This is a genomic window from Pseudomonas sp. PAMC25584, from assembly GCF_058135675.1.
On record NZ_CM176870.1, the window covers coordinates 972527 to 1025809 of the forward strand.

Annotated in this window: 62 protein-coding genes and 1 riboswitch (2 of these 63 only partly in view); of the genes, 36 read left to right on the plus strand and 26 right to left on the minus strand. The window is 60.6% G+C overall.

Annotation, left to right across the window (positions count from 1 at the left end; all coding sequences use genetic code 11):
* Positions 1 to 137: the 3' end of an AEC family transporter gene (locus ACS5Q8_RS04375; RefSeq protein ID WP_247395481.1), read on the plus strand. The gene continues 805 nt to the left of window position 1, outside the view; 137 of the gene's 942 nt are visible here — the last part of the coding sequence; its start codon lies off the left edge, out of view; it ends in the stop codon at positions 135 to 137.
* 23 nt (positions 138 to 160) lie between these two features.
* Here the strand turns inward: ACS5Q8_RS04375 and ACS5Q8_RS04380 are convergent, their stop codons facing one another.
* From ACS5Q8_RS04380 to gatC, 6 genes are all read right to left on the minus strand, one after another.
* A complete protein-coding gene (locus ACS5Q8_RS04380; RefSeq protein ID WP_276196520.1) occupies positions 161 to 544 on the minus strand; it encodes a carboxymuconolactone decarboxylase family protein in 384 nt (127 codons plus the stop codon).
* Complete coding sequence (locus ACS5Q8_RS04385) at positions 541 to 1587, minus strand: calcium/sodium antiporter (RefSeq protein ID WP_247395479.1); 1047 nt, start codon at positions 1585 to 1587, stop codon at positions 541 to 543. The genes ACS5Q8_RS04380 and ACS5Q8_RS04385 overlap by 4 nt, the downstream gene beginning before the upstream one ends.
* Positions 1588 to 1645: 58 nt before the next feature.
* Positions 1646 to 2017 carry a septal ring lytic transglycosylase RlpA family protein gene (locus ACS5Q8_RS04390; protein ID WP_465159867.1) on the minus strand — a complete coding sequence of 124 codons (372 nt, stop codon included), beginning with the start codon at positions 2015 to 2017 and terminating at the stop codon, positions 1646 to 1648.
* Between the two features lie 159 nt (positions 2018 to 2176).
* Positions 2177 to 3622: an Asp-tRNA(Asn)/Glu-tRNA(Gln) amidotransferase subunit GatB gene (gene gatB / locus ACS5Q8_RS04395; protein WP_443700193.1), complete on the minus strand. Its 1446-nt coding sequence runs from the start codon at positions 3620 to 3622 to the stop codon at positions 2177 to 2179.
* A gap of 10 nt (positions 3623 to 3632) precedes the next feature.
* Complete coding sequence (gatA, locus tag ACS5Q8_RS04400; protein ID WP_465159868.1) at positions 3633 to 5084, minus strand: Asp-tRNA(Asn)/Glu-tRNA(Gln) amidotransferase subunit GatA; 1452 nt, start codon at positions 5082 to 5084, stop codon at positions 3633 to 3635.
* Positions 5085 to 5100: 16 nt separating this feature from the next.
* Complete coding sequence (gene gatC / locus ACS5Q8_RS04405; RefSeq protein WP_247408111.1) at positions 5101 to 5388, minus strand: Asp-tRNA(Asn)/Glu-tRNA(Gln) amidotransferase subunit GatC; 288 nt, start codon at positions 5386 to 5388, stop codon at positions 5101 to 5103.
* A gap of 210 nt (positions 5389 to 5598) precedes the next feature.
* Here gatC and mreB point away from each other — a divergent pair, with 210 nt between their 5' ends.
* The 8 genes from mreB (at position 5599) to tldD (ending at position 16803) form a co-directional block, all read left to right on the plus strand.
* Positions 5599 to 6636, plus strand: coding sequence for a rod shape-determining protein MreB (mreB, locus tag ACS5Q8_RS04410; RefSeq protein ID WP_002555108.1), 1038 nt, complete (start codon positions 5599 to 5601; stop codon positions 6634 to 6636).
* 140 nt (positions 6637 to 6776) lie between these two features.
* Complete coding sequence (gene mreC, locus ACS5Q8_RS04415; protein ID WP_276197898.1) at positions 6777 to 7892, plus strand: rod shape-determining protein MreC; 1116 nt, start codon at positions 6777 to 6779, stop codon at positions 7890 to 7892.
* Entirely contained in the window at positions 7892 to 8380 is a 489-nt protein-coding gene (mreD, locus tag ACS5Q8_RS04420) for a rod shape-determining protein MreD (protein WP_276196524.1), read from the plus strand. The genes mreC and mreD overlap by 1 nt, the downstream gene beginning before the upstream one ends.
* A gap of 51 nt (positions 8381 to 8431) precedes the next feature.
* Positions 8432 to 9028 carry a Maf family protein gene (locus ACS5Q8_RS04425; protein WP_276196525.1) on the plus strand — a complete coding sequence of 199 codons (597 nt, stop codon included), beginning with the start codon at positions 8432 to 8434 and terminating at the stop codon, positions 9026 to 9028.
* A 69-nt stretch (positions 9029 to 9097) separates the two neighbouring features.
* Positions 9098 to 10555, plus strand: a complete 1458-nt coding sequence (gene rng, locus ACS5Q8_RS04430) for a ribonuclease G (RefSeq protein WP_010567681.1) — start codon at positions 9098 to 9100, stop codon at positions 10553 to 10555.
* Between the two features lie 76 nt (positions 10556 to 10631).
* A complete protein-coding gene (locus tag ACS5Q8_RS04435; protein WP_276196526.1) occupies positions 10632 to 14447 on the plus strand; it encodes a YhdP family protein in 3816 nt (1271 codons plus the stop codon).
* A gap of 48 nt (positions 14448 to 14495) precedes the next feature.
* Positions 14496 to 15344 (plus strand): carbon-nitrogen hydrolase family protein, encoded by an 849-nt coding sequence (locus ACS5Q8_RS04440; protein ID WP_276196527.1) that lies wholly within the window; start codon positions 14496 to 14498, stop codon positions 15342 to 15344.
* A 16-nt stretch (positions 15345 to 15360) separates the two neighbouring features.
* Complete coding sequence (tldD, locus tag ACS5Q8_RS04445; RefSeq protein ID WP_443697540.1) at positions 15361 to 16803, plus strand: metalloprotease TldD; 1443 nt, start codon at positions 15361 to 15363, stop codon at positions 16801 to 16803.
* Between the two features lie 45 nt (positions 16804 to 16848).
* Here the strand turns inward: tldD and yjgA are convergent, their stop codons facing one another.
* Entirely contained in the window at positions 16849 to 17370 is a 522-nt protein-coding gene (gene yjgA, locus ACS5Q8_RS04450; RefSeq protein WP_247396003.1) for a ribosome biogenesis factor YjgA, read from the minus strand.
* Between the two features lie 108 nt (positions 17371 to 17478).
* On the opposite strand from yjgA, the gene pmbA reads away from it, so the two are divergent.
* The 6 genes from pmbA to ACS5Q8_RS04480 all read left to right on the plus strand — a co-directional run bounded on the left by pmbA (position 17479) and on the right by ACS5Q8_RS04480 (position 22733).
* Entirely contained in the window at positions 17479 to 18825 is a 1347-nt protein-coding gene (gene pmbA, locus ACS5Q8_RS04455) for a metalloprotease PmbA (RefSeq protein ID WP_247396002.1), read from the plus strand.
* A gap of 147 nt (positions 18826 to 18972) precedes the next feature.
* Positions 18973 to 19368: a FagA protein gene (locus tag ACS5Q8_RS04460; protein ID WP_253393416.1), complete on the plus strand. Its 396-nt coding sequence runs from the start codon at positions 18973 to 18975 to the stop codon at positions 19366 to 19368.
* Positions 19361 to 20737 carry a class II fumarate hydratase gene (locus tag ACS5Q8_RS04465; RefSeq protein WP_276196528.1) on the plus strand — a complete coding sequence of 459 codons (1377 nt, stop codon included), beginning with the start codon at positions 19361 to 19363 and terminating at the stop codon, positions 20735 to 20737. The genes ACS5Q8_RS04460 and ACS5Q8_RS04465 overlap by 8 nt, the downstream gene beginning before the upstream one ends.
* Positions 20738 to 20764: 27 nt before the next feature.
* Positions 20765 to 21193 (plus strand): DUF2753 family protein, encoded by a 429-nt coding sequence (locus ACS5Q8_RS04470; protein ID WP_247395999.1) that lies wholly within the window; start codon positions 20765 to 20767, stop codon positions 21191 to 21193.
* Position 21194: 1 nt separating this feature from the next.
* Positions 21195 to 21806: a superoxide dismutase gene (locus ACS5Q8_RS04475; protein ID WP_276196529.1), complete on the plus strand. Its 612-nt coding sequence runs from the start codon at positions 21195 to 21197 to the stop codon at positions 21804 to 21806.
* Positions 21807 to 21839: 33 nt separating this feature from the next.
* The gene (locus tag ACS5Q8_RS04480) at positions 21840 to 22733 is read left to right on the plus strand and encodes a ZIP family metal transporter (protein ID WP_443693318.1); all 894 of its coding nucleotides are present in this window, start codon (positions 21840 to 21842) and stop codon (positions 22731 to 22733) included.
* 38 nt (positions 22734 to 22771) lie between these two features.
* On the opposite strand, the gene ACS5Q8_RS04485 is transcribed toward ACS5Q8_RS04480, so the two are convergent.
* From ACS5Q8_RS04485 to ACS5Q8_RS04530, 10 genes are all read right to left on the minus strand, one after another.
* A complete protein-coding gene (locus ACS5Q8_RS04485; RefSeq protein WP_276196531.1) occupies positions 22772 to 23044 on the minus strand; it encodes an HPr family phosphocarrier protein in 273 nt (90 codons plus the stop codon).
* Between the two features lie 16 nt (positions 23045 to 23060).
* Complete coding sequence (rapZ, locus tag ACS5Q8_RS04490; protein ID WP_463856055.1) at positions 23061 to 23918, minus strand: RNase adapter RapZ; 858 nt, start codon at positions 23916 to 23918, stop codon at positions 23061 to 23063.
* Positions 23919 to 23920: 2 nt separating this feature from the next.
* Positions 23921 to 24385, minus strand: coding sequence for a PTS IIA-like nitrogen regulatory protein PtsN (gene ptsN, locus ACS5Q8_RS04495; protein ID WP_247395993.1), 465 nt, complete (start codon positions 24383 to 24385; stop codon positions 23921 to 23923).
* A gap of 12 nt (positions 24386 to 24397) precedes the next feature.
* Complete coding sequence (hpf, locus tag ACS5Q8_RS04500) at positions 24398 to 24703, minus strand: ribosome hibernation-promoting factor, HPF/YfiA family (protein ID WP_247395991.1); 306 nt, start codon at positions 24701 to 24703, stop codon at positions 24398 to 24400.
* Between the two features lie 75 nt (positions 24704 to 24778).
* Complete coding sequence (locus ACS5Q8_RS04505; RefSeq protein WP_247395989.1) at positions 24779 to 26272, minus strand: RNA polymerase factor sigma-54; 1494 nt, start codon at positions 26270 to 26272, stop codon at positions 24779 to 24781.
* Positions 26273 to 26469: 197 nt separating this feature from the next.
* Entirely contained in the window at positions 26470 to 27195 is a 726-nt protein-coding gene (gene lptB / locus ACS5Q8_RS04510; RefSeq protein WP_049709979.1) for an LPS export ABC transporter ATP-binding protein, read from the minus strand.
* Complete coding sequence (lptA, locus tag ACS5Q8_RS04515) at positions 27195 to 27728, minus strand: lipopolysaccharide transport periplasmic protein LptA (RefSeq protein WP_247395988.1); 534 nt, start codon at positions 27726 to 27728, stop codon at positions 27195 to 27197. The genes lptB and lptA overlap by 1 nt, the downstream gene beginning before the upstream one ends.
* On the minus strand, positions 27715 to 28287 hold the full coding sequence (gene lptC, locus ACS5Q8_RS04520) for an LPS export ABC transporter periplasmic protein LptC (RefSeq protein WP_276196533.1): 573 nt from the start codon (positions 28285 to 28287) through the stop codon (positions 27715 to 27717). Before lptC ends, lptA begins: the two co-directional genes overlap by 14 nt.
* A gap of 8 nt (positions 28288 to 28295) precedes the next feature.
* Positions 28296 to 28820, minus strand: a complete 525-nt coding sequence (locus ACS5Q8_RS04525) for a KdsC family phosphatase (protein WP_017738753.1) — start codon at positions 28818 to 28820, stop codon at positions 28296 to 28298.
* Positions 28821 to 29795 carry a KpsF/GutQ family sugar-phosphate isomerase gene (locus ACS5Q8_RS04530; protein ID WP_276196534.1) on the minus strand — a complete coding sequence of 325 codons (975 nt, stop codon included), beginning with the start codon at positions 29793 to 29795 and terminating at the stop codon, positions 28821 to 28823.
* Positions 29796 to 30110: 315 nt separating this feature from the next.
* On the opposite strand from ACS5Q8_RS04530, the gene ACS5Q8_RS04535 reads away from it, so the two are divergent.
* From ACS5Q8_RS04535 to hisC, 10 genes are all read left to right on the plus strand, one after another.
* On the plus strand, positions 30111 to 30920 hold the full coding sequence (locus ACS5Q8_RS04535; protein WP_276196535.1) for an ATP-binding cassette domain-containing protein: 810 nt from the start codon (positions 30111 to 30113) through the stop codon (positions 30918 to 30920).
* Positions 30920 to 31717 (plus strand): lipid asymmetry maintenance ABC transporter permease subunit MlaE, encoded by a 798-nt coding sequence (gene mlaE, locus ACS5Q8_RS04540; protein ID WP_247395983.1) that lies wholly within the window; start codon positions 30920 to 30922, stop codon positions 31715 to 31717. The genes ACS5Q8_RS04535 and mlaE overlap by 1 nt, the downstream gene beginning before the upstream one ends.
* Positions 31717 to 32184, plus strand: a complete 468-nt coding sequence (mlaD, locus tag ACS5Q8_RS04545) for an outer membrane lipid asymmetry maintenance protein MlaD (protein WP_247395982.1) — start codon at positions 31717 to 31719, stop codon at positions 32182 to 32184. The genes mlaE and mlaD overlap by 1 nt, the downstream gene beginning before the upstream one ends.
* A gap of 11 nt (positions 32185 to 32195) precedes the next feature.
* Positions 32196 to 32843, plus strand: a complete 648-nt coding sequence (locus tag ACS5Q8_RS04550; RefSeq protein ID WP_276196536.1) for an MlaC/ttg2D family ABC transporter substrate-binding protein — start codon at positions 32196 to 32198, stop codon at positions 32841 to 32843.
* Positions 32840 to 33145 (plus strand): STAS domain-containing protein, encoded by a 306-nt coding sequence (locus tag ACS5Q8_RS04555; RefSeq protein WP_276196537.1) that lies wholly within the window; start codon positions 32840 to 32842, stop codon positions 33143 to 33145. Before ACS5Q8_RS04550 ends, ACS5Q8_RS04555 begins: the two co-directional genes overlap by 4 nt.
* A gap of 114 nt (positions 33146 to 33259) precedes the next feature.
* Complete coding sequence (locus tag ACS5Q8_RS04560) at positions 33260 to 33499, plus strand: BolA family protein (protein ID WP_247395979.1); 240 nt, start codon at positions 33260 to 33262, stop codon at positions 33497 to 33499.
* A 23-nt stretch (positions 33500 to 33522) separates the two neighbouring features.
* Entirely contained in the window at positions 33523 to 34788 is a 1266-nt protein-coding gene (gene murA, locus ACS5Q8_RS04565; protein ID WP_247395978.1) for a UDP-N-acetylglucosamine 1-carboxyvinyltransferase, read from the plus strand.
* Positions 34789 to 35004: 216 nt separating this feature from the next.
* A complete protein-coding gene (gene hisG, locus ACS5Q8_RS04570; protein ID WP_017845970.1) occupies positions 35005 to 35640 on the plus strand; it encodes an ATP phosphoribosyltransferase in 636 nt (211 codons plus the stop codon).
* Between the two features lie 379 nt (positions 35641 to 36019).
* The gene (gene hisD / locus ACS5Q8_RS04575; RefSeq protein ID WP_465159869.1) at positions 36020 to 37345 is read left to right on the plus strand and encodes a histidinol dehydrogenase; all 1326 of its coding nucleotides are present in this window, start codon (positions 36020 to 36022) and stop codon (positions 37343 to 37345) included.
* 3 nt (positions 37346 to 37348) lie between these two features.
* A complete protein-coding gene (gene hisC / locus ACS5Q8_RS04580) occupies positions 37349 to 38401 on the plus strand; it encodes a histidinol-phosphate transaminase (protein WP_276196539.1) in 1053 nt (350 codons plus the stop codon).
* 129 nt (positions 38402 to 38530) lie between these two features.
* On the opposite strand, the gene ACS5Q8_RS04585 is transcribed toward hisC, so the two are convergent.
* Together ACS5Q8_RS04585 and upp are read right to left on the minus strand one after the other, a co-directional pair.
* Complete coding sequence (locus tag ACS5Q8_RS04585) at positions 38531 to 39805, minus strand: uracil-xanthine permease family protein (RefSeq protein WP_247395975.1); 1275 nt, start codon at positions 39803 to 39805, stop codon at positions 38531 to 38533.
* A gap of 2 nt (positions 39806 to 39807) precedes the next feature.
* Entirely contained in the window at positions 39808 to 40446 is a 639-nt protein-coding gene (gene upp / locus ACS5Q8_RS04590) for a uracil phosphoribosyltransferase (protein ID WP_247395974.1), read from the minus strand.
* Between the two features lie 163 nt (positions 40447 to 40609).
* Between upp and ACS5Q8_RS04595 the strand changes: the two genes are divergently transcribed.
* From ACS5Q8_RS04595 to ACS5Q8_RS04610, 4 genes are all read left to right on the plus strand, one after another.
* Positions 40610 to 41167, plus strand: a complete 558-nt coding sequence (locus ACS5Q8_RS04595; RefSeq protein ID WP_276196540.1) for a hypoxanthine-guanine phosphoribosyltransferase — start codon at positions 40610 to 40612, stop codon at positions 41165 to 41167.
* A gap of 3 nt (positions 41168 to 41170) precedes the next feature.
* Positions 41171 to 41638: a WbuC family cupin fold metalloprotein gene (locus ACS5Q8_RS04600; protein ID WP_276196541.1), complete on the plus strand. Its 468-nt coding sequence runs from the start codon at positions 41171 to 41173 to the stop codon at positions 41636 to 41638.
* 35 nt (positions 41639 to 41673) lie between these two features.
* Complete coding sequence (locus tag ACS5Q8_RS04605) at positions 41674 to 42159, plus strand: hypothetical protein (protein ID WP_247395972.1); 486 nt, start codon at positions 41674 to 41676, stop codon at positions 42157 to 42159.
* Positions 42160 to 42290: 131 nt separating this feature from the next.
* Positions 42291 to 42578 (plus strand): PA4642 family protein, encoded by a 288-nt coding sequence (locus ACS5Q8_RS04610; protein WP_276196542.1) that lies wholly within the window; start codon positions 42291 to 42293, stop codon positions 42576 to 42578.
* Positions 42579 to 42640: 62 nt separating this feature from the next.
* Here the strand turns inward: ACS5Q8_RS04610 and mqo are convergent, their stop codons facing one another.
* Positions 42641 to 44149, minus strand: coding sequence for a malate dehydrogenase (quinone) (gene mqo, locus ACS5Q8_RS04615; protein WP_426100699.1), 1509 nt, complete (start codon positions 44147 to 44149; stop codon positions 42641 to 42643).
* 728 nt (positions 44150 to 44877) lie between these two features.
* On the minus strand, positions 44878 to 45111 hold the full coding sequence (locus ACS5Q8_RS04620; RefSeq protein WP_276196544.1) for a hypothetical protein: 234 nt from the start codon (positions 45109 to 45111) through the stop codon (positions 44878 to 44880).
* Positions 45112 to 45304: 193 nt separating this feature from the next.
* On the opposite strand from ACS5Q8_RS04620, the gene ACS5Q8_RS04625 reads away from it, so the two are divergent.
* Positions 45305 to 45889: a YajG family lipoprotein gene (locus ACS5Q8_RS04625; RefSeq protein ID WP_276196545.1), complete on the plus strand. Its 585-nt coding sequence runs from the start codon at positions 45305 to 45307 to the stop codon at positions 45887 to 45889.
* A gap of 54 nt (positions 45890 to 45943) precedes the next feature.
* Here ACS5Q8_RS04625 and ACS5Q8_RS04630 read toward each other — a convergent pair whose 3' ends face one another.
* Entirely contained in the window at positions 45944 to 46153 is a 210-nt protein-coding gene (locus ACS5Q8_RS04630) for a hypothetical protein (protein WP_276196546.1), read from the minus strand.
* Positions 46154 to 46334: 181 nt separating this feature from the next.
* On the opposite strand from ACS5Q8_RS04630, the gene ACS5Q8_RS04635 reads away from it, so the two are divergent.
* The gene (locus ACS5Q8_RS04635; protein ID WP_276196547.1) at positions 46335 to 46592 is read left to right on the plus strand and encodes a GNAT family N-acetyltransferase; all 258 of its coding nucleotides are present in this window, start codon (positions 46335 to 46337) and stop codon (positions 46590 to 46592) included.
* Between the two features lie 121 nt (positions 46593 to 46713).
* Here the strand turns inward: ACS5Q8_RS04635 and ACS5Q8_RS04640 are convergent, their stop codons facing one another.
* Positions 46714 to 47877 (minus strand): 1-acyl-sn-glycerol-3-phosphate acyltransferase, encoded by a 1164-nt coding sequence (locus ACS5Q8_RS04640; protein WP_276196548.1) that lies wholly within the window; start codon positions 47875 to 47877, stop codon positions 46714 to 46716.
* Between the two features lie 133 nt (positions 47878 to 48010).
* Here ACS5Q8_RS04640 and ACS5Q8_RS04645 point away from each other — a divergent pair, with 133 nt between their 5' ends.
* The 4 genes from ACS5Q8_RS04645 to ACS5Q8_RS04660 all read left to right on the plus strand — a co-directional run bounded on the left by ACS5Q8_RS04645 (position 48011) and on the right by ACS5Q8_RS04660 (position 50096).
* Entirely contained in the window at positions 48011 to 48193 is a 183-nt protein-coding gene (locus tag ACS5Q8_RS04645) for a CPXCG motif-containing cysteine-rich protein (RefSeq protein WP_276196549.1), read from the plus strand.
* 11 nt (positions 48194 to 48204) lie between these two features.
* The gene (locus ACS5Q8_RS04650) at positions 48205 to 48465 is read left to right on the plus strand and encodes a putative signal transducing protein (protein ID WP_276196550.1); all 261 of its coding nucleotides are present in this window, start codon (positions 48205 to 48207) and stop codon (positions 48463 to 48465) included.
* Positions 48466 to 48501: 36 nt separating this feature from the next.
* Positions 48502 to 49122: an SOS response-associated peptidase gene (locus ACS5Q8_RS04655; RefSeq protein ID WP_247395962.1), complete on the plus strand. Its 621-nt coding sequence runs from the start codon at positions 48502 to 48504 to the stop codon at positions 49120 to 49122.
* Between the two features lie 155 nt (positions 49123 to 49277).
* Positions 49278 to 50096, plus strand: coding sequence for a M48 family metallopeptidase (locus ACS5Q8_RS04660; protein WP_276196551.1), 819 nt, complete (start codon positions 49278 to 49280; stop codon positions 50094 to 50096).
* Positions 50097 to 50239: 143 nt separating this feature from the next.
* Here ACS5Q8_RS04660 and ACS5Q8_RS04665 read toward each other — a convergent pair whose 3' ends face one another.
* The 3 genes from ACS5Q8_RS04665 to ACS5Q8_RS04675 form a co-directional block, all read right to left on the minus strand.
* Positions 50240 to 50824 (minus strand): TMEM165/GDT1 family protein, encoded by a 585-nt coding sequence (locus ACS5Q8_RS04665; RefSeq protein ID WP_276197899.1) that lies wholly within the window; start codon positions 50822 to 50824, stop codon positions 50240 to 50242.
* 88 nt (positions 50825 to 50912) lie between these two features.
* A riboswitch (yybP-ykoY riboswitch) is annotated at positions 50913 to 51034 on the minus strand.
* A gap of 50 nt (positions 51035 to 51084) precedes the next feature.
* Positions 51085 to 52083 (minus strand): methyltransferase, encoded by a 999-nt coding sequence (locus ACS5Q8_RS04670; protein ID WP_426100697.1) that lies wholly within the window; start codon positions 52081 to 52083, stop codon positions 51085 to 51087.
* Between the two features lie 30 nt (positions 52084 to 52113).
* Entirely contained in the window at positions 52114 to 53079 is a 966-nt protein-coding gene (locus ACS5Q8_RS04675; protein ID WP_465159870.1) for a 2-hydroxyacid dehydrogenase, read from the minus strand.
* Between the two features lie 84 nt (positions 53080 to 53163).
* On the opposite strand from ACS5Q8_RS04675, the gene ACS5Q8_RS04680 reads away from it, so the two are divergent.
* Positions 53164 to 53283, plus strand: partial view of a LysE family translocator gene (locus ACS5Q8_RS04680; protein WP_247404134.1) — the start only. The gene runs 513 nt beyond the window's last position; the window shows 120 of its 633 coding nt (coding positions 1-120); it begins with the start codon at positions 53164 to 53166; its stop codon lies off the right edge, out of view.

Consider the following 53283-nt stretch of genomic DNA (forward strand, 5'->3'; position numbering starts at 1 on the left):
CCGCGAGCTTTGTGATGGCCAGGGCGGCCGAGGGCAATCATGAGCTGGCGGCGGCGATTATCGTGATCACCACCTTGATGGCGGCGGTGACCACGAATATCGGGATCTTCGTGTTGCAGGCGGGTGGCTGGATCTGAATCTTGTGATCGCTATCTGAGCGTCACGGCTTGTCTGCCTGATACGCCTCAATCACTTCCTGCGCCGCCCGAAACGCTTCGATCGCCGCCGGCACACCGGCATACACCGCGCAATGCAGCAGCGCCTCGCGGATTTCCTCCACCGTGCAGCCGTTGTTCAGCGCGCCGCGCACATGGCCTTTGAGTTCCTGCGGGCACTTGAGCGCGGTGAGGGCGGCGAGGGTGATCAGGCTGCGTGTCTTCAGCGGCAAGCCGTCGCGGTTCCACACGCTGCCCCAGGCATGTTCGTTGACGAAGTCCTGCAGCGGCTGGGTGAATTCGGTCGCGTTGCCCAAGGCGCGGTCGACGAACGCATCGCCCATCACCTGACGACGCATTTCTACCCCTGGCTTTTTCGGATCGGTCATTGCGATTCCCTCTTGTGTTGGCGGCGCCAGGCTCGCAGCGTGCTGAACAACAGGAAAGCCACCAGCACTGGCAGGACGTAATACAGCATCAGTTGTTCGAGTTTGTTGGCCAACGGCATGCCGGTGGTGAATGCCATCACATGTAGCCCATACGCCAGGTACAGCCCCAGCAGCACCAGGCCTTCGGCACGGGTCACGCGGTAGCCGGAATAAAACACCGGCAGGCACAGCACCACCACGCCGAGCATCACCGGCAGGTCGAAATCCAGGGCATTGGGCGACACCGACAGCGGCGAGGGCGCGAGCAGTGCGGTCAGCCCCAGTACGCCCAGCAGGTTGAACAGGTTGCTGCCGATCACGTTACCCACGGCGATTTCCCGCTGGCCGCGCAGGGCTGCGATCAGCGAGGTGGCCAGGCACGGCAGCGAAGTGCCGACGCCGATCAGCGTCAAGCCGATGATGCGCTCCGACAGGCCCAGATCGCCCGCCACATCCACCGCCGCACCCAGCAACAAATGCCCGGCCAGCACCAGCACCAGCAATCCGCCGAACATCAGCAATACGCTGCTCAGCCAGGGCGCCTTGGCCACGGTGTCCAGCGTGCGCGGGCGACGTGAATGGCGGGTCTGGTAGTGCAGCACGCCGAGGTAGGCCAGCAAGGCCACCAGCAGCAGCGAACCGTCGACCGGCGTCAGTTCTTCATTGGCCGCCAGGGTAAATACCAGCAGGCCGGCGAGGATCATCACCGGGATATCCAGGCGCACCAGTTGCCTCGAGACCCGCAGCGGAACGATCAGCGCCGACAGGCCCAGGGTGACGAGGATGTTGAAAATGCTGCTGCCGATCACGCTGCCCACCGCAATGTCGGTGTTGCCGGCCAGGGTGGCTTGCAGGCTGACCGTCATCTGCGGCGCACTGCTGCCGAAGGCGACGATCGTCAGGCCAATGATCAACGGCCTGACCTTAAGGCTGGCAGCCAGGCGCACCGCGGCGCGCACCAGGATTTCGGCACCGACGATCAGCAACACCAGGCCGCTGATCAATTCGATCAGGCTCCAGGGCGAGAGGGCGGTTAATCCGTAAATGGCCAGGGCTCCGTCTTCAATTGCTCAGGGCTTGCACGCGCACCCACGCGGTGCCGCTGCCCAGCATGCCCAGTTGCGTGGCGGCCTGGCGTGACAGATCGATCAGCCGCCCACGGGTGTGCGGGCCGCGATCATTGATGCGCACCACCACCGATTTGTCGGTATCGAGATTGGTCACCTTGACCTGCGTGCCAAAAGGCAGGCGCCGATGGGCGGCGGTCAGGGCGTTCTGGTTGAAGGGTTCACCGCTGGCAGTTTTTTTGCCATGGTGCTTGGCGCCGTAATAGGAGGCGGTGCCGGTTTCGTCGTAGCCGTTGGGGTTGATGAGGCCGCTGGCGCAACCGGCCAGTAAAGAGAACAGGGCTAAAAGGCCAAGTAAGCGCTTCATTATCAAGGTGCCCTCATCACAAATGTGGGAGGGGGCTTGCCCCCGATAGCGGAGTGTCAGTCACTACTGTTTTGACTGAATCACCGCTATCGGGGGCAAGCCCCCTCCCACAGGAGGTCCGAGTCGAGCATGAAGTCTCACTCGGACCGTTCACCGCTATCAGCCTTCGAGCTTGCTTTTCAGCAGTTCGTTCACCTGTTGCGGGTTGGCCTTGCCCTTGGAGGCTTTCATGGCCTGGCCGACAAAGAAGCCGAACATCTTGCCGCGCTTGGCTTCGTCTGCCGCGCGGTATTGTTCGACCTGTTCCGCGTTGGCCGCGAGCATGTCATCGAGCACGGCGGAGATGGCGCCGCTGTCGGTGACTTGCTTGAGGCCACGCTTGTCGATGATCTCATCGGCATTGCCTTCACCGCTGGCCATGGCTTCGAACACGGTCTTGGCAATTTTGCCGGAGATGGTGTTGTCCTTGATCCGCAGCAACATGCCGCCCAGTTGCTCGGCCGAGACTGGCGCTTCGTCGATTTCCAGGCCCTGTTTGTTCAACAGGCTGCCCAGCTCCACCATCACCCAGTTGGCCGCCAGCTTGGCGTCCCCGGCGATGCTCACGACTTTTTCGAAGTAGTCGGCTTGCTCACGGCTCGAAGCCAGGACGCTGGCGTCATAGACCGACAGGCCGAACTGCGCCTGGAAGCGCTCGCGTTTCTGCGGCGGCAACTCCGGCAGGGTGGCGCGGACGTCATCGAGGAACGAATCCTCGATGACCACCGGCAACAGGTCCGGGTCGGGGAAGTAACGGTAGTCGTTGGCTTCCTCTTTGCTGCGCATGGCGCGGGTTTCGTCTTTGTTCGGATCGTACAGGCGGGTTTGCTGGATCACCTTGCCGCCGTCTTCGATCAGTTCGATCTGGCGACGCACTTCGGTGTTGATCGCCTTCTCGATGAAACGGAACGAGTTGACGTTCTTGATCTCGCAGCGGGTGCCGTACTCGACCTGGCCCTTTGGCCGGACCGACACGTTGCAGTCGCAGCGCAGCGAGCCTTCGGCCATGTTGCCATCGCAAATGCCCAGGTAGCGCACCAGCGCGTGGATCGTCTTGACGTAGGCCACGGCTTCCTTGGCGTTGCGCATGTCGGGCTCGGACACGATCTCCAGCAACGGCGTGCCGGCGCGGTTCAGGTCGATGCCGGTGGCACCGTTGAACTCTTCATGCAGGCTCTTGCCGGCGTCCTCTTCCAGGTGCGCGCGGGTCACGCCGACACGCTTGATGGTGCCGTCTTCGAGCGGGATGTCCAGGTAGCCCTTGCCGACAATCGGCAATTCCATCTGGCTGATCTGGTAGCCCTTGGGCAGGTCCGGGTAGAAGTAGTTCTTGCGTGCGAACACGTTGTGCTGGCCGATCTCGGCGTCAATCGCCAGGCCGAACATCACCGCCATGCGCACCGCTTCCTGGTTCAGCACCGGCAACACACCGGGCATGCCCAGGTCTACCAGGCTCGCCTGGGTGTTGGGTTCTGCGCCGAACGTGGTGGCACTACCGGAGAAAATCTTCGATTGGGTGGCGAGCTGGGTATGAATCTCCAGCCCGATCACAACTTCCCATTGCATAGTGTTCTCCTCAGAAGCCGGTAGGGGTGCGAGTGTGCCAGTCAGTGTTCAACTGGTACTGGTGCGCCACATTGAGCAGGCGGCCTTCCTGGAAATACGGGGCAAGCAATTGCACGCCGACCGGCAGGCCATCGACGAAACCGGCAGGCATGGACAAGCCCGGCAAGCCCGCGAGGTTGGCGGTGATGGTGTACAGGTCTTCCAGGTACTCGGCGATCGGGTCGCCGGTCTTGGCGCCGATCTTCCAGGCCGGGTTCGGCGTGGTCGGGCCGAGGATCACGTCGACTTCTTCAAAGGCTGCCATGAAGTCGTTTTTGATCAGGCGACGGATTTTTTGCGCCTTGAGGTAGTACGCGTCGTAGTAACCGGCCGACAGGGCGTAGGCACCGACCATGATCCGGCGCTGCACTTCGGCACCGAAGCCTTCGCCACGGGAGCGTTTGTACAGGTCGGTGAGGTCTTTCGGGTTTTCGCAGCGATAACCGAAACGCACGCCGTCGAACCGCGACAGGTTGGAGGACGCTTCGGCCGGGGCGATCACGTAGTACGCCGGAATCGCGTGCTGGTTGTTCGGCAGGCTGATGGGCTTGATCACGGCGCCGAGCTTTTCCAGCTCCTTGACGCTGTTGTGGACCAATTCGGCGATGCGCGGGTCGAGGCCGGCGCTGAAATACTCTTTTGGCACGCCGATGCGCAGGCCTTTGATCGAGGTGTTGAGGCTGGCGCTGTAGTCCGGTACCGGCTCATCGATGCAGGTGGAGTCCTTTGCGTCGAAGCCTGCCATACCTTGTAACAATATTGCGCAGTCTTCGGCGGTGCGTGCCAGTGTGCCGCCCTGATCGAGGCTGGAGGCATAGGCGATCATGCCCCAGCGAGACACGCGACCGTAGGTCGGCTTCAGCCCGGTGAGGTTGGTGAACGCGGCGGGCTGGCGGATCGAGCCGCCGGTGTCGGTGGCCGTGGCGGCCGGCAGGAAGCGCGCGGCAACCGCCGCCGCCGAACCGCCGGATGAACCGCCTGGCACGCAGTCCAGGTTCCACGGGTTTTTCACCGCGCCGTAGTAGCTCGACTCGTTGGCCGAGCCCATGGCGAATTCGTCCATGTTGGTCTTGCCCAGGGTCACGGCCCCGGCGGCGGCCAGCTTGGACACCACGGTGGCGTCGTAGGGCGCCTTGAAGTTGTCGAGCATCTTCGAGCCGCAACTGGTGCGAATGCCCTGGGTGCAGAACAAGTCCTTGTGGGCGATCGGTGCGCCCAGCAGCGCGCCGTTCTCACCGTTGGCGCGACGTGCGTCGGCGGCCTTGGCCTGGCTCAAGGCCAGCTCCTCGGTGAGGCTGATGAAGCTGTTGACCTTGGGGTCGAGCGCGCCGATACGCGCCAGCAAGGTCTTGGTCAGCTCTTCGGATGAAAACTTTTTGTCGGCGAGACCGCGGGCGATCTCGGCCAGAGTCATGTGATGCATGAAAGGCTCTTTCCCTTTAGTCGATGACTTTCGGAACCAGATACAGGCCGTTTTCGACCGCTGGCGCGATGGACTGGTAGGCCTCGCGATGATTGACTTCGGTCACGACGTCTGCGCGCAGGCGCTGGTTGGCTTCCAGCGGGTGAGCCAGGGGCTCGATGCCGTCGGTATTCACGGCCTGCATTTGGTCAACCAGCCCGAGAATGCTGTTCAGGGCTGCGGTGGTCTGTGGAAGATCGGCATCATTCAGGCCAAGCGAGGCCAGATGTGCGATTTTTTCCACGTCGGAGCGTTCAAGCGCCATGGGATTCTCCAGTGGAAAACAGAACGGAGGGCGTCCGTGTGTTAGATTGTCGGAACACTACCGCATTTCTACGGTCATATGGCCGCGATTGTGGGGGTTGGTGCGTAGAAAGTCGGCCAATTTAGCACATTGGCGCCTTGCCCAAAATCCCTGTCGTTGTTAGAGTTTGCCGCACTTTTTTACCCACGCGTTGCCTAGGGTCCTTTCCCCATGTTCAAGAAACTGCGTGGCATGTTTTCCAGCGATCTTTCCATTGACCTGGGCACTGCCAACACCCTTATTTACGTGCGCGAGCGCGGTATCGTCCTGAATGAGCCATCGGTTGTGGCTATTCGGACCCATGGTAATCAGAAAAGTGTCGTTGCCGTTGGCACCGAGGCCAAGCGTATGCTTGGCCGAACACCAGGCAATATCGCTGCCATTCGTCCGATGAAAGACGGCGTGATCGCCGACTTCAGTGTCTGCGAGAAGATGCTGCAGTACTTCATCAACAAGGTTCACGAAAACAGCTTTCTGCAGCCCAGCCCTCGTGTGCTGATCTGCGTTCCGTGCAAGTCCACCCAGGTGGAGCGTCGTGCCATCCGTGAATCGGCGCTTGGTGCCGGTGCTCGTGAAGTGTTCCTGATCGAAGAGCCAATGGCTGCTGCGATCGGTGCCGGCCTGCCGGTTGAAGAAGCGCGCGGTTCGATGGTGGTGGATATCGGTGGTGGTACCACTGAAATCGCCCTGATTTCCCTGAACGGCGTGGTGTATGCCGAGTCCGTCCGTGTTGGTGGCGACCGCTTCGACGAAGCGATCATCACTTATGTGCGTCGCAACTACGGCAGCCTGATCGGCGAATCCACCGCCGAACGCATCAAGCAGGAAATCGGTACCGCTTATCCGGGCGGCGAAGTGCGCGAAGTCGATGTTCGCGGTCGCAACCTGGCCGAAGGCGTGCCGCGTGCCTTCACCCTGAACTCCAATGAAGTGCTGGAAGCTCTGCAAGAGTCCCTCGCCACCATCGTTCAGGCAGTGAAGAGTGCCCTGGAGCAATCGCCTCCGGAGCTGGCTTCCGATATCGCCGAGCGTGGCCTGGTACTGACCGGTGGTGGCGCCTTGCTGCGCGACCTCGACAAGTTGCTGGCCCAGGAAACCGGTCTGCCGGTGATCGTCGCCGAAGACCCGCTGACCTGCGTCGCCCGTGGCGGTGGCCGTGCACTGGAAATGATGGATAAACACACCATGGACCTGCTCTCCAGCGAATAAGTGGTTGCTGGTAAGCCCATGTTTCGCCCGCAGGCAGCACTTTGCAGTGCTGCCTGTTGGCGTTTATCTTCTTCAATCTGCATCCAGGCCGGTTAGATGCCGTATGAATAGAGAGAACATTTGCCTGGGAGGAGCGGCCTATTAAACCGCTTTTCGCCAAAGGCCCCTCATTGGGCGTGCGCTTATTGGTGCTGGTCGTGCTTTCGGTCGCGCTGATGGTGGTCGATGCCCGCTTTGCACTGCTCAAGCCCGTGCGTAGCCAAATGTCGCTGGTGTTGATGCAGACTTACTGGATCACCGACCTGCCGCAACGTCTCTACCAGGGCGTGGCCAGCCAATTCGGCAGCCGCACCGAGCTGGTCGCCGAGAACGAAAAACTCAAGACTGAAAACCTGCTGCTGCAGGGGCGCATGCAAAAGCTGGCGGCCCTCACCGAGCAGAACGTTCGGCTGCGCGAGTTGCTCAACTCCTCCGCGCTGGTCAACGAGAAGGTCGAAGTCGCCGAGTTGATCGGCATGGACCCCAACCCCTTTACCCATCGCATCATCATCAACAAGGGTGAGCGCGACGGTGTAGTCCTTGGCCAGCCGGTACTCGATGCCCGTGGCTTGATGGGGCAGGTGGTCGAGTTGATGCCCTACACCTCGCGCGTATTGCTGCTGACGGACACCACTCACAGCATTCCGGTGCAGGTCAACCGCAACGGCCTGCGCGCGATTGCCAGCGGTACGGGTAATCCGGAGCGTCTTGAGCTGCGTCATGTGGCCGACACGGCCGATATCAAGGAAGGCGACCTGCTGGTCAGTTCCGGCCTGGGCCAACGCTTCCCGGCGGGTTATCCGGTGGCGACGGTCAAGGAAGTGATCCACGACTCCGGCCAGCCCTTCGCTATTGTCCGCGCCGTGCCGACTGCCGCGCTGAACCGCAGCCGCTACCTGTTGCTGGTGTTCAGCGACAACCGCACCGCGGAAGAGCGCGCCAACGACGCCGCTCAGGCCCAGGAAGCGGAAGACAAGCGTAACGGCACCGTGCCGATCATCCCGGCGACCGTGCCAAAACCCGCGCCGGCTACACCGCCTGCAACTGCGCCGGCGCCGGCTGCGCCCGTGGCCACGCCAGCCAAGCCGGTCGCTCACAGCACTCGCCCGGTGAAACCAGCGGCGACTAAACCGCCGGCCGCCCAGCCTGCGACCACGCCGCCCGCTGCGAAGCCGCCGGCCGCCGCCCCGGCAACCACGCGGCAGAGGGAGGAATAATGGCCGGTACTCATTCGCACAATGGCTGGATCGTCTGGCTGACCTTTGCCCTCGGCTTGTTGCTCAGCGTATCGCCGCTGCCGCAGTTCATGGAAATCCTGCGCCCGCTCTGGCTGGCTTTGCTGCTGGCATTCTGGTCGCTGAACCTGCCGGATAAAGTGGGCATGGTCACGGCGATGTTTCTGGGCTTGGCGGAAGATGTGCTCTATGGCACCTTGCTGGGGCAGAACGCGTTGATCCTGACCCTGATCACTTTTCTGGTGCTCTCGTTGCAGCAGCGTCTGCGCATGTTCCCCATGTGGCAACAGTGCCTGGTGATCCTGGTGATCTTCGGCTTGGCGCAGTTGGTGCAGCTATGGCTCAGTGCCTTGACCGGTAACCGGCAGCCGACCTTGGCGCTGGTGTTGCCGGCCCTGGTCAGTGCGTTGCTGTGGCCGTGGGTCAGTTTCGGTCTGCGCGGGTTATGTCGTCGCTATAAAATCAATTGAATGGATTGCGAGGCTCTGCCTGGTTATCGAACCCCACAGGGAGAGTCTGCAATGAATTCGCTTTATCTGGCCTCGGGCTCCCCAAGGCGGCGTGAACTGCTGACCCAGATCGGTGTGCCCTTCACCGTGGTCAGCGCCGCGATTGATGAAACGCCTCTTACGGACGAATCTCCCGTTTCCTACGTCGAGCGCCTGGCGCGTGCCAAGGCGGCGGCGGGTTTTGCTGCCCTAGGGGAAACCTCGGGGGGCTGCGTGCTGGGCGCCGACACGGCGGTGATCGTTGATGGCCAGATCCTTGGCAAACCAGTGGATCTGGCCGACGGCCTGGCCATGTTGCTGGCTCTGGCAGGGCGTGAACATGAAGTGCTGACGGCCATTGCCCTCACGGACGGTCAGCGCTGTGTAACCCGATGTGTAAGCAGTCGGGTACTTTTTCGGGGGATTTCTGTCGAGGAGGCTACAACCTACTGGCACAGTGGAGAACCCCAGGACAAAGCCGGAGGCTATGCTATCCAAGGGCTAGGCTCGGTGTTCGTGGCCGGGCTCACTGGCAGTTATTCCGCCGTGGTAGGCCTGCCGGTGTGCGAAACCGCTCAGTTGCTTGGCCAATTCGGCATACCCTGTTGGCAAAACCTTACCGTGCGCTGAGCCTCGTACACAGCGCCCAGCCTTAAGCGACCGGTCACTATTGTGAAAACGCCTGAACGAGACCCAGCCATGAGTGAAGAGATTCTGATCAATATCACGCCGATGGAATCGCGCGTGGCGGTGGTAGAGAACGGTGTTCTGCAGGAAGTTCACGTCGAACGCACCCAGAAACGCGGGATCGTCGGCAACATCTATAAAGGCAAGGTCGTGCGCGTATTGCCGGGCATGCAGGCCGCCTTCGTCGACATCGGCCTGGACCGTGCCGCGTTTATCCATGCTTCGGAAATTTCCCTGCGTGAAGGCCCGGCGGTGGAAAGCATCAGCGCCCTGGTGCATGAAGGGCAGAGCCTGGTGGTGCAAGTCACCAAGGACCCCATCGGCTCCAAAGGTGCGCGGCTGACCACCCAACTGTCGATTCCTTCGCGCTACCTGGTGTACATGCCGCGCACCGCGCATGTCGGCATTTCGCTGAAGATTGAGGACGAAGCAGAGCGCGAGCGCCTGAAAAAAGTGGTCAGCGACTGCGTTGCCGCCGAGGGCATCAAGGAAGCGGGTGGGTTTATTCTACGCACCGCCGCTGAAGGCGCCGGTGCCGATGAAATCCTCATGGATATCCGCTATCTGCGGCGGTTGTGGGACCAGATCGGCGCACAGATCAAGACCGTCGGCGCCCCCAGTGTCATCTATGAAGACCTGGGCCTGGCCTTGCGTACCTTGCGTGACCTGGTCAGCCCCAAGATCGAGAAGATTCGCATCGACTCGCGGGAAACCTTCCAACGCACCACGCAGTTCGTTGCCGAGCTGATGCCGGAAATTGCTGACCGCCTGGAGCATTACCCAGGCGAGCGGCCGATCTTCGACCTGTACGGTGTCGAAGACGAAATTCAGAAGGCCCTCGAACGCAAGGTGCCGCTCAAGTCCGGTGGCTACCTGGTGGTGGATCCGGCCGAAGCCATGACCACCATCGACGTCAACACCGGTGCGTTCGTGGGGCATCGCAACCTTGAAGAGACCATCTTCAAGACCAACCTCGAAGCGGCCACTGCGATCGCCCGCCAATTGCGCCTGCGCAACCTGGGCGGGATCATCATCATCGACTTCATCGACATGGAAGATGAAGAACACCAGCGTCAGGTGCTGCGCACCCTCGAGAAACAACTGGAGCGTGATCACGCCAAGACCAACATCATCGGCATCACCGAGTTGGGCCTGGTGCAAATGACCCGCAAGCGCACCCGCGAAAGCCTGGAGCAAGTGCTGTGCGAGCCATGCAGCAGTTGCCAGGGACGCGGTAAATTGAAGACGCCTGAAACGGTTTGCTACGAGATTTTCCGGGAAATCCTACGAGAGGCGCGAGCCTACCAGGCTGAAGGTTATAGAGTGCTTGCCAACCAGAAAGTGGTCGACCGTCTGCTGGATGAAGAGTCCGGTAACGTGGCCGAACTGGAGGGGTTTATCGGTCGTACTATTCGGTTCCAGGTCGAAACCATGTATTCCCAGGAACAATACGACGTGGTGCTGCTCTGATCCTCATTCATTTGTTTTCCCTGATTCCGACAGACCTTGATCTGTGGTCCGACTACTGCCTTGAGGGTCGCCTGACATGGAGCGTCTGATACGCTTTTTTGCCGCTTTGACCCGCTGGGGCCTGGGCCTGTGCGCCTTGCTGCTGGTATTGGCGGCGGTGTACGTGAGCCTTGGGCGTGAATTGACCCCGTTGGTCGCCGAATACCGCGCCGAAATCGAAGCCAAGGCCCAGGCCGCGTTGGACATGCCGCTGCAGATCGGTCGTCTTGAAGGCCGCTGGAGCGGTTTCGCGCCTGTGTTGCTGGCCCACGACGTAATGGTGGGCGAGGGCAGCAATGCCTTGCGCCTGGACCAGGTCCAAGTGGTACCGGACATCTGGGCCAGCCTGATGGCGCGCGACGTGCGCATCGCCCACCTGGAAGTCAGCGGCCTGCAACTGAGCGTCAAGGAGGACAAGGATGGCCACTGGGCGCTGCAAGGCCTGCCGGTGCAGGACGACCAGCCGCTGGCCCCGGAGCAGTTGCTCAACCGCATGCAGAGCGTCCAGCGGGTCTCGTTGCTGGATAGCCAGGTCACGTTGCAGCCGTTCGACCAGGCGCCGCTGACCTTCACGTATGTGGGCCTGAGCCTGCAAACCGGCACCACCCGCCAACGCCTGGACGCCCGCCTGACCCTGCCGGATGGCCAGCCCCTGGCCCTGAGCCTGCGCACGCAAATCCGCGCCAGTGCCTGGAAAGACGCTGAGGTTCAGGCCTACCTGAGCTTGCCCCAGAGCGATTGGGCCACATGGATTCCGGCCAGGTTGACCCAGCAATGGAAACTCACGCAGTTCAAGGCTGGCGGCGAATTCTGGCTGACCTGGGCCAAAGGCACCGTGCAAAGCGCGGTGGTGCGCCTCAACTCGCCGCAAGTGAAGGGCAGCTACGCGGATCGCAAGCCGGTACACATTGAAAACCTCGCCCTGACCGCTTACCTGCAACGCAGTGAGAGCGGCCTCAAGGTGCTGTTCGATTCGTTGGCGATGAACCTCGGTGATACCCGCTGGGAATCGCGCCTGCAATTGCAGCAACGCCTGGCCACCGACAAGGAGCAGGAAGTCTGGAAGCTGCAGGCCGACCGCCTCGACCTGACCCCGATCACCCCGCTGCTGAATGCTCTGGCGCCATTGCCGGAAGGATTCGCCAAGACGATCGAACACCTTAAGGCCACCGGCGTGCTGCGCAATGTGTTGGTGGATTTTCGCCCACAGGACACGACCGATCAGAAAGTCAGCTTTGCCGCCAACCTCGACCGGATAGGCTTTGACGCCTACTTCGGTGCCCCTGCCGCACGTAACATTTCCGGCAGCATCAGCGGCGACCTGGGACAGGGCGAGTTGCGCATGGACAGCAAGGACTTTTCTCTGCATCTCGACCCGATCTTTGCCAAGCCCTGGCAGTACATCCAGGCCAATGCGCGCCTGACCTGGAAGCTCGACCAGCAAGGCTTCACCTTGATCGCACCGTATATCAAGGTGCTGGGCGAGGAGGGCAAGGTCGCCGCCGACTTCCTGATTCGCCTGCATTTCGACAATAGCCAGGAAGACTACATGGACCTGCGGGTCGGCATGGTCGACGGCGACGGGCGTTTCACGCCTAAATACCTGCCGGCGGTGCTGAGCCCGGCGCTGGATGAATGGCTGCGCACTGCGATTCTCAAGGGCGCGGTCGATGAAGGCTTCTTCCAGTATCAAGGCTCGTTGAATCACGACGCATTGCCCGCCTCGCGCAATATCAGCCTGTTTTTCAAAGTGCATGATGCTGAATTGGCGTTCCAGCCGGGTTGGCCCCATGTGAGCAAGGTCAACGGCGAAGTGTTTGTCGAGGAAAGCGGTGTCCGCATCCTGGCCAGCAAGGGCCAACTGCTCGACACCGGCGTCAAGGACGTCTACGTCAATATTCCTCACGCGCCTGCGGGCAAGGATAGCCACCTGCTGCTCACCGGTGGTTTTGCCGGCGGCCTGGGTGATGGCCTGAAAGTCCTCCAGGAAGCGCCGATAGGCACCGCTGCGACCTTTGCCGGTTGGAAAGGCGAGGGCGATCTGCAGGGCAAGCTGGATCTGGATGTCCCGTTGGCCAAGGGCACCGAGCCGAAGATCGTGGTGGATTTCCAGACCGACAAGGCGCGCCTGCAATTGGCCGAGCCGACCCTGGACCTGAACCAGCTCAAGGGCGATTTCCGCTTCGACAGCGCCAAGGGCCTGAGCGGGCAGAACATCACGGCGCAAGCCTTCGATCGGCCGATCAGCGCGCAGATCTTTGCGGATGGCAAGCCGGGCAAGATCAGTACCCGCGTCACCGCCAGAGGCCAGGTCACGGTCAAGCGCCTGACGGACTGGTTGAAAGTCAGCCAGCCGCTGCCAGTGTCCGGCGATATTCCGTACCAGTTGCAGCTCAATTTGGACGGTGCTGACAGCCAGTTGATGGTCAGCTCCAACCTCAAAGGTGTGGCGGTGGACCTGCCGGCGCCGTTCGGCATGCCGGCCAGCCAGGGCCGTGACAGCGTGTTCCGCATGACCTTGCAGGGCGCCGAACGCCGCTACTGGTTCGATTACGGCGATCTGGCGAACTTCACCTTTGCGGCGCCGCCGGACAAGTTCAGCGAAGGCCGCGGCGAGTTGTTTCTGGGTAATGGCGATGCGCTGCTGCCCGGTGGCAAAGGCCTACGCATTCGCGGTGTGTTGTCGGAGTTGGACATCGAACCGTGGAAGAAACTCGTCGATCGCTACGCGGGCAACGACCCGGGAGGCAGCGCGAAACAGCTATTGAGCGGTGCCGACTTCAAGGTGGGCAAGTTGACCGGCTTTGGGCAGCAGTTCGACCAGGTCAACCTCCAACTGGACCGCAAACCCGCGGCCTGGGGCCTGCAGTTTGACAGCCAGCAGGCCAAGGGCACGGTCAACCTGCTGGACGCCAAAGGCGCGCCGATTGCGGTCAACCTGCAGTACGTGAAATTGCCGGCCTTGGACCCAACGGTACAGGCGGATGAGAATGCGCCCGACCCATTGGCCGACATCGATCCCAAGGTTATTCCAGCGCTGGATATCAGCATCGATCAACTGTTCCAGGGGCCGGACCTGATCGGCGCCTGGTCGTTGAAGATCCGGCCGACCGCCAAGGGCCTGGCCTTCAACAACCTGGACCTGGGCCTCAAGGGCATGCAGCTCAAGGGGGCAGGCGGTTGGGAGGGGGCTGCGGGTGACAGCAGTAGTTGGTACAAAGGGCGCCTGGATGGCAAGAACATTGCCGATGTCCTCAAGGGGTGGGGCTATGCACCTACCGTGACCAGTGAAGACTTTCACCTGGATGTGGACGGCCGTTGGGCGGGCTCGCCCGCTTGGGTCGGACCCAAGCGTTTTTCCGGCAGCCTGGATGCAACGTTCCGCAAAGGTCAGTTCGTTGAAGTGGAAGGCGGCGCCCAGGCGTTGCGGGTGTTCGGCCTGCTTAACTTCAACTCGATCGGCCGCCGGCTGCGCCTGGACTTCTCCGACCTACTCGGCAAAGGCTTGAGCTATGACCGGGTCAAAGGCTTGCTCGCGGCCAGCAACGGGGTGTTTGTGACGCGCGAGCCGATCACCCTGACGGGGCCGTCGAGCAATCTGGAACTCAATGGCACCTTGGACCTGGTGGCTGATCGCGTAGATGCCAAACTGCTGGTGACCCTGCCGGTGACCAATAACCTGCCGATCGCCGCGCTGATTGTCGGTGCACCGGCCATTGGTGGCGCGCTGTTCCTGATCGACAAGCTGATTGGCGACCGTGTTTCGCGTTTTGCCAGCGTGCAGTACAAAGTGGAAGGGCCATGGAAAGACCCGAAAATCACCTTCGACAAGCCATTTGAAAAGCCAAACTGAGAGCCTGTGGAGTAGCATGGCTGCATGCCATTTATGGAGTGTCGGCCGATGTCCTTTGCGGTAATTCAAATGGTCAGCCAGAGCGATGTGCTGGCCAACCTGGCCCAGGCCCGGCGCCTGCTGGAGCAAGCGGCGGCCCAGGGAGCGCGGCTGGTGGTGCTGCCGGAAAACTTCGCCGCCATGGGCCGCCGTGATGTGGCTGACATCGGTCGCGCCGAGGCGCTGGGCGAAGGGCCGATCCTGCCATGGTTGAAACAGACCGCCCGCGACCTCACCTTATGGATAGTCGCCGGCACTTTGCCGCTGCCGCCCAAGGACCAACCGAACGCCAAGGCCAACGCCTGCTCGTTGTTGATCGATGACCATGGCGAGATCGTCGCCCGCTACGACAAGCTGCATTTGTTCGATGTCGACGTGGCGGATGCGCGCGGTCGCTATCGTGAGTCCGATGACTATGCTTTCGGGAGCAACGTCGTCGTGGCGGATACACCGGTGGGCCGCTTGGGCCTGACGGTGTGTTACGACCTGCGCTTTCCGGAGCTGTACAGCGAGTTGCGCGCAGCGGGGGCTGAACTGATTACCGCGCCCTCGGCCTTCACTGCGGTGACCGGCGCCGCACATTGGGATGTGCTGATTCGTGCGCGGGCCATCGAGACCCAGTGCTATCTGCTGGCGGCCGCCCAGGGCGGGGTTCATCCGGGGCCACGGGAAACCTATGGGCATGCGGCGATTGTCGATCCATGGGGCCGCGTGTTGACGCAACAGGATCAAGGCGAAGCGGTGTTGCTGGCCGAACGCGACAGCAGTGAACAGGCGTCGATACGGGCGCGCATGCCGGTGGTCAACCACCGGCGTTTTTTCTCGCGGGGCGCGCAGCGGCCTGCTTCAGAACGATGAATTTAAGGCCAAACCTATGAGCGAGTTGTTGTCCTCAGTCAGTGAACACCTCCTGGCACCCGGTGGCGTGACCATCGAAAGCCTGCAAACCGTGCTGGGCGATCTCGCCGGGCCGGGCATCGACGCGGCCGACCTGTATTTCCAGGGGCAGATTTCCGAGTCGTGGGCCCTAGAAGATGGGATCGTCAAGGAAGGCAGTTTCAACCTCGATCAGGGCGTCGGCGTGCGTGCGCAATCCGGTGAAAAAACCGGTTTCGCCTATAGCAACGCGATCACCCTGGAAGCCCTGGGCCTGGCTGCCCGTGCCGCCCGTTCGATTTCCCGCGCTGGCCAGAACGGCACGGTGCAGGCATTCAGCACCCAGGACGTGGCTCAGTTGTACGCGCCGGATAACCCCCTGGAAGTGATCAGCCGTGCAGAAAAAGTCGATCTGCTCAAGCGTATCGACGCCGCGACCCGCGCCCTCGACCCGCGTATCCAGCAAGTCACCGTGAGCATGGCCGGGGTGTGGGAACGCATCCTGGTGGCGTCCACCGACGGTGGTCTGGCGGCAGATGTGCGGCCGCTGGTGCGTTTTAACGTCAGCGTGATCGTCGAACAGAACGGCCGCCGCGAGCGCGGAGGCCACGGCGGTGGCGGGCGTACCGACTACCGTTATTTCCTCGTCGAGGACCGCGCCATGGGCTATGCCCGCGAAGCGCTGCGCCAGGCGTTGGTCAACCTGGAAGCCATCCCTGCACCTGCCGGCACCTTGCCGGTGGTGTTGGGCTCGGGCTGGTCCGGCGTATTGCTCCATGAAGCCGTGGGGCATGGCCTGGAAGGCGACTTCAACCGCAAGGGCAGTTCGGCCTATAGCGGGCGCATGGGCGAGATGGTCGCCTCCAAGCTATGCACCATTGTCGATGACGGCACCCTGGCCGGTCGCCGTGGCTCGTTGAGCATCGACGACGAAGGCACCCCGACTGAATGCACTACATTGATCGAAAACGGCGTGCTCAAGGGCTACATGCAAGACAAGCTCAACGCCCGCCTGATGGGCGTGGCACGTACCGGTAACGGTCGCCGCGAATCCTACGCGCACCTGCCGATGCCGCGCATGACCAACACCTACATGCTTGCAGGCGAAAGCGACCCGGCGGAAATCATCGCCTCGGTGAAACGCGGGATCTACTGCGCCAACCTCGGCGGCGGTCAGGTCGACATCACCAGCGGCAAGTTCGTGTTCTCCACCAGCGAGGCGTACCTGATCGAAGACGGCAAGATTACCGCGCCGGTCAAAGGGGCGACGTTGATTGGTAACGGGCCGGAAGCCATGAGCAAGGTGTCGATGGTCGGTAACGACCTGTCGCTGGACAGCGGCGTGGGCACGTGCGGCAAGGATGGGCAGTCGGTGCCGGTGGGCGTGGGTCAGCCAACCTTGAAAATTGATGCGATCACCGTGGGTGGCACGGGGTCGTAAGAGCGGGAGCTTCGGGTGGCGAAGACCGCCACCCGGGGAAGAGGATCAACGCAGGCCGCGTTGAGTCTCGTCCAGCTCACGGATGTACTTGAACATTTTACGGCTGGTGGCCGGCGCCTTGTTTTGCGCCAGTTCGTGCTGGGCCTGACGGATCAGGGAGCGCAGTTGCTGGCGATCCGCGTCCGGGTAGTCCAGTACGAATTTCTCCAGCACCGCGTCATCGCCCGAGATCAGGCGGTCACGCCAACGTTCCAGGTTATGGAAGCGTTCGTTGTACTGGCGAGTGGAGGCATCGAGTTGATCGAGCAGGGTCAGAATCGCGTCAGTGTCCTGATCGCGCATCAGCTTGCCGATAAACATGATGTGCCGTTTACGCGCGATATTCGCGGTGTGCTTGGGTGCATCCTGCAGAGCCCGACGCATTTCGTCGGTCAGCGGCAGTTTTGCAATCAAGTCAGGCTTGAGCGTTGTAAGGCGCTCGCCGAGGTCAACCAGAGCATGCAGCTCGCGTTTGACCTGGGTTTTGCTTTTCTCCCCATCGAGGGAGTCGTCGTAAGAATCAACCATGGTGGCAGTCCGCAAAGAAACGCCGCCATGATAACCAGTCGGGGGCCGCTTGTCCGGCCCGGTCGCTCGATGGCCGTAACCGAAAGCAGAATTTGAGTGGAGAAAACCATGAGTGCAGCCCAAAGCGTCGGTCCGCAAGCGTTACCGGCACTGCAGGAACAAGTCGAGCAGATCCTTGCCGAGGCCAAGCGCCAGGGGGCCAGTGCCTGCGAGGTGGCTGTGTCCCTGGAGCAGGGGCTGTCGACGTCGGTGCGTCAGCGGGAAGTCGAAACCGTCGAATTCAACCGCGATCAGGGGTTCGGCATCACCTTGTATGTAGGCCAGCGCAAAGGCTCGGCCAGCACGTCGGCGAGTGGGCCGGAAGCAATTCGCGAGACGGTGGCCGCCGCATTGGCGATTGCCAAGCACACGTCTGAGGATGAAAGCTCGGGTCTGGCCGACAAGGCGTTGATGGCCAAGGATCTGCAGGATTTCGACCTGTTCCATGCCTGGGACATCACCCCGGAACAAGCCATCGAGCAGGCGCTGACCTGCGAAGCGGCGGCGTTTGATGCCGATCCCCGGATCAAGAACGCCGACGGCACCACCTTGAGCACCCATCAGGGCTGCCGCGTGTATGGCAACAGCCATGGCTTTATCGGCGGTTATGCCTCGACGCGCCACAGCCTGAGCTGCGTGATGATCGCCGAAGCCAACGGCCAGATGCAGCGTGATTACTGGTACGACGTGAACCGCCAGGGTGACTTGCTGGCCGACCCGGTCAGCATCGGCCGGCGTGCTGCGCAACGTGCCGCAAGCCGCCTGGGCGCGCGCCCGGTACCGACCTGTGAAGTGCCAGTGCTGTTCTCGGCCGAACTGGCCGGTGGCCTGTTCGGCAGTTTCCTGGGGGCGATTTCCGGCGGCAACCTGTACCGCAAATCGTCGTTCCTCGAAGGTGCGATTGGCCAGAAGCTGTTTCCGGAGTGGCTGACCATCGATGAGCGTCCGCACCTGATGCGTGCCATGGGCAGCTCGTCGTTCGACGGCGATGGCCTGGCGACCTATGCCAAGCCGTTCGTCGAAAACGGTGAGTTGGTCTCCTACGTGCTGGGCACTTATGCCGGGCGAAAACTCGGCCTGCCGAGCACTGCGAACTCTGGCGGTGTGCACAACCTGTTCGTGACCCACGGCGAAGAGGACCAGGCGGCGCTTTTGCGGCGCATGGGGCGCGGCCTGTTGGTGACCGAATTGATGGGCCAGGGCTTGAACATGGTCACGGGGGATTATTCCCGCGGTGCGGCGGGTTTCTGGGTAGAAAACGGTGAGATCCAGTTTGCCGTCCAGGAAGTGACCATTGCCGGCAATATGCGCGACATGTTCAAGCAGATCGTTGCCGTGGGTAACGACTTGGAGCTGCGCAGCAATATCCGTACAGGTTCGGTCCTGATCGAGCGGATGACGGTCGCCGGTAGCTAATCCTTCCGACGTTTCACCAAAAGGCGCGCCATCTTGCAGATGGCGCGCCTTTTTTGTGGCTGCGTTTCAGGTTGATTGGCTTGGCGCTCTTGTTTTGATTCTCAATATCATTTAATAATAAATATCATTATCAAGTGAGTGCGGATCATGAGTGCTGTCCTGCATGAGGACCCCTACCTGGAAAGCTGGCGTTGGATGAGTCGTCAGATTCGCTGCTGCCTCGATCCCAATGAGCCGCGCCTGATCGAACACTACCTCAATGAAGGTCGATACCTCGCGTGTTGCACCGCGACCCATCCGTGGACGATCGCTGAAACGGCCTTCCGTCTGCTGATCGACACCGCCACCGACATCGCCTTGCCGTGGCATTGGCGATCCCAGTGCCTGGACCAGGCCTGGCGCCCGCTGCGCGACCTGGAAAAACTCTCCCGCTGTGCCTGCCGCCTCAAGCGCTGGCAGAGCTTTGCCTGGCAATTGGCGACGTGCGAATTGCTGCCTTCGATTTCCGTTTCTGACTGGGTGCAAGGATCTTCCGATGAGTAATAGCCGTATCGAACGTGACAGCATGGGCGAACTGCAAGTCCCCGCCGAGGCCTTGTACGGCGCGCAAACCCAGCGCGCGGTGAACAACTTTCCGATCAGCCACCAGCGCATGCCGGCGCCATTCATTCGTGCGCTGATCCTGGCCAAAGTTGCAGCGGCCAAGGTCAACGTCGACCTCAAGCAAATCAGCGAAGGGCAGGGCAAGGCTATCGTCGATGCCGCTCAAGGCTTGCTGGAAGGCGATTTCATGCCGCACTTCCCGGTGGATATTTTCCAGACCGGTTCCGGCACCAGTTCCAATATGAACGCCAATGAAGTGATCGCGACCCTGGCCAGCCGTTTACTCGGCGAGGCGGTCAACCCCAACGATCACGTGAACTGCGGCCAAAGCAGCAACGACGTCATCCCAACCACTATCCACGTCAGCGCGGCGCTGGTGCTGCATGAGCAAACGTTGCCGGCGTTGCAGCACCTGGTGCAGGTCATCGAACAGAAGGCCGAAGAGGTCCACCCATTCATCAAGACCGGCCGCACGCACCTGATGGACGCCATGCCGGTGCGCATGAGTCAGGTGCTCAATGGCTGGGCGCAGCAGCTCAAGGCCAATATCGCTCATCTACAGGACTTGCTGCCGAGCCTGCAAGCCCTGGCCCAGGGCGGTACGGCTGTCGGCACTGGGATCAACGCGCACCCGGAGTTCGCAGTGCGTTTCAGCCAGCAACTGAGCAGCTTGACCGGCGTGCAATTCACCCCGGGCAAGAACCTGTTCGCGTTGATCGGCTCCCAGGACACCGCCGTCGCCGTCTCCGGCCAGTTGAAAGCTATCGCTGTGTCGTTGATGAAAATCGCCAACGACTTGCGCTGGATGAACTCCGGCCCGCTGGCAGGCCTGGGTGAAATCGAACTGGAGGGGTTGCAGCCTGGCTCTTCGATCATGCCCGGCAAGGTCAACCCGGTGATCCCGGAGGCGACGGCCATGGTCGCCGCGCAAGTCATCGGCAATGACACGGTGATCACCATTGCCGGCCAATCCGGCAACTTCGAGCTGAACGTGATGCTGCCGATCATCGCCCAGAACCTGCTCAGCAGCCTCGAACTGCTGGCCAATTCCAGCCGCCTGCTGGCGGACAAGGCCATCGCCAGCTTCAAGGTCAATGAGGCAAAGCTCAAGGAGGCGCTGTCGCGCAACCCGATCCTGGTCACCGCACTCAACCCGATCATTGGTTACCAAAAGGCCGCTGAAATCGCCAAGCAAGCCTATCAGCAAGGTCGTCCGGTGATTGATGTCGCCCTCGAACACACGGACTTGCCGCGCAGCCAACTGGAGGTCCTGCTGGACCCGGAAAAGCTCACGGCTGGCGGCGTGTAATCATCGACCCTGCTTTGGAGGCTCACCATGGAGCATTGGAAACGCACGATCGAACGGGCCAATCGCTGCTTTATGCAGGGCGAACTGGTCGACGCTCGCGAAGCCTATTTGCAGGCCCTGGCCCTGGCTCAAGTGTTGTTCGAACGCTGGGCGAACGCCGACGAAGCAGTGGCCGCCTGTGTCATTTCCCATCACAACCTGGCGGACCTGCACTTGCGCCTGAACCAGCCGGAAGAAAGCGCAGAATACCTCTGCGCCATCCACCAGCGCCTGTTACAGACCCTGCAGGACCGGCGTCTGAGCCCGCAACTGCGTGATGCGGCGCTGCGCCAGAGCAGCAAAACCTACGTCGAGCTGTTGAACTTCATCAGCGATTACGGCGAATACCCCCGTACCCATCGCTTGCTGGGCGGTACTGCGGCGCAACCGACCCCTCCTCAATACGGAGCACACTGATATGTCCTACACCTTGCCTGCCTTGCCTTACGCCTACGATGCCCTGGAGCCGCATATCGATGCGCAAACCATGGAAATTCACTACACCAAGCACCACCAGGCTTATATCAACAACCTCAATGCCGCCGTGGAGGGCACCGAGTTTGCGGGCTGGCCGGTAGAGAAGCTGGTATCGAGCGTCCAACAACTGCCCGAGAAACTGCGCGCTGCGGTGATCAATCAAGGCGGTGGTCATGCCAACCACTCGTTGTTCTGGGCGGTAATGTCGCCCAAAGGTGGCGGCAAACCCGAGGGCGCGCTGGGCCAGGCGATCGATGAGCAACTGGACGGCTTCGACAGTTTCAAGGACGCCTTCACCAAAGCCGCGTTGACGCGCTTCGGCAGCGGCTGGGCCTGGCTGAGCGTCACCCCGCAAAAGACCTTAGTGGTGGAGAGCAGCGGCAACCAGGACAGCCCGCTCATGAACGGCAACACTCCGATCCTCGGCCTGGATGTGTGGGAACACGCCTACTACCTGCTCTACCAGAACCGTCGGCCTGAATACATCAATGCTTTCTACAGGGTTATCAACTGGCCGGAAGTTGCTGCCCGCTACCAGGCCGCCCTGGCCTGATATCACCCTCTCTACCAAGACTTAAGGCTGACTATGGGCACTGAAACACTGGCGATCAGCGGCGTGCGAATGTTTCGTTATACGTTTGGCTCGCTGCTGCTATTGGCAGGTACTGCATTGCTGGTGGCTCAAGGATTCGCCTGGCTGGACTTGGAGCCGCGCATCCTGCGAGCCCTGCAGGGTGGGGCGATCTGCGCGCTCGGCACCGCGTTGGGCGCCGTGCCTGTGTTGGTTATCCGGCGCATGCCGGCAGCGTTGAGCGATACCTTGCTGGGTTTCGGTGCCGGAGTGATGCTCGCGGCGACAGCGTTTTCACTGATCGTACCGGGCATTGCGGCGGCTGAGGGCCTGGGGCTCACCCCGTGGGGCGCGAGTGGCTTGATCAGCGTTGGCATCCTGCTGGGGGCGTTCGGGTTGTACCTGGTCGACCGCAAGGTCTCCGGTGCCAGCCCGGAAATGCTGGTCGGCACGCCGGAGCACCCGGTGATCCCGCCACGCATCTGGCTGTTCGTATTTGCCATCATTGCGCACAACATCCCGGAGGGTATGGCCGTGGGCGTTTCGGCGGGCGGCGGTATGCCGGATGCCGACAGCCTGGCCATGGGCATTGCCTTGCAGGATGTGCCCGAAGGCCTAGTGATTGCGTTGGTGTTGGCTGGGGCAGGGATGTCGCGGGTCAAGGCGTTCCTGATCGGTGCGGCCTCGGGTCTGGTCGAGCCGATATTTGCCGTGCTTTGCGCCTGGTTGGTGAGCCTGGCAGAAGTGTTGCTACCGCTAGGCTTGGCGTTGGCTGCCGGCGCGATGCTGCTGGTGGTCACTCACGAGGTGATCCCCGAGTCGCGGCGCAATGGCCATGAACAGCTCGCCAGCCTGGGATTGTGCATTGGGTTCTGTTTGATGATGGTGATGGATACCGCGCTGGGCTGAAGCTGTTGCGGCTTCAGCCGCTGTCTCAAAGGGTGGGCTTATTCACCCTCATCAAAGAAGTTATTGATCAGCTTGACCAGGGCGTCCATCGCTTCCTGCTCTTGCTCGCCTTCCGTCTTCAAATGAATCTTGGTGCCCTTGCCGGCGGCCAGCATCATCATCGCCATGATGCTTTTGCCGTCGACCATGGATTCTGGGGTGCGCCCAGCGCGGACCTGGCAGGGGAACTGCCCGGCGATGCCGACGAACTTGGCTGAGGCCCGGGCGTGCAGGCCCAGCTTGTTGATGATTTCAATTTCCAGAGCGGGCATCGCGGGGGTGTTCCTTTCAGCTAAGGTCTCGGTGGCGAACCTGGACGTTCTTGAGGGTTTGTTGCAGCGTCTGGCCCAGGCGTTCGGTCAGATAGACAGAGCGGTGGTGGCCGCCGGTGCAGCCGATGGCAATGGTGACATAGGCCCGGTTGCTCGCGGCAAAGCGCGGCAACCATTTGAGCAGGTAGCTGGAGATGTCCTGGAACATCTCCTCGACATCCGGTTGCGCGGCCAGATAGTCCGCCACAGGCTGGTCCAACCCTGATTGATCACGCAACTCCGGCTTCCAGTAGGGATTGGGCAGGCAGCGCACATCGAATACCAGGTCGGCATCCACCGGCATACCGCGCTTGAAGCCAAACGACTCGACCAGAAAGGCCGTGCCGGGTTCGGGCTGGTTCAGCAGGCGTAGCTTGATGGCATCGCGTAGTTGGTACAGGTTGAGGCTGGTGGTGTTGATCTTGAGGTCGGCGAGGTCAATGATCGGCCCCAACAGCTTGGTCTCGTCCTCGATGGCTTCGGCCAGCGAACGGTGTGGGCTGCTGAGGGGGTGGCGTCGACGAGTCTCGGAGAAACGTTTGAGCAGGGTTTCTTCGTCGGCATCCAGGTACAGCACATCGCAGTGAATGTGCTTGGCACGTACTTCCTCAAGCAGTTCCGGGAAGCGCGAGAGGTGGCTGGGCAGGTTGCGGGCATCAATCGAAACGGCGACCAACGGCTGTGCCAGTTCGGTGTGGATCAGCGCGCGCTCCGCCAACTCCGGCAGCAGGCCGGCGGGTAGGTTGTCGATGCAATAGAAACCGTTGTCCTCAAGAACATTGAGGGCGGTGCTTTTACCTGAGCCGGAGCGGCCGCTGACGATGATCAAACGCATGATTAATGCCCGTTTTGTTCATCCAGGACAACCTGATACAACGCCTCATTGCTGCTGGCGCTGCGCAGTTTGTCGCGTACTTCCTTGCGGTCGAGCATGCTTGCAATCTGCCGGAGCAGTTCCAGGTGTGCATCGGTGGCGGCTTGCGGGACCAGCAACACAAACAGCAGGTCGACCGGCGCACCGTCGATGGCGTCGAAATCGATGGGAGCGTCCAGGTGCAGCAGGGCGCTGACAGGTGTCTCGCAGCCTTTGAGGCGGCAGTGAGGAATGGCGATGCCGTTACCAAAACCGGTCGAGCCGAGTTTTTCACGGGCAATCAGAGCCTCGTAGACATCTTGCATCTCCAATTCAGGCACTTGTTTGCTGATCAGGTTGGCAATCTGTTCGAGGGCTTTCTTCTTGCTGCCCCCCGGCGCGTTCACAACGGAACGGCCGGGAGTCAGGATGGTTTCAAGTCGGATCATGGGTGGGGAGTGTTAGCGGCCGGTGCCCTGAAGGAGGCTCTGCTGCTTTTCCTTATGCTTTTTGATTTGGCGATCCAGCTTGTCGGTCAGGTCGTCAATGGCGGCATACATATCAGAATGCTCAGCATTGGCGACGACTTCCCCGCCGGGTATACGCAAGGTGGCTTCGATTTTCTGCTTCAGCTTTTCGACAGTCATAATGACTTGCACGTTGGTGATCTTGTCGAAATGCCCCTCAATTCGTTTGAGTTTTTCGCCGATATAAGTGCGCAGCGCTTCGGTCACTTCCAGTTGGTGTCCACTGATATTGACTTGCATACAGCTTCTCCTTCGTTGCCAGTGCATAAAGCGACGGGTAGGAATACCCGCCACTGGAACGCTGTGGCCTGCCCGTCACATCAAACGCTTACGCTCGCTGGAAGGCGCAATCCCAAGGGACTCGCGGTACTTGGCGACGGTTCGACGGGCGACCTGAATGCCTTGTGCCTCCAGTAAACCAGCGATCTTGCTGTCACTCAACGGCTTTTTCTGATTTTCCGCGGCAACCAGTTTTTTGATGATCGCGCGGATCGCCGTGGACGAGCATTCGCCGCCTTCGGAGGTGCTGACATGGCTGGAGAAAAAGTACTTCAACTCATATATACCCCGTGGGGTATGCATGAATTTTTGCGTCGTTACCCGGGAAATCGTCGATTCGTGCATGCCCACCGCTTCTGCGATGTCGTGCAGAACCAGGGGTTTCATCGCTTCGTCGCCGTATTCCAGGAAGCCGCGCTGGTGCTCGACGATCTGGGTGGCCACTTTCATCAGGGTTTCGTTGCGGCTTTGCAGGCTCTTGATGAACCAGCGCGCTTCCTGCAACTGGTTGCGCATGAAGGTGTTGTCGGCACTGGTGTCGGCACGACGCACAAAACCGGCATATTGCGGGTTGACCCGCAGGCGCGGCACCGACTCCTGGTTCAGTTCCACCAGCCAGCGCTCGTTGTCCTTGCGCACGATCACATCGGGGACGACGTATTCGGCTTCGCTGGACTCGATCTGCGAGCCCGGACGCGGGTTGAGGCTTTGCACCAGCTCGATGACGTGGCGCAGGTCGTCTTCCTTGAGCTTCATGCGGCGCATCAGTTGGCTGTAGTCGCGGCTGCCCAGCAGGTCGATGTAGTCGGTGACCAGGCGCTGGGCTTCAGCGAGCCAAGGGGTCTTGGCGGGCAGTTGGCGCAATTGCAGCAACAGGCACTCGCTAAGGTTGCGTGCGCCAATGCCGGCGGGCTCGAACTGCTGGATGCGGTGCAGGACGGCTTCGATTTCGTCCAGCTCGATGTCCAGTTCCGGGTCGAAGGCTTCAAGAATCTCTTCGAGCGTCTCGTCCAGATAACCCTGGTTATTGATGCAGTCGATCAGGGTCACGGCGATCAGGCGATCGGTGTCGGACATCGGCGCCAGGTTCAATTGCCACAGCAAGTGGCTCTGCAGGCTCTCGCCGGCTGAGGTGCGGGTGGTGAAATCCCACTCGTCGTCATCATTGCTCGGCAGGCTGCTGGCGCTGGTCTGGTAGACGTCCTCCCAGGCGGTGTCCACGGGAAGTTCGTTGGGGATGCGTTCGTTCCATTCGCCTTCCTCCAGGTTATCCACCGTAGGGGCGGTTTCCTGGTAAGAGGGTTCCTGCACGTCGGAATTGGGTTTTTGCTCGACGTTGTCGGCCAGTGGGTCTGCATTATCGAAGTCGTCGCCTTCTTCCTGGCGTTCGAGCATCGGATTGGACTCCAAGGCTTCCTGGATTTCCTGTTGTAGGTCCAGTGTCGACAATTGGAGCAGGCGGATGGCCTGTTGCAGCTGCGGTGTCATCGTCAGCTGCTGGCCCATTCTCAGGACTAGCGATGGTTTCATGGCAGGGGCTTAACACCTTATTCGCCGGCGCAATGCGCCATCCACGACAGGGCGCGTGAGCGCCAAACATAAGCAAATTATATGCCTGATATCGGGGGCTTTGCCTAGAGCGCGGTAACAATAAAAATCCGGAGGTTTTCATTGACTCCCGCGCACCTTGGCGAACGGCCTGCCACCGCCATTTTCTACCGGCAGGCTTACAGGCGGAACTCGTGGCCCAGATACACTTCCTTGACCAGTTCGTTGGCCAGAATAGTGGCCGAATCGCCTTCTGCGATCAGTTGCCCATCATTGACGATATATGCAGTTTCGCAGATATCGAGGGTCTCGCGGACATTGTGGTCGGTGATCAGTACACCGATGCCCTTGGCCTTGAGGTGATGGATGATCTGCTTGATGTCGCCAACCGAGATCGGGTCGACACCGGCAAAAGGTTCGTCCAGCAGGATGAACTTCGGCGCAGTGGCCAGTGCGCGGGCAATCTCCACGCGGCGACGTTCACCACCGGACAAGCTCATGCCGAGGTTGTCGCGGATGTGGTTGATGTGGAACTCCTGCAGCAGGCTTTCCAGCTCCTTGCGGCGGCCGTCGCGGTCGAGTTCCTTACGGGTCTCGAGGATCGCCATGATGTTATCGGCGACCGACAGTTTGCGGAAGATCGACGCCTCCTGGGGGAGATAGCCGATACCGGCGCGCGCGCGGCCGTGCATCGGCTGGTGGCTGACGTCCAGGTCGTCGATCAACACGCGACCCTGGTCTGCCTGAACCAGGCCGACGATCATATAGAAGCAAGTGGTTTTGCCGGCACCGTTGGGGCCAAGCAGGCCGACGATCTGGCCGCTGTCGATCGACAGGCTGACGTCGCGCACGACCTGACGGCCTTTATAGGCCTTGGCCAGATGCTGGGCTTTCAGGGTTGCCATTACTCGGCCTTCTTCTTCGGCTGGATAACCATGTCGATACGTGGGCGTGGTGCGGTGACCTTGCTGCCGTTGGCGCGACCGGCGTTGGCGATCTGCTTCACGGTGTCATAGGTGATCTTTTCACCTTCCGTGGAGTTGCCGTCGGGGCTCAGTACCTTGGCCTGGTCGATCAGCACGATGCGGTTTTGCTGGGCGTGATACTGGATGGTTTTGCCGTAGCCCTTCATTGGTGCGGTATCGGCGGGCGCCTGCTTCTGTTCGAAGTAAGCCAGGTTGCCCACGGAAGTCACAACGTCGATGTCGCCAGCAGGGGTGCGAGTCAGCGTCACCGTGTTGCCGGTGATCTTCATCGAGCCCTGGGTAATGATCACGCCACCGGTGTAGGTCGCGACGCCTTGTTTGTCATCGAGCTGTGCATCGTCGGCCGAAATGTGGATCGGTTGCTGGCTATCGTTCGGCAGAGCCCAGGCGCTCACGCTTCCCAGTGCTGCGCCCAGACCGAGCAAAATAGGGAGGGTTTTAACGAGCCTCATACTGTCCTCTTACGTTCGATAGCAGGTGTATCCTGCTTTCTTTCAAATACGCTTTCATTCCCTTGCCAGTCGATACACCGCCAGCGCCGTCGATTCTAACGTCTTGCTCGGTCTGCGCATATTGCTTCTGTGGGAATACGGTCATGCGACTGCTGGTAATGATGGTGTCGCGGTTCTGCGCGTCAGTCCGTGCGACGCGTACCGAGTCGATCAGTTCCACTTCGGTGCCGTCCGGGTTGACTTCGCCACGCTTGCTGGTGACGTGCCAGGGGAATTCGGTGCCGCGGTACAGATTCAGGTCGGGGTTGGTCAGCAGGGTGACTTCGGATGCCTTCAAGTGTTCGACTTTGTCCGATGTCATTTCGTACTGCACTTTGCCGTCAGGTAGGAACTGCACGCTGTAGGCATTGGTGGCGTAATAGTCGATAGCGCCTTGGTCAGCCTGCGCAACAGGCTGGTCGAGAAAGCGCTCCGGGCTGATATTCCAGTAGCCAACCGCCAGGAGCAGCGCGGCGATGACCCCGAATAGCAGGAAGTTGCGAATCTTTTTGCTCAGCATAAAACGCTCTATAGGTAGGCGGCGTGGGCCGCTTCAAGGCTGCCCTGGGCACGCAGGATCAACTCGCAGAACTCGCGGGCGGCGCCTTCGCCGCCACGGGCCGTGGTGATGCCGTGGGCATGCTCGCGAACAAATGCCGCCGCATTGGCGACAGCCATGCCCAAGCCCACCCGGCGGATCACCGGCAGGTCGGGCAGGTCGTCGCCCAGATAGGCAACCTGCTCATAGCTTAGGTTGAGTTGGCCAAGCAGCTCGTCCAAGACGACTAGTTTATCCTCCCGGCCCTGATACAGGTGAGGAATCCCCAGGTTTTGTGCGCGGCGTTCCACAACCGGGGTTTTTCGACCGCTGATAATCGCGGTTTGCACGCCCGCCGCCATGAGCATCTTGATGCCCTGGCCGTCGAGGGTGTTGAACGTCTTGAATTCGCTGCCGTCTTCGAGGAAGTACAGGCGGCCATCGGTCAGCACGCCGTCAACGTCGAAAATCGCCAACTTGATGTGTTTGCCGCGTTGCAACAGGTCGCTGGTCATTTACATCACTCCCGCACGCAGCAAGTCGTGCATGTTCAGGGCGCCAATCGGGCGGTCGTCGCCATCGACCACCACCAGCGCGCCGATCTTATGGTCTTCCATGATCTTCAGGGCCTCGGCCGCCAGCATTTCCGCGCGTGCAGTCTTGCCGTGGGGGGTCATCACCGCATCGATGGTGGCGGTGTGGATATCGATAGTGCGGTCCAGGGTGCGGCGCAGGTCTCCGTCGGTGAAGACGCCGGCCAGGCGTCCGTCGGCTTCCAGGACCACGGTCATGCCCAGGCCCTTGCGGGTCATCTCCATGAGCGCGTCCTTCAGCAGGGTACCGCGCTGTACCTGGGGCAGTTCATCGCCGGAATGCATGACGTTTTCCACTTTCAACAGCAGGCGTCGGCCCAGCGCACCGCCCGGATGGGAAAACGCGAAGTCTTCCGCCGTAAAACCGCGCGCTTCCAGCAGCGCCACGGCCAAGGCATCGCCCATGACCAGCGCGGCGGTGGTGGAGGAGGTCGGTGCCAGGTTCAGCGGGCAGGCCTCAGCGGTCACGTGAACATTCAGGTTTACTTCGGCGGCCTTGGCCAGTGTCGACTCCGGGTTGCCGGTGATGCTGATCATCTGGATGCCCAGGCGTTTGATCAGCGGCAGCAGGGTCACGATTTCGTTGGTGGTGCCGGAGTTGGACAGTGCGAGGATGATGTCATCCTTGGTGATCATGCCCATGTCGCCATGGCTGGCTTCGGCCGGGTGGACGAAAAACGCTGTGGTCCCGGTGCTTGCCAGGGTGGCGGCGATCTTGTTGCCGACGTGACCGGACTTGCCCATGCCGACCACAACAACGCGGCCTTTGCTGGCCAGAATCATCTCGCAGGCGCGCACGAAATCTGCGTCGATATGGGCCAACAAGCCTTCTACGGCTTCAAGCTCGAGGCGGATGGTGCGTTGTGCGGATTGGATAAGGTCGCTGGATTGGCTCATGTCTGAAATCGTATAGCCTGACGAAAAGTCGGCGATTATAACGGTAATGATCAATTCCCTCACGCAAGTTCGTCAGCCTTTAGTCGTCAGGCGCTTCAGACTCCTTCCTCGGTAACATAGCCAGCAATGTTTTTTCCCTGTCCCCAATCTGAACAAGCGCTGTTCCGGCCTTGGGGGCTCTGCACCAGCAGTGATATAGTTCGCCGCCAGCTCGGTCCACCCAGCCCATGTGGCTAACTATATATCGCGCAACCGTTGCAAACGTTTGTCGCAAACGTGGTGTCTGAGTGAAAGGCTGCATCCCAAGGAGTTTAGATGAGTGCCGATAACGCCTACGCGGTCGAGCTGAAGGGCCTTACCTTCAAGCGCGGGACGCGCAGCATCTTCAATAACGTCGATATTCGCATTCCCCGCGGCAAGGTCACGGGCATCATGGGGCCTTCCGGTTGCGGCAAGACCACCCTGTTGCGCCTGATGGGCATGCAATTGCGCCCCAACGCAGGCGAAGTATGGGTCAACGGCCAGAACCTGCCGACGCTGTCGCGCAGCGATCTGTTCGATGCGCGCAAGCACATGGGGGTCCTGTTCCAAAGCGGTGCGCTGTTCACCGACCTCGATGTGTTCGAAAACGTCGCGTTTCCGCTGCGGGTGCATACTCAGCTGTCCGATGAAATGATTCGTGACATTGTGCTGCTGAAACTGCAAGCCGTGGGCCTTCGCGGAGCCCTCGACCTGATGCCGGACGAACTGTCCGGCGGCATGAAGCGTCGTGTCGCATTGGCGCGTGCTATTGCCCTCGATCCGCAGATTCTCATGTATGACGAACCCTTCGTGGGGCAGGACCCGATCGCCATGGGCGTGCTGGTGCGCCTGATCCGCCTGCTCAACGATGCGCTGGGGATTACCAGTATCGTGGTCTCCCACGACCTGGCCGAGACCGCGAGCATCGCCGACTACCTCTATGTGGTCGGTGATGGCCAGGTGCTGGGGCAGGGAACGCCGGAAGAACTGATGAACGCTGACAACCCGCGCATTCGCCAATTCATGACCGGCGATCCCGATGGCCCGGTGCCTTTTCATTTTCCGGCAGCGGACTACCGCTCAGATCTTCTGGGGAAGCGCTGATGCGCAAGACATCTCTTATCGAGAAGGTGCGCCTTTTCGGTCGTTCCGGCATCGACATCATCGAAGTGCTCGGCCGTTCGACGATTTTCCTGTTCCACGCCTTGCTCGGCCGTGGTGGCATTGGCGGCAGCTTCGGTCTGCTAATCAAGCAACTGCACGCCGTCGGTGTGATGTCCCTGGTGATCATCGTGGTCTCCGGGCTCTTCATCGGCATGGTGCTGGCGTTGCAAGGCTTCAATATCCTGTCCAGCTACGGCTCGGAACAGGCGGTGGGGCAGATGGTCGCCCTGACGCTGTTGCGTGAACTCGGCCCGGTCGTCGCGGCCCTGTTGTTCGCCGGGCGCGCCGGTTCTGCGCTGACCGCCGAAATCGGCAACATGAAGTCCACCGAGCAGTTGTCCAGCCTGGAGATGATCGGTGTGGACCCGCTCAAGTACATTGTTGCACCGCGCCTGTGGGCCGGCTTCATTTCCCTGCCGCTGCTGGCGATGATCTTCAGCGTGGTGGGTATCTGGGGCGGTTCATGGGTTGCGGTGGACTGGCTGGGGGTCTACGACGGCTCCTACTGGGCCAACATGCAAAACAGCGTGACCTTCAACGGCGACGTGCTCAATGGCATTATAAAGAGCATTGTCTTCGCCTTTGTCGTGACCTGGATCGCCGTATTCCAAGGCTATGACTGTGAGCCCACTTCAGAAGGGATCAGTCGCGCCACCACCAAGACCGTTGTGTACGCCTCGCTGGCGGTACTGGGCCTTGACTTCATTATGACCGCCTTGATGTTTGGAGATTTCTGATGCAAAACCGCACTGTGGAAATCGGTGTCGGCCTTTTCTTGCTGGCTGGCATCCTGGCTTTACTGTTGCTTGCCCTGCGAGTCAGCGGCCTTTCGGCCAGCCCCACCGCCGATACTTATAAACTTTACGCGTACTTCGACAATATCGCCGGTTTGACTGTCAGAGCTAAAGTGACCATGGCCGGTGTGACCATCGGCAAGGTCTCGGCAATCGATCTGGATCGCGACAGCTTCACCGGGCGAGTGACGATGCAGTTGGACAAGAAGGTAGATAACCTACCAACCGACTCTACTGCGTCTATCCTCACTGCGGGCTTGCTGGGCGAGAAATACATCGGGATCAGCGTGGGTGGTGAAACTGCTCTGCTCAAGGATGGCTCGACCATCCACGACACACAGTCGTCGCTGGTGCTTGAGGACCTGATCGGTAAATTCCTGCTCAATACGGTCAATAAAGACGCCAAATGAGGACTCTGTTCATGATCTCTACCTTGCGACGTGGTCTGCTGGTACTGCTTGCAGCACTGCCGTTGATGGCCAACGCGGCGGGTTCTGCGCACGAACTGGTGCAGGACACGACCAGCAAAATGTTGGCTGACCTGACCGCCAATAAAGAACAGTACAAGCAAGACCCGACTAAGTTTTACGACTCGCTCAATACCATTGTCGGCCCGGTCGTGGACGCCGAAGGTATTTCGCGCAGCATCATGACGGTCAAGTATTCGCGCAAGGCCACGCCCGCGCAGATGCAGACATTCCAGGAAAACTTCAAGAAGGGCCTGTTCCAGTTCTACGGTAACGCCCTGCTCGAATACAACAACCAGGGGATCACTGTCGATCCCGCCAAGGATGAGTCGGGCGATCGCACCAGTGTCGGCATGACCGTCAAGGGCAGCAACGGCGCGATCTATCCTGTGCAGTACACGTTGGAAAAGGTCAGCGGCGAGTGGAAGCTGCGTAACGTGATCATCAACGGTATCAACATCGGCAAGCTGTTCCGTGACCAGTTCGCTGATGCGATGCAGCGCAATGGCAACGACCTGGACAAGACCATCAATGGTTGGGCTGGTGAAGTGGCCAAGGCCAAGGAAGAGACCGATAAAGCTGCTGGGAAGCCCGCGCAATGACCGAGGCGGCTGTTCGTATCGGCGACGCCGGCGAGTTGTTCCTCAGCGGTGTGCTGGATTACCGCACCGGGCCGGACTTGCGCAAGCAGGGGCAGGCGCTGATCAAAGCGAGCACCGCGCCGTCGCTGGTGCTCGATTGCTCGGCGGTGAGCAAGTCCAGCAGCGTCGGTTTGTCGTTACTGCTGTGCTTTATACGTGATGCCGAGGCAGCCAAAAAACCGGTCAGCATAAGTGCGCTGCCCGATGACATGCGTGAAATTGCCGAGGTTTACGGTCTGACCGAGCTGTTGGCGCATCCTTAATACACATTTTCAAGGAAGCCCCCCGTCAGAGTCCTGCTATGCGGGGTTCGCAGGCGCGGGGCTTTTTTGTATGATGTGCGACCCGTGCGCACTGGGCGCCGATAGAGGTTGAGCATGCAGGCCCTAGAAGTTAAGAGCTTCCTTGAAGGAAAGCTGCCGGAAACGAACGTAGAAGTTGAAGGCGAAGGCTGCAACTTCCAGCTGAATTTGATTAGCGATGAACTGGCGGCGCTGAGCCCGGTCAAGCGTCAACAGCAGGTCTATGCCCATTTGAACCCGTGGATCACCGATGGCAGCATCCATGCGGTCACTATGAAATTTTTCAGCCGCGCGGCCTGGGCCGAGCGCACCTGAGCCCCCAAGGCGTCGAGATTCTTATGGATAAATTGATTATTACCGGCGGTGCCCGCCTTGATGGCGAGATCCGCATTTCCGGTGCGAAAAACTCCGCCTTGCCGATCCTGGCAGCGACCCTGCTGTGCGATGGTCCTGTGACCGTGGCCAACCTGCCGCACCTGCACGACATCACCACCATGATCGAGCTGTTCGGTCGCATGGGCATTGAGCCGGTGATCGACGAAAAACTGTCGGTTGAAATCGACCCGCGCACCATCAAGACCCTGATCGCCCCGTATGAGCTGGTGAAAACCATGCGTGCGTCGATCCTGGTGCTTGGCCCGATGGTCGCCCGTTTCGGCGAAGCCGAAGTGGCCCTGCCTGGCGGTTGCGCGATCGGTTCGCGTCCGGTGGACCTGCACATCCGTGGTCTTGAAGCCATGGGTGCTACCATTGACGTCGAAGGCGGCTACATCAAGGCCAAGGCGCCGGAAGGCGGCCTGCGTGGCGCCAGCTTCTTCTTTGATACCGTGAGCGTGACCGGTACCGAGAACATCATGATGGCCGCGGCCCTGGCTAACGGTCGCAGTGTGTTGCAAAACGCCGCGCGCGAGCCGGAAGTGGTCGACCTGGCCAACTTCCTGATCGCCATGGGCGCCAACATCCGCGGCGCCGGCACCGACACCATCACCATTGAAGGTGTAAAACGCCTGCATTCGGCCACCTACAAGGTGATGCCGGACCGCATCGAGACCGGGACCTACCTGGTCGCCGCCGCCGTCACCGGTGGTCGCGTCAAGGTCAAGGACACTGATCCGACCATCCTTGAGTCCGTACTGGAAAAACTTAAGGAAGCCGGCGCTGAAATCACCACCGGTGAAGATTGGATCGAGCTGAACATGCACGGCAAGCGGCCAAAAGCCGTCAACGTGCGGACCGCCCCGTACCCGGCGTTCCCGACCGACATGCAAGCGCAGTTCATCTCCCTGAACGCGATTGCCGAAGGCACCGGTGCCGTGATCGAGACCATCTTTGAAAACCGCTTCATGCACGTGTATGAACTGCACCGCATGGGCGCGAAGATCCAGGTCGAAGGCAACACGGCCATTGTGACCGGCATCGACAAGCTCAAAGGCGCGCCCGTCATGGCCACCGACCTGCGGGCCTCGGCCAGCCTGGTGATCTCCGCACTGTGCGCAGAGGGCGACACGCTGATCGACCGCATCTACCACATAGACCGTGGCTACGAGTGCATCGAAGAAAAACTGCAGATGCTCGGCGCGAAGATCCGCCGGGTACCGGGCTAGTCCAAGGACTGCAATTGTGGCGAGGGAGCTTGCTCCCGCTGGGTCGCGAAGCGGCCCCAAGAGCGGGACTGCTACGCAGTCCAACGGGAGCAAGCGCCCTCGCCACAGTTTGCGGTTAGCTGATTTGTTTCAAATCGAGGCTGTAATGGCCTCGATCTGTGTCTGGCGCCGTTTGCGACCAGACCGCAATAGCCTGATGAAGGACTGACGTTTCCCATGTTGACCATCGCACTGTCCAAGGGCCGTATCCTTGACGACACTTTGCCGCTTCTGGCTGAAGCGGGCATCGTGCCGACCGAGAATCCGGACAAGAGCCGCAAGTTGATCATCCCTACGACCCAGGACGACGTTCGCCTGCTGATCGTGCGGGCTACCGATGTGCCGACCTACGTTGAACACGGTGCCGCCGACCTGGGTGTCGCCGGTAAAGACGTATTGATGGAATACGGTGGCCAGGGCCTGTACGAACCACTGGACCTGCGTATTGCCCTGTGCAAGCTGATGACCGCTGGCCGGGTCGGTGACGTCGAGCCCAAGGGGCGCCTGCGGGTGGCCACCAAGTTCGTCAATATCGCCAAGCGTTACTACGCGGAGCAAGGCCGCCAGGTCGATATCATCAAGCTGTACGGCTCGATGGAGCTGGCACCGCTGATCGGCCTGGCCGACAAGATCATCGACGTGGTCGACACCGGCAACACCCTGCGCGCCAACGGCCTGGAGCCCCAGGATTTCATTGCTGACATCAGCTCTCGCCTGATCGTCAACAAGGCATCGATGAAGATGCAGCACGCGCGTATCCAGGCGTTGATCGACACCCTGCGCAACGCAGTGGAGTCTCGACACCGCGGTTGACTCACCCGCGTAGCCAAACGGCTGCGCCCGTCTATCCGCCTCATAGCCAGAATTCTCAGGTGCCCAAGCGGAAAACGACTGCTGGGAAGGTGCGCTGACGTTCAATAACGAATCGCGCCTTACCCCAAAAGGCAAGTTATGTTAGTAGAAGATTCTTTTTCAATACCTAGCCACGCGTAGCAGCCTGCCTTTTGAGGCAAGGCCCTACGGGTTGGTACTGTGGCCGCGCCATGCTGCGTTGCGGGACTTGGTAAGGAAACAACCCTTACCGGCGTCCCGCGCCTTGCCTGGCACGACCGCAGCACCAACGCGATTCGTTATTGAATGTCAGCGCACCTTCGGGCGCCTGAGTTTTTGCCAATCCTATGAGGCCCTCGCTATGACCACGTCCACTGCAATTGCCCGACTCAACGCTGCCGACCCGGATTTCGCCCATCATCTGGATCATCTGCTGAGTTGGGAAAGTGTGTCCGACGACTCGGTCAACCAGCGGGTGCTCGACATCATCAAGGCCGTGCGCGAGCGCGGTGACGCCGCGTTGGTGGACTTCACCCGCCAGTTCGACGGTTTGGACGTCAAGTCCATGTCGGACCTGATCCTGCCCCGCGAACGCCTGGAGCTGGCCCTGACGCGCATTACCGTGCCGCAGCGCGAAGCCCTGGAACTCGCGGCGGCGCGGGTGCGCAGTTACCACGAGAAGCAGAAACAGGATTCCTGGAGCTACACCGAGGCCGACGGCACCGTGCTGGGCCAGAAGGTCACGCCGCTGGATCGCGCCGGGCTGTACGTGCCGGGCGGTAAAGCCTCGTACCCGTCGTCGGTATTGATGAACGCGATTCCGGCCAAGGTCGCCGGTGTGACCGAAGTGGTCATGGTGGTGCCGACGCCGCGCGGTGAAATCAACGAGCTGGTCCTCGCGGCAGCCTGCATCGCCGGTGTCGACCGCGTGTTCACCATCGGCGGCGCCCAGGCTGTCGCGGCGTTGGCCTACGGCACTGAAAGCGTGCCGAAGGTCGACAAAGTGGTCGGCCCCGGCAACATCTATGTCGCCACCGCCAAGCGCCACGTGTTTGGCCAGGTCGGTATCGACATGATCGCCGGCCCTTCGGAAATCCTCGTGGTGTGTGACGGCCAGACCGACCCGGACTGGATCGCCATGGACCTGTTCTCCCAGGCCGAACATGACGAAGACGCCCAAGCGATTCTGGTCAGCCCTGACGCCGAGTTCCTCGACCAGGTCGCCGCCAGCATCAACAAGCTGATGCCGAGCATGGACCGCGCCGAGATCATCGAGAAGTCGATCAATGGCCGTGGTGCGCTGATCCTGGTGCGCGACATGGAGCAGGCCATCGAAGTGGCCAATCGCATCGCACCGGAGCACTTGGAGTTGTCCGTGGCCGACCCGCAAGGCTGGCTGCCGTCGATTCGTCACGCCGGGGCGATCTTCATGGGCCGCCACACCAGCGAAGCCCTGGGCGACTACTGCGCAGGTCCCAACCACGTGTTGCCGACCTCCGGCACCGCGCGCTTCTCGTCGCCACTGGGGGTGTATGACTTCCAGAAGCGTTCGTCGATCATCTTCTGCTCGCCACAAGGCGCTTCCGAGCTGGGCAAGACCGCCTCGGTACTGGCCCGTGGCGAATCCTTGAGCGCCCACGCACGTAGCGCCGAATACCGCATCCTTGAAGACAATAAGGGGAACTGAGACATGAGCAAATTCTGGAGCCCCTTCGTCAAGGACCTCGTGCCTTACGTACCCGGTGAGCAGCCCAAGCTGAGCAAGCTGGTCAAGCTCAACACCAATGAAAACCCCTACGGCCCGTCGCCCAAGGCGCTGGCGGCCATGCAGGCCGAGTTGAACGACAACCTGCGCCTGTATCCGGACCCTAACAGCGACCTGCTCAAGCAGGCCGTGGCCCGCTTTTACGCGATCGACGCCGGCAAAGTGTTCCTCGGCAATGGTTCCGATGAAGTCCTGGCACACATCTTCCACGCGCTGTTCCAGCACGACCTGCCGCTGTTGTTTCCGGATATCAGCTACAGCTTCTATCCGGTGTACTGCGGCCTCTACGGCATCAAGTCCGACCCGGTGCCGCTGGATGAGCAGTTCCAGATCCGCGTAGCGGACTACGCCAGGCCGAACGGCGGGATCATCTTCCCTAACCCGAATGCGCCGACCGGCTGCGTACTGACGCTGGACGCGGTGGAGCAGATCCTCAAGGCCAGCCCGGATTCGGTGGTGGTGGTGGATGAAGCCTACGTCGACTTCGGCGGCGAAACCGCCATCGGTCTGGTGGATCGCTACCCGAACCTGCTGGTCACCCAGACCTTGTCCAAATCGCGCTCACTGGCCGGTTTGCGCGTGGGCCTGGCCGTGGGCCACCCGGACCTGATCGAGGCGCTGGAGCGGGTCAAGAACAGCTTCAACTCCTATCCGCTCGATCGCCTGGCGATTGTCGGCGCGGCGGCGGCGTTCGATGACCGTGAGTACGTCGAGAAGACGTGCCGGTGGGTGATCGACAGCCGTGAAAAGGTCGTCGGGCAGTTGGAGGAGAAAGGTTTTGAAGTGCTGCCGTCGGCGGCCAACTTCATCTTTGCTCGTCACCCACGGCACGACGCCGCCGGCCTGGCGGCCAAGTTGCGTGAGCAAGGGGTGATTGTGCGGCACTTCAAGCAGGCGCGGATTGACCAGTTCCTGCGGATCAGCATCGGTACGCCGGAGCAGAACCAGGCGCTGATCGATGGCCTAGGCGAGCTCTAAGTCACACTGAAGATCTAAAAATGTGGGAGGGGGCTTGCCCCCGATAGCGGTAGATCAGTCGTTTAGATGTCGACTGACACTCCGTCATCGGGGGCAAGCCCCCTCCCACATTCAGTTTTGCAGTGCTGGTTAGATCAGCGGGTCATCCGGCTTCTTGTGCTTCCAGCCGTCATTGCCCGGCAGCAGCAGGTTCAAACCAATCGCCACCACCGCACACAGGGCGATGCCCTTCAGGCCGAAATCGTCCGGGCCGTTGCCGGTGCCGACCAGCACACCGCCAATCCCGAACACCAGCGTCACCGACACAATCACCAGATTGCGCGCTTCGCCCAGGTCGATCTTGTGGCGAATCAGCGTGTTCATGCCCACGGCAGCAATCGAGCCGAACAGCAGGCACAGAATCCCGCCCATCACCGGTACCGGAATGCTCTGCAGCAGTGCGCCGAACTTGCCGATAAACGCCAGGCTGATGGCAAACACCGCCGCCCAGGTCATGATTTTCGGGTTGTAGTTCTTGGTCAGCATCACTGCGCCGGTCACTTCGGCGTAGGTGGTGTTCGGCGGGCCGCCAAATAGGCCGGCGGCTGTGGTGGCAATGCCGTCACCCAGCAGGGTGCGGTGCAGGCCGGGCTTCTTCAGGTAGTCGCGACCGGTCACGCTGCCCACCGCGATCACACCGCCGATATGCTCGATCGCCGGCGCCAGGGCCACCGGGACGATAAACAGGATCGCCTGCCAGTTGAATTCCGGCGCGGTGAAGTGGGGCAGGGCGAACCATGGTGCGGCGGCAATTTTGGCCGTATCGACCACGCCAAAGTAGAACGCCATGGCAAAGCCCACCAGCACGCCGGAGATGATCGGCACCAGGCGGAAAATGCCCTTGCCGAACACGGCCACGATCACTGTGGTCAGCAGCGCCGGCATCGAGATCAGCATCGCCGTCTGGTAATGGATCAACTCGGCGCCGTCGCCGGATTTACCCATCGCCATATTGGCGGCAATCGGCGCCATCGCCAGGCCGATGGAAATGATCACCGGGCCGATCACCACCGGCGGCAGCAGCCGGTCGATGAAACCGGTGCCCTTGATCTTCACCGCCAGGCCCATGAAGGTATAAACGAAACCGGCCGCCATCACCCCGCCCATGGTCGCCGCCAGGCCGAACTGGCCCTTGGCGAGAATGATCGGGGTGATAAAGGCAAAGCTCGACGCCAGAAACACCGGCACCTGCCGTCCGGTCACCACCTGGAACAGCAACGTGCCCAGGCCTGCGGTGAACAGTGCGACGTTTGGATCGAGACCTGTGATCAGCGGCATCAACACCAACGCGCCAAATGCTACGAAGAGCATTTGTGCGCCAGACAGGATCTGGCGCCAAAGCGGGTCGTTGAATTCATCCTGCATGCTCACGCGTCCTTCTGCTTGGTACCGAAGATCTTGTCACCGGCGTCGCCCAGGCCTGGGATGATGTAGCCGTGTTCGTTCAAGCGCTCATCGATGGACGCGGTGTAGATCTGCACGTCCGGATGAGCCTTCTCGACGGCGGCGATACCTTCGGGCGCGGCGACCAGCACCATGGCGCGGATGTCCTTGCAACCGGCCTTCTTCAGCAGGTCGATGGTGGCAACCATGGAACTGCCGGTGGCGAGCATCGGGTCGATGATCATCGCCAGGCGCTCGTTGATTTCCGGTACGAGTTTTTCCAGGTAGGTGTGGGCCTGCAGTGTTTGTTCATTGCGGGCGACGCCCACGGCGCTGACTTTTGCGCCCGGGATCAGGCTGAGTACGCCTTCGAGCATGCCAATGCCGGCGCGCAGGATCGGCACTACGGTGATTTTCTTGCCGGCGATTTTCTCGACCTGGACGGGACCGGCCCAACCGCAGATCTCGTAGCTTTCCAGGGGCAGGTCTTTGGTGGCTTCGTAGGTGAGCAACGCTCCGACTTCCTGAGCAAGCTCACGGAAGTTCTTCGTGCTAATGTCGGCGCGGCGCATAAGGCCGAGCTTGTGTCGGATCAGCGGATGGCGGATCTCGCGAGTGGGCATGGGAAAGGCTCCGGCGGCGGGCAAAAAAAACGGCCTAGATTAATCTATCCGAGGGTGTTGTCCTATAGACATCTAGCACGTTAGTCCATTAAGGCTTGAACGTTGCGCTTCACATGCGTACCTTTGCCCGCTTTTCTTGCCACAGCACCCCCTGGAGAGCGCCATGTCCGCTGATCTCGAGCATATCCGTCAAATCATGCGCGAGGCTGACTGCCTGTACACCGAAGCGCAAGTCGAAGAGGCGATCGCCAAGGTCGGCGCACAGATCAACCGCGAAATGGCCGACACCAACCCGGTGGTCTTCTGCGTGATGAATGGTGGTCTGATCTTCGCTGGAAAATTGCTGACCCATCTGCACTTTCCGCTGGAAGCGTCCTACTTGCACGCCACGCGTTATCGCAACGAAACCAGCGGCGGCGACCTGTTCTGGAAAGCCAAGCCGGAAGTCTCGTTCATGGACCGCGACGTGCTGATCATCGACGACATCCTCGATGAAGGGCACACCCTGGGCGCGATCATCGACTTCTGCAAACACTCCGGTGCCCGCAAAGTCCACACCGCCGTGCTGATCGACAAAGACCACGACCGTAAGGCTCGGCCTGAGATGAAAGCCGATTTCGTCGGCCTGCCGTGCATCGACCGCTACATCTTCGGTTATGGCATGGACTACAAAGGTTACTGGCGTAATGCCAATGGGATTTACGCCGTTAAAGGGATGTAATGCATGACTCGCTTTCTTGATCAGACGCTGTTTGCTGAATTGGCCGAGAAAGCGGCCGCCAGCCCTCGTGGCCGACACCACCACAACTTCCACGAAATGGAAGAGCCCTGCCATCGCCTCGCCGTGGGCTTGCAACCCAGCACCTACGTGCCGCCTCATCGCCACCTGAGCGCGGACAAGGCAGAAACCCTGCTGGTGCTCCAGGGGCGCCTGGGTGTGCTGGTGTTCGGCGACAGCGGTGAAGTGATCGCCAAGCGTGTGATGCAGGCGGGCGGCGAGTGTTCGGGCATCGATCTGCCGCCGGGGGTATTCCACGGCTTGGTCGTGCTGGCGCCTGACACGGTGATGTTCGAGTGCAAGGCCGGGCCGTATCGACCGGTGGGCGAGGGCGAATTGGCCGACTGGGCACCTCGCGAAGGCGATGCCGATGTGGCCGAGTATCAACGCTGGATGCTTGCCCAGTTCGATTGAGCTACAGTGCTGGGCTATCTTTCCCGGAGCGGCCTATGAGCCTATTGATTCGCACCTGCGCCGCCCTGGCGCTGAGCCTCAGTCTGCCGCTGGCCGCCGCCCCGGCCCCGATGCACAGCCAATTCCTGCCGCCGGACGACCTGGCCCTGCGCGCCGCAGCGCCCGATCAGCAGCAACTGTTGCAAGTCACCGAGTACGCGGTGGTGGTGGGTAACCAGCGTCAATCCACGCAACAGCCGATCCCCGTGACGTCGCCGTTGATGATTCGCCTCAAGGGTAAGTCCTTGAACAAAGGCGCGACCATCGCTCAGGTGATCCTCAATTTTGACGCCGAAAGTAAAAGCCTGAAAAAGCCGGTGTTCGACGACAAGACCAGAACCCTGACCCTGTCCTACCCTGCGGTCCAATACCGCATGATCGTCGACCTGCTGCGCAATGACACGGTGTATGTGCAGTTCCTCAGTTATGCCAACGGGCATATCTGGGCGGATTTGCACACCGGCGCCGTTCGCTCCAAGTAGCGAGATCACTGAAGAACCACTGTGGGAGGGAGCAAGCCCCCTCCCACAGTGGTTCTCAGTGCTTTCGAAGCCGGCGCCTCGCAGGTAGACTTTAACCCCCCCGTGTAAATGTCTGCAGGCTGGAGTCGGTAATGCGTAAAGATAAGAAACAGGTGATTGGTGACGAGATCGGCGACGATCAAATCAAGTTGTTCCTGAACTTCGAGCCGGTCGACGCGACTTCACCGTCCCTGCACAAGCTGACCAAGGCCTACCGTGGCCTGCGCATCGACGACTTCGAGCGCTTCCTGGGCTTCTTCAAGGAAGCCGGCCTGGACCTCGACGGCAAGGACGAGCATGGCCAGACCTTTGTCGACCTGATCAAGGACCAGCGCAACGCCGCCGAGTACATTGAGCTGATCGATAACGCCCGCGGCTGATCGCAGGCGAAAAAAAGCCCCGCTTCTCAGATCGAGAAGCGGGGCTTTTTTATCTCGAGGCCTTAAGCGTAGCTTTCAGCTTCGTTGTTGTGCTCAACCAGTTCCAGGCTGATGTTGTTCTGCGCGTTGATCTTGCGGTACAGCTCGGCGTCAGTCTCCAGGACCTTTTCACGGGCCGGGAAGATCTCGTGCAGCTTGGCCGCCCACTCGCCCGCAGTTTTGGCCGGGAAGCAACGCTCGATCAGTTCGAGCATGATCGACACCGTCACCGAAGCGCCCGGGGACGCGCCCAGCAGCGCCGCCAGCGAGCCGTCTTTGGCCGCGACCAACTCGGTGCCGAATTGCAGCACACCGCCTTTTTTCGGGTCTTTCTTGATGATCTGCACCCGTTGGCCGGCCACTTCCAGGCGCCAGTCTTCGGCTTTTGCTTGCGGGTAGAAGCGGCGCAGGGATTCCAGGCGCTGTTCCATGGACTGCATCACTTCGCTGACCAGGTACTTGGTCAGGTCCATGTTGTCCCGGGCCACGGCCAGCATCGGGCCGATGTTACCGGCGCGTACCGACATCGGCAGGTCAAGGAACGAGCCGTGCTTGAGGAACTTGGTGGTGAAACCGGCGTAAGGCCCGAACAGCAGGGACGTCTTGCCGTCGACCACGCGGGTGTCCAGGTGCGGCACGGACATCGGCGGCGAACCCACGGCGGCCTGGCTGTAGACCTTGGCCTGGTGGTGCTTGACCACTTCCGGGTTATCGCAACGCAGCCACTGGCCACTGACCGGGAAGCCGCCGAAGCCTTTGCTTTCTTCGATACCCGAGGCTTGTAGCAGCGGCAGGGCTGCACCACCGGCGCCGAGGAACACGAACTTGGCGTCCACGTCGCGGCTGTTGCCGCTGTTGACATCCTTGATGCTCACGGTCCAGCCTGCGCCATTGCGCTTGAGGCCGGTCACGCGTTTGCTGTACTTGACCTGCGCATCAGGCGAGCTGGTCAGGTGGCCCAGCAACTGGTTGGTCAGGGCGCCGAAGTTGACGTCGGTGCCGTTCTGCACGCGGGTTGCGGCGATTTTTTCGTCGAGCGGGCGGCCCGGCATCATCAGTGGCATCCACTCGGCCATATCGTTGCGGTCTTCGGTATAGCGCATATCCGAAAATGCGTGGTGCTGGCTGAGGGTTTCAAAGCGTTTCCTGAGGAATGCCACGCCTTTGTCGCCCTGCACGAAGCTCAGGTGCGGCACTGGGGTGATAAAGGACTTGGACGAGCCAAAGGTGCCTTTTTTGGTCAGGTACGCCCAGAACTGCTTCGACACCTCGAACTGGGTGTTGATGTGGACGGCTTTCTTGATGTCGATGGAACCGTCGGCGGCCTGGGGTGTGTAATTCAGCTCACACAGCCCGGCATGGCCGGTACCGGCGTTGTTCCACGGGTTGGAACTCTCCGCGGCACCCGAGTCCATCAGCTCAACGACTTCCAGCTTGAGGCCGGGGTCGAGCTCTTTGAGCAGTACGGCCAGGGTGGCACTCATGATGCCGGCCCCTACCAGTACTACGTCGACTGCTTCGTTATGCGCCATTTAACGCGTCTCCAAAATCTGCAGCACCAAATTGACGGCATGGCTGCCAGGAGTGACGGGGCGGTTCACGTGTTGCCCCAGGTTACCCATGGCCAGGATCGCCATGTCCGTTTCGCAATTCTTTGCAAGTTCAGCGCACGCTTCCTGCCGGGCTAATCTGCCTATGAACGCATTCATGGGCGACTGTGGCAATTCGACTTATGGTCAACGGCGTGCGATTCATGCAATCAATCCGTAGCGGACAGGCTCAAGCTCCGGTTTTTAAGGAGTACTCGGTCCTGTGTGATTGGGCTGTTCCAGACGCTGATGGTGCTTGTACTAACGCCAAACTATTCATTTGCTCGCCACACTCTTGTGAAGTTGTGAAAACCCGTTTTTTTCACGCTCTTTTGAAGACGTGAACCTCAAAAAAGGGCTGCCCAGCCTGGCACCTGGCCCGGAAAACCTTGCCGGCATGCGGCAAAACGGGCAAACAACTCAAGTGGCCGAGCGCAATGGCAGCTCTGGCAGATTCGGTAAAGGCGGGTGGTTTGCAAAGAAAACAGCAAGCGCGCCAGCTTCACACGATCTGTGTGGGCGGCTCTCTGTGGGCGATCTGGGGGGGCTAATGCCGAGGCATTAACGATGTTGCGAGGCCCGATCAGGAGACGTCCTTATAATCGGGGGGAGATTGTAGCGAAGAACGCTAAGGAAAAGGGCGTGTTTTATGACTTTTATTAGGCGTTTGGTCAGGCGGTCAACGGCTGGTGATGCGCCGACTGCGCCGAGCGCGCGCTGATGCGGGCGCTGGCGGGCAGTGGGTGGTGCATCCAGCTCAAGCGAATTTCTTCGATTTCCACCCAGCCTTCGCCGACCGGAGGCTGGCTGCACTCTTTGAAGGCTTGGCAGCGGCCTTGCGCATCGAGCAGGGCAAATTGGCGAAGGACGGGCTTGCGCGTAAACAGCGACCAGAGAAAAGACATGGGATCGGCCTCCTGAAATTGAGACCAAGCATGCCTGCGGGGGATGACGAGCGCATGTATCGACTGTGACATATTGGTGACATCGAACCCCTGCAATGCCCGTGAGTCATAGGTTGTAACTGACGCTAGTTCCCGGCAAGGGCCGCCCGCTATACTGCTGGCCTGTCGGTACTCGATTTCTGGAGAGAAGAGCATGTTGCAACGCCTGTTGTTCGGTTTGATCACTGTGACCAGTTTGACCCTGGTTGGCTGCGCCAATAGCCCGCAACAACTCAGCCCGCAACCTAAGCTCACCACGCAGTTGGCTCCGGTGGGTCACGGTCAGCCGGTGTCGGTGCGTGTGGTGGATGGTCGTCCTTCGCCTACCCTGGGCTCCCGTGGTGGCCTGTACCCGGAGACCGCCCTGGTGTCGGTAAGCGCCGCCGACGTGCTCCCCAAGCTGCAAGCCCAGGCTGAGGCGGCGGTGCGTCTGCTCGGTTTTACCCCGGCGAACTCGCCGGGCGCTCCGCAGTTGACCATCACACTGGCCGAGCTGAAATACCAGTCGCCCAAAGAAGGCCTGTACGTGACCGAGGCCTCTATCGGCGCGACGTTCAAATCCGACGTCAGCGCCGGTACCCGTCGCTACAGTGGCCGTTACGGTGCGTCCCTCAACCAGCGTTTCGGCATGTCGCCTAACCAGGAGACCAACACCAAGCTGGTCAGTGATGTCCTGAGCGACGCCCTGACCCGTCTGTTCAAGGACCCGAGCATCGGCCAATTGCTCAGCTCGCAATAGCGGTTGATAAAAGACCGGGCTCAGCGCTGAGCCCGGTTTTTTTTGCCTGGCGTTTCATGCTGCGGTGTCGATAGCGAAGTCGAGCATGCTTATCCCGGTCAGCAGATCCGTCTCCGGCAGGTCCGCATGCTGGTGCCCGCCGAGGGCGCAATACACCAGCCAGTGGCGGTCCTGGACGTTGAACGCGAGGCCGCCGATCAGCGCCTCTTGCTCATCGCTTGGGGCAATCAAATACAGCCGATCCTGGTTTTGCGCGTGCAACATGACAAGCTCCCGAGTGTTCGAAGGGCCATAGAGTGAACGGTTAAGGTGACGTTCAGGTGACGCCGGAAATTACTGGATACATTAGCCGTCAATGGGGAAGGGAGCTTTAGGCGCAGGAGGCGACTATCGTTCAGGTTTGTATCTGAATTGATACCAAGGCACTGTTTCAACGAGGTTTGTGATGGCGCTGCCCGGACTGCTGATCAATGTTGTTGCTCTATTAGTGGCTTGCCCTGGGGCTGCGCTGCTATCCATTACCCGTTTGAAGGAACAGCGCGCCATGGCCAGGCTCGCCGCGCAAAGCGAAGAGCGCGCCATCGACCAGCCCATGCTGTTTCTGGATGTGCGCACCGAACGGGCGCATCGCCTGGCTTATCGTATTGGTTTCGCCTGCCTGGGGCTCGCGCTGCTGAGCTCATGGATCAGTACACGTTTTTAGTTGCGCCCTGAAACGACTGCGGGAGCGGGCTTGCTCGCGATAGCGGAGTAACAGTCGGCACATCTGTGACTGAACCACCGAATCGCGGGCAAGCCCGCTCCCACAGGTTTGGATAGGTGTATTACAGCGGGATGCCCGCTTTGACCCGATATTGATTGCGCACTGGCGTTGCATATTGCACCACCAGAAACGGCCGGTGTTCGATCGGGCACTCGTTCAAGCGCCGCTCCCACTCCGCTTTGGCCTTGGCCAGCTCGTCGGCCGGGAAGATATCCACTGCCTTGGGCACCTGCAATTGCGGGTCGGCGTCGCTCCACTGGGCATATGCCAGGTAGTGAACCGGGAATAAGCGATAACCCCCGAGAATCTGCCGGTCCATTTCCACGGCGAGCAGTTTGGTGTCTTCGAAACGCTCGGTGATCGGCGGCGCAAAGTTCACATGCACCCGGCCCTTGTAGCCGGTAATGCCGAGGGCAATGCTCACATCGTCTTCGCCCTGCGCCTTGGTGTAGGTGCCGGTGGTGGCGCGGATGTACAACTCGCGGGCCTTGGCGGCATCGCACGGGTCGTACTCGTAGCTGATGGATACCGGCGTCAGGTTCAGTGACTGGATCACCTCGGCAAACGGCTCGTCCTTGCGGCTGACGTGAAACATCTTGAGGATCGCCGATTCGGTGCGGTCATCTCCATCCTTGGCGCGGCCTTCGGCCTGGGCGATCCAGATCGACTGACAGTCGTGGCGTATCGAATGGTTGATGTAAGCCGACAGCAGTTGGTAGGCCGCCATCTTTTCCTTTCGCCCGGTGATCGAGCGATGCACGATGAAACTCTTGTTCAGGCGCATCAGGTCGCTGACAAACGGTTTTTGCAGCAGGTTGTCGCCAATGGCGATACGGGGCGTCGGCAGGCCGGCGTGATACACGGCATAATTGACGAAGGCCGGGTCCATTACGATATCGCGATGGTTGGCCAAAAAAATGTAGGCGGTGCCCGATTTGAGCTGTTCCACGCCCGTATAGGTCACGCCGTCGGTCGCTCGATCAATGGTGTGGTCGACGTAATACTCGACTTTGTCCTGCAGCGTGGCCACGGTGGTGACATCGGCGAATTCACGGCGTAGCTTGCGGGCGATCATTGGCTTGAGCAGCCAGCCCAAGGCGCCGGCAAAGCGCGGGAAGCGGAAGTGGGTCAGGATGTCCAGAAAGGCCTTGTCACTGAACAGCCGCTCCAGCACTGCCGGGACTTCGCTGTCGTTGTAAGGTCGGATGGTATCGAATTCGCCCATCATGCTCTCTTGTTAGAAACGGCTAGGGTAAGTAGAGAAAATACCAGGGTGCGGCCTGAGTAATGGGCTCGGCCGAAATATAACCCTGTAAATAGACCGGCGATTATACGCACAAGTCACCTGGGAGGCTGCGATGCTGGAAACTGCGCTGTACGATTGTCCTTATTGTGGCGAGGTGGTGGAAACCACGGTGGATTTATCCGGCGGTGACCAGACTTATATAGAAGACTGTCATGTGTGTTGCCGACCGATCATTTTCAGTCTGCAGGTCCATGGTGAAGAGTGGATGCTCGAAACGCGCAGCGAAAACGAATAGCAGGTGCGCCCATGCAGCGAATCTATGAACCGGAAAACCTGATGGAAGGCGAGTTACTGCAGCAGATGCTCGCCAGCGAAGGGATCGAGGCGCACTTGGTGGGGCGCCATTTGCTCGGCGGTACGGGTGAGTTGCCGATTTTCGGGCTGCTGGGGCTGGAGGTGGACAATGACCAGGCTGCCTACGCCCGCGAGCTGATCACCACCTATAACTGTGCGCAACCGTTGCCCAGCGATGAACCCGACAGCTTCCCTGATGTATTGGTCTGTTAGGCTGTCGGTCGGTTTACCCAAGAGTCGTGTTGCCCCATGTGTGGACGTTATGCCCTGTTTCGCTGGAATCCCACGTTTGCTGCTTTGCCGGGCTTTCCGGCGGATCAGCAGGCCCAGTGGAATATTTCTCCCAATGATTCGGTGCTGATCCAGCGCGCCGCCGACGGCCAGCGCACCCTGGCGCGCGCCCGTTGGGGCCTGACGCCGCCATGGCTGACGGATCTTTCCCGTACTCCGGCGCATGCCCGTGCCGAAACCCTGGCTGAGCAACCGATGTTTCGCGAAGCGTTTCGTCAACGCCGTTGCCTGCTACCGGCTAACGGTTTCTACGAATGGCGTGGCACCCAGCGCAAGCGGCCGTACTGGCTGACGCCAGGGGAAGGTTCGACGCTGTTTTTCGCGGCTATCTGGGAAGCCTATCCAGTGCAGGAACAAGTGTGGTTGAGCACAGCGGTGGTGACGCAGGCGGCGCAGAGTCAGCGGCGGCCGTTGATTCTGGACGCGGCGGGGCAGGAGGCGTGGCTGAACCCCGAAACGCCCTTGCACGTATTACAGGGGTTGCTGGCCAGTGAGCCTGTCCCTTTGCGCGAGCGGGTTTTGGCCAACATGGTCAACGATCCCAAGCTCAATGGGCCTGAGTGCCTGACCCCGGCTTGAATTTTGATCGGATTGATCCAGCCTGTTGCTGTGGCGGGAATGTGGGATGTATCCGAAATTTAGCGTCTACACGTCTGATGTATCTAGCGTCGATACAAATCACCGCCTAGGATACTCGCCATGTTTTCAAGGCGTCTTTCAGGGAGAGTGTGTTGATGAAGAAATCATTGGCCGTAAGTGTATTGGCGGCGGCGGTGCTGCTGGCCGGGTGTCAGTCGGTCAACACCACTAGCGGCGGTGCCGTTGGGGTGGAGCGCAAGCAGTACATGTTCAGCATGCTGTCGAGCCAGGAAGTCGACCAGATGTATGCGCAGTCCTACCAGCAGACCCTGGGTGAGGCTGGCGGCAAAGGCCTGGTGGACAAGACCAGCGCCAACGCCAAACGCGTGCAGGCCATCGCCAACCGCCTGATCGCCCAGGCGCCTACCTTCCGTCCGGATGCGGCGCAGTGGAAGTGGGAAGTGAACCTGATCAAGAGCGATGAGATGAACGCCAACTGCGGGCCGGGCGGCAAGATCTTCGTGTACAGCGCGTTGATCGATAACCTCAAGCTCACCGATGACGAACTGGCTGCGGTGATGGGCCATGAAATCGCCCACGCCTTGCGTGAACATGGCCGTGAAGCCATGTCCAAAGCCTACGGCATCGAGATGGCCAAGCAAGGCGCCGGCGCGTTGTTCGGCCTGGGCCAGGACAGCCTGGCGCTGGCCGATACCGTGGCCAACTACGGCATGACCTTGCCCAACAGCCGCAGCAATGAAAACGAAGCGGACCTGATCGGCCTGGAGCTGGCGGCCCGCGCCGGTTACAACCCGAACGCGGCCATCACGTTGTGGAACAAAATGGCCAAGGCTTCGGAAGGCGCGCCACCGGAGTTCATGAGCACTCACCCGGCCTCCGACAGCCGGATCGCCTCGTTGCAGGCGGCGATTCCGAAGGTGATGCCGCTCTACCAACAGGCCAAGAAGTCCTGATAATCCAAGCCTTATGAAGATCCAAATGTGGGAGGGGGCTTGCCCCCGATGGCGTTGGGTCAGTTAGCGCATGCATTGACTGATCACCGCTATCGGGGGGGCCCCCCCCTCCCACATTGGATTGGGTTTGCAGGCTTAGACCCTTAGATCCAGCCGCTGCTTTGCATGGCCTTGTACACCGCCACGATCGCCAGGACGAAAAACGCCGTAGCCGCCAGTCGACGAATCAAGGTCAACGGCAATTTCTCTGCGGCAAAATTCCCCGCCAGAACCACCGGTACGTTGGCAATCAACATGCCCAGGGTGGTGCCGATAATCACCAGCCACAGCTCAGGGTATTGCGCTGCCAGCATCACCGTGGCGATCTGCGTCTTGTCGCCGATTTCGGCGATGAAGAACGCAATCAGGGTGGTCAGGAACGGCCCGAACTTGCGCGAGGTGCTGGCTTCGTCATCGTCGAGTTTGTCCGGTACCAGGGTCCACAGCGCCGTGGCGCAGAAGCTCGCCGCGAGAATCCAGTGCAGCACCGCATCCGAGAAGAAACTACCGAACCAGGCACCCACTGCACCGGCGGCGGCATGGTTTGCCAGGGTCGCGGCGATGATGCCGGCGATGATCGGCCAGGGTTTGCGAAAGCGTGCGGCAAGGATGAGCGCGAGCAGTTGGGTCTTGTCGCCGATTTCGGCCAAGGCAACGATTGCGGTAGGTACGAGCAATGAATCGAGCATCAGGTAGGTTTCCAGGGGCGGGTCGACACGGCTATGACACGTACAGCCTTCCCGCCCCGGGTAAGGTGTGCGTGTCATAGGTCTTGTCAAACCCCGGTCCGTCTGAGCGGACTCCTGGGTCGCATACGCCATGGTCTGTTGACCAAGTATGTTGACGTATGCCGGACGAGCGTGGCGCTCGTGGGAGACTACTCCCCTAGGACGGAGCGGATTCTGCCTAGGCGAAATCCATTCGGCAAGTGTTCTTTTTCAAACGCCTGTCAGCCGCGCTTGGCGCGATAGATGCGAAAACCGTTGCCTTCGGCCTTGATCGCACACACGCCCAAGTGCTCTTCGATCAGTGGCTGGTACTTCAGGAAACTGTTGGCAACCAGCCGAAGTTCGCCGCCTTTTGCCAGGTGTTTCGCAGCTTTTCGCAGCAAGTTCTCCGTGGCGAAGTAGTCGGTGTGGACTCCCACATGGAACGGCGGGTTGCTCAGGATCGCGTTCAAGCCCATCGGCGCGGCGTCGATGCCATCCGCCGTCAGCACCTCGGCTTCCAGACCGTTGGCGGCCAGGGTCAGGCGGCTGCTGGCGGTGGCGAAGGCATCCACATCCAGCATCGTCACTGTATTGTGCGGGTAGCGACGTTTGACCGCCGCGCCCAACACTCCAGCGCCGCAACCGAAGTCCAGCAGGTGGCCACTGGGCAGTTTGTCCAAGTGCTCCAGCAACAATTCGGTACCGCGATCCAGGCGGCCATGGCTGAATACGCCCGGCAAGCTCACCACCTTCAGCGGCCCTTCGGCCAGCGGCACTTCGAAGACCTGCGCCAGGCTCTCCAGCTCCACCGCTTGCGGCGCGTTGGTCACGGTGATTTGCCACAACTGGCAGTGGCGCGCGTTATCGAGTTTGCGCGGCTTGCCGAAGGGGATCATCTGCTTGGCGGCGCTTTCGATACCGCCTTTTTTCTCCCCCACCAGAAACAGCTCGGCGTCGGGCAGGCGTGCGGCCACGGCGTTGAGCAGGTAGTCGGTCAGGTCCTTGGACTTGGGCAGGAAGATCACTGCCGCATCAAATGCGCGCTGCGGCACATTCACGCCGAACTGGCTGCGCTCGGGGAAACGTGCGTCGAGCGCAGCCTGGTCACCGGCATGCCAGCACCAGCCATGCGCATTGGGCAGGCGGCCGAGCAAATCGTCGGCGGGCAACCCCACCAGCAGCAGGTTGCCTTGAAAAAGTTCGGCCTGACGAAGCAGTACTTCACTGCGCGGATCCATGGTCTGCTCCTTGAAAAGGGGCGCAGTTTATCAACTGACGACGCGCAGCGGGGCGCCGCTGAAAAAGCCGCGGGCGTTTTCTGCCAGTTGACCGACGATCCGCTGCCGCGCTTCGCGACTGCCCCAGGCATTGTGGGGCGTGACGATGAAGCGCGGGATGTCGCCGGCCAGCAGCGGGTTGCCATGCACCGGGGGTTCGACGCTCAGCACATCGGTCGCCGCGCCGCCCAGGTGCCCATTGCGCAAGGCATCGGCCAGGGCCTGTTCGTTGATCAAGCCACCGCGCGCGGTGTTGACGATAAACGCGCCGGGCTTGAGTAGCGCCAGCTCGCGGGCGCCGATCAAGTCGCGGGTGTGTTCGTTGAGCGGGCAGTGCAACGTCAATGCGTCGAGCTGCGCCAGCAGTTCATCCAGCGGCACGCGATCGGCGCGGGCAGGGCGCCCGGGAATAGCGCCGAGTATGACGCGCATCCCGAAGGCTTCGGCCAGCCGCGCGACGGCGCTGCCCAGTTCGCCATGCCCGAGCAAGCCGAGGGTTTTGCCTTCGAGTTCGACGATCGGGTGATCCAGCAGGCAAAACTGCTTGGCCTGTTGCCATTTGCCGGCCTTCACGTCCCGCTGATAGTCGTTCAAACGCGTCGCCAGGTTCAGCAGCAGCATGATCGTATGCTGCGCCACCGACGGCGTGCCGTAGCCCTGGCAGTTACTCACGGTGACGCCATGGGTACGGGCGGCTTCAAGGTCGACGTTATTGGTGCCGGTGGCCGACACCAGGATCAGCTTGAGCTCGGGGCAGGCCGCCAGGGTTTCGCTGTTGAGCGCAATCTTGTTGCTGATGGCAACTTGGGCGCCTTGCAGGCGTTCGAGCACATTCTGCGGCGTAGTCTGCTCAAACAACTGCAGGTCGCTGAAGCAGTTTCGCAACTCCCTGAGGTCGAGGTCCCCCAGGTCCAGGGACGGGTGATCAAGGAAGACGGCGCGGCGATTGTTCGTCATCAACTGTACCTTTTGCGACAGGGTTCGAAGGCGTAATCTACCGAGCTTATCAGATGAAATAATCTGTTACTTAATGGAGTGAGTATGTACGTCGCCGAGTTTTTGACCGTGGCCCTGATTCACCTGTTGGCGGTAGCCAGCCCCGGCCCGGATTTCGCGGTGGTGGTCCGTGAAAGTGTGACCCACGGCCGTCGCGCCGGGACC

What these genes read in the sequence shown, in the direction of transcription:
- ACS5Q8_RS04380 (WP_276196520.1), bottom strand. Translation starts at nt 544, where the DNA reads ATGACCGATCCGAAAAAGCCAGGGGTAGAAATGCGTCGTCAGGTGATG.
- ACS5Q8_RS04390 (WP_465159867.1), bottom strand. Translation starts at nt 2,017, where the DNA reads ATGAAGCGCTTACTTGGCCTTTTAGCCCTGTTCTCTTTACTGGCCGGT.
- gatB (WP_443700193.1), bottom strand. Translation starts at nt 3,622, where the DNA reads ATGCAATGGGAAGTTGTGATCGGGCTGGAGATTCATACCCAGCTCGCC.
- gatA (WP_465159868.1), bottom strand. Translation starts at nt 5,084, where the DNA reads ATGCATCACATGACTCTGGCCGAGATCGCCCGCGGTCTCGCCGACAAA.
- gatC (WP_247408111.1), bottom strand. Translation starts at nt 5,388, where the DNA reads ATGGCGCTTGAACGCTCCGACGTGGAAAAAATCGCACATCTGGCCTCG.
- mreB (WP_002555108.1), top strand. Translation starts at nt 5,599, where the DNA reads ATGTTCAAGAAACTGCGTGGCATGTTTTCCAGCGATCTTTCCATTGAC.
- mreD (WP_276196524.1), top strand. Translation starts at nt 7,892, where the DNA reads ATGGCCGGTACTCATTCGCACAATGGCTGGATCGTCTGGCTGACCTTT.
- ACS5Q8_RS04425 (WP_276196525.1), top strand. Translation starts at nt 8,432, where the DNA reads ATGAATTCGCTTTATCTGGCCTCGGGCTCCCCAAGGCGGCGTGAACTG.
- rng (WP_010567681.1), top strand. Translation starts at nt 9,098, where the DNA reads ATGAGTGAAGAGATTCTGATCAATATCACGCCGATGGAATCGCGCGTG.
- ACS5Q8_RS04435 (WP_276196526.1), top strand. Translation starts at nt 10,632, where the DNA reads ATGGAGCGTCTGATACGCTTTTTTGCCGCTTTGACCCGCTGGGGCCTG.
- ACS5Q8_RS04440 (WP_276196527.1), top strand. Translation starts at nt 14,496, where the DNA reads ATGTCCTTTGCGGTAATTCAAATGGTCAGCCAGAGCGATGTGCTGGCC.
- tldD (WP_443697540.1), top strand. Translation starts at nt 15,361, where the DNA reads ATGAGCGAGTTGTTGTCCTCAGTCAGTGAACACCTCCTGGCACCCGGT.
- yjgA (WP_247396003.1), bottom strand. Translation starts at nt 17,370, where the DNA reads ATGGTTGATTCTTACGACGACTCCCTCGATGGGGAGAAAAGCAAAACC.
- pmbA (WP_247396002.1), top strand. Translation starts at nt 17,479, where the DNA reads ATGAGTGCAGCCCAAAGCGTCGGTCCGCAAGCGTTACCGGCACTGCAG.
- ACS5Q8_RS04460 (WP_253393416.1), top strand. Translation starts at nt 18,973, where the DNA reads ATGAGTGCTGTCCTGCATGAGGACCCCTACCTGGAAAGCTGGCGTTGG.
- ACS5Q8_RS04465 (WP_276196528.1), top strand. Translation starts at nt 19,361, where the DNA reads ATGAGTAATAGCCGTATCGAACGTGACAGCATGGGCGAACTGCAAGTC.
- ACS5Q8_RS04470 (WP_247395999.1), top strand. Translation starts at nt 20,765, where the DNA reads ATGGAGCATTGGAAACGCACGATCGAACGGGCCAATCGCTGCTTTATG.
- ACS5Q8_RS04475 (WP_276196529.1), top strand. Translation starts at nt 21,195, where the DNA reads ATGTCCTACACCTTGCCTGCCTTGCCTTACGCCTACGATGCCCTGGAG.
- ACS5Q8_RS04480 (WP_443693318.1), top strand. Translation starts at nt 21,840, where the DNA reads ATGGGCACTGAAACACTGGCGATCAGCGGCGTGCGAATGTTTCGTTAT.
- ACS5Q8_RS04485 (WP_276196531.1), bottom strand. Translation starts at nt 23,044, where the DNA reads ATGCCCGCTCTGGAAATTGAAATCATCAACAAGCTGGGCCTGCACGCC.
- rapZ (WP_463856055.1), bottom strand. Translation starts at nt 23,918, where the DNA reads ATGCGTTTGATCATCGTCAGCGGCCGCTCCGGCTCAGGTAAAAGCACC.
- ptsN (WP_247395993.1), bottom strand. Translation starts at nt 24,385, where the DNA reads ATGATCCGACTTGAAACCATCCTGACTCCCGGCCGTTCCGTTGTGAAC.
- hpf (WP_247395991.1), bottom strand. Translation starts at nt 24,703, where the DNA reads ATGCAAGTCAATATCAGTGGACACCAACTGGAAGTGACCGAAGCGCTG.
- ACS5Q8_RS04505 (WP_247395989.1), bottom strand. Translation starts at nt 26,272, where the DNA reads ATGAAACCATCGCTAGTCCTGAGAATGGGCCAGCAGCTGACGATGACA.
- lptB (WP_049709979.1), bottom strand. Translation starts at nt 27,195, where the DNA reads ATGGCAACCCTGAAAGCCCAGCATCTGGCCAAGGCCTATAAAGGCCGT.
- lptA (WP_247395988.1), bottom strand. Translation starts at nt 27,728, where the DNA reads ATGAGGCTCGTTAAAACCCTCCCTATTTTGCTCGGTCTGGGCGCAGCA.
- lptC (WP_276196533.1), bottom strand. Translation starts at nt 28,287, where the DNA reads ATGCTGAGCAAAAAGATTCGCAACTTCCTGCTATTCGGGGTCATCGCC.
- ACS5Q8_RS04525 (WP_017738753.1), bottom strand. Translation starts at nt 28,820, where the DNA reads ATGACCAGCGACCTGTTGCAACGCGGCAAACACATCAAGTTGGCGATT.
- ACS5Q8_RS04530 (WP_276196534.1), bottom strand. Translation starts at nt 29,795, where the DNA reads ATGAGCCAATCCAGCGACCTTATCCAATCCGCACAACGCACCATCCGC.
- ACS5Q8_RS04535 (WP_276196535.1), top strand. Translation starts at nt 30,111, where the DNA reads ATGAGTGCCGATAACGCCTACGCGGTCGAGCTGAAGGGCCTTACCTTC.
- mlaE (WP_247395983.1), top strand. Translation starts at nt 30,920, where the DNA reads ATGCGCAAGACATCTCTTATCGAGAAGGTGCGCCTTTTCGGTCGTTCC.
- mlaD (WP_247395982.1), top strand. Translation starts at nt 31,717, where the DNA reads ATGCAAAACCGCACTGTGGAAATCGGTGTCGGCCTTTTCTTGCTGGCT.
- ACS5Q8_RS04550 (WP_276196536.1), top strand. Translation starts at nt 32,196, where the DNA reads ATGATCTCTACCTTGCGACGTGGTCTGCTGGTACTGCTTGCAGCACTG.
- ACS5Q8_RS04555 (WP_276196537.1), top strand. Translation starts at nt 32,840, where the DNA reads ATGACCGAGGCGGCTGTTCGTATCGGCGACGCCGGCGAGTTGTTCCTC.
- ACS5Q8_RS04560 (WP_247395979.1), top strand. Translation starts at nt 33,260, where the DNA reads ATGCAGGCCCTAGAAGTTAAGAGCTTCCTTGAAGGAAAGCTGCCGGAA.
- murA (WP_247395978.1), top strand. Translation starts at nt 33,523, where the DNA reads ATGGATAAATTGATTATTACCGGCGGTGCCCGCCTTGATGGCGAGATC.
- hisG (WP_017845970.1), top strand. Translation starts at nt 35,005, where the DNA reads ATGTTGACCATCGCACTGTCCAAGGGCCGTATCCTTGACGACACTTTG.
- hisD (WP_465159869.1), top strand. Translation starts at nt 36,020, where the DNA reads ATGACCACGTCCACTGCAATTGCCCGACTCAACGCTGCCGACCCGGAT.
- hisC (WP_276196539.1), top strand. Translation starts at nt 37,349, where the DNA reads ATGAGCAAATTCTGGAGCCCCTTCGTCAAGGACCTCGTGCCTTACGTA.
- ACS5Q8_RS04585 (WP_247395975.1), bottom strand. Translation starts at nt 39,805, where the DNA reads ATGCAGGATGAATTCAACGACCCGCTTTGGCGCCAGATCCTGTCTGGC.
- upp (WP_247395974.1), bottom strand. Translation starts at nt 40,446, where the DNA reads ATGCCCACTCGCGAGATCCGCCATCCGCTGATCCGACACAAGCTCGGC.
- ACS5Q8_RS04595 (WP_276196540.1), top strand. Translation starts at nt 40,610, where the DNA reads ATGTCCGCTGATCTCGAGCATATCCGTCAAATCATGCGCGAGGCTGAC.
- ACS5Q8_RS04600 (WP_276196541.1), top strand. Translation starts at nt 41,171, where the DNA reads ATGACTCGCTTTCTTGATCAGACGCTGTTTGCTGAATTGGCCGAGAAA.
- ACS5Q8_RS04605 (WP_247395972.1), top strand. Translation starts at nt 41,674, where the DNA reads ATGAGCCTATTGATTCGCACCTGCGCCGCCCTGGCGCTGAGCCTCAGT.
- ACS5Q8_RS04610 (WP_276196542.1), top strand. Translation starts at nt 42,291, where the DNA reads ATGCGTAAAGATAAGAAACAGGTGATTGGTGACGAGATCGGCGACGAT.
- mqo (WP_426100699.1), bottom strand. Translation starts at nt 44,149, where the DNA reads ATGGCGCATAACGAAGCAGTCGACGTAGTACTGGTAGGGGCCGGCATC.
- ACS5Q8_RS04620 (WP_276196544.1), bottom strand. Translation starts at nt 45,111, where the DNA reads ATGTCTTTTCTCTGGTCGCTGTTTACGCGCAAGCCCGTCCTTCGCCAA.
- ACS5Q8_RS04625 (WP_276196545.1), top strand. Translation starts at nt 45,305, where the DNA reads ATGTTGCAACGCCTGTTGTTCGGTTTGATCACTGTGACCAGTTTGACC.
- ACS5Q8_RS04630 (WP_276196546.1), bottom strand. Translation starts at nt 46,153, where the DNA reads ATGTTGCACGCGCAAAACCAGGATCGGCTGTATTTGATTGCCCCAAGC.
- ACS5Q8_RS04635 (WP_276196547.1), top strand. Translation starts at nt 46,335, where the DNA reads ATGGCGCTGCCCGGACTGCTGATCAATGTTGTTGCTCTATTAGTGGCT.
- ACS5Q8_RS04640 (WP_276196548.1), bottom strand. Translation starts at nt 47,877, where the DNA reads ATGGGCGAATTCGATACCATCCGACCTTACAACGACAGCGAAGTCCCG.
- ACS5Q8_RS04645 (WP_276196549.1), top strand. Translation starts at nt 48,011, where the DNA reads ATGCTGGAAACTGCGCTGTACGATTGTCCTTATTGTGGCGAGGTGGTG.
- ACS5Q8_RS04650 (WP_276196550.1), top strand. Translation starts at nt 48,205, where the DNA reads ATGCAGCGAATCTATGAACCGGAAAACCTGATGGAAGGCGAGTTACTG.
- ACS5Q8_RS04655 (WP_247395962.1), top strand. Translation starts at nt 48,502, where the DNA reads ATGTGTGGACGTTATGCCCTGTTTCGCTGGAATCCCACGTTTGCTGCT.
- ACS5Q8_RS04660 (WP_276196551.1), top strand. Translation starts at nt 49,278, where the DNA reads ATGAAGAAATCATTGGCCGTAAGTGTATTGGCGGCGGCGGTGCTGCTG.
- ACS5Q8_RS04665 (WP_276197899.1), bottom strand. Translation starts at nt 50,824, where the DNA reads ATGCTCGATTCATTGCTCGTACCTACCGCAATCGTTGCCTTGGCCGAA.
- ACS5Q8_RS04670 (WP_426100697.1), bottom strand. Translation starts at nt 52,083, where the DNA reads ATGGATCCGCGCAGTGAAGTACTGCTTCGTCAGGCCGAACTTTTTCAA.
- ACS5Q8_RS04675 (WP_465159870.1), bottom strand. Translation starts at nt 53,079, where the DNA reads ATGACGAACAATCGCCGCGCCGTCTTCCTTGATCACCCGTCCCTGGAC.